42 protein-coding genes and 2 pseudogenes are annotated in these 54,268 nt (G+C 68.9%); 21 read left to right on the forward strand and 23 right to left on the reverse strand.

Going from position 1 to position 54,268, the window contains the following annotated elements; genetic code table 11:
• The first annotated feature begins 280 nt into the window (after nucleotides 1-280).
• Genes D2K64_RS16535 through D2K64_RS16545 form a run of 3 tightly spaced genes read left to right on the forward strand, consistent with a single transcriptional unit; the run spans nucleotide 281 to nucleotide 3,206 of the window.
• Complete coding sequence (locus D2K64_RS16535; RefSeq protein ID WP_120009492.1) at nucleotides 281-1,936, forward strand: DUF2491 family protein; 1,656 nt, start codon at nucleotides 281-283, stop codon at nucleotides 1,934-1,936.
• Between the two features lie 31 nt (nucleotides 1,937-1,967).
• Nucleotides 1,968-2,381, forward strand: a complete 414-nt coding sequence (locus D2K64_RS16540; RefSeq protein WP_120009493.1) for a DUF350 domain-containing protein — start codon at nucleotides 1,968-1,970, stop codon at nucleotides 2,379-2,381.
• Nucleotides 2,382-2,405: 24 nt separating this feature from the next.
• Nucleotides 2,406-3,206, forward strand: a complete 801-nt coding sequence (locus D2K64_RS16545; protein WP_120009494.1) for a hypothetical protein — start codon at nucleotides 2,406-2,408, stop codon at nucleotides 3,204-3,206.
• A 90-nt stretch (nucleotides 3,207-3,296) separates the two neighbouring features.
• Here the strand turns inward: D2K64_RS16545 and D2K64_RS16550 are convergent, their stop codons facing one another.
• Entirely contained in the window at nucleotides 3,297-4,916 is a 1,620-nt protein-coding gene (locus D2K64_RS16550) for a PAS domain-containing sensor histidine kinase (RefSeq protein WP_238384245.1), read from the reverse strand.
• Between D2K64_RS16550 and D2K64_RS25555 the strand changes: the two genes are divergently transcribed.
• Nucleotides 4,915-5,121: a hypothetical protein gene (locus D2K64_RS25555; protein WP_238384246.1), complete on the forward strand. Its 207-nt coding sequence runs from the start codon at nucleotides 4,915-4,917 to the stop codon at nucleotides 5,119-5,121. The two genes, D2K64_RS16550 and D2K64_RS25555, sit on opposite strands and share 2 nt — an antisense overlap.
• Here D2K64_RS25555 and D2K64_RS26200 read toward each other — a convergent pair.
• Nucleotides 5,037-5,435, reverse strand: a pseudogene (locus D2K64_RS26200) (GAF domain-containing protein); the annotation flags it as partial. The gene D2K64_RS25555 and the pseudogene D2K64_RS26200 sit on opposite strands and share 85 nt — an antisense overlap.
• A 14-nt stretch (nucleotides 5,436-5,449) precedes the next feature.
• Nucleotides 5,450-5,656, reverse strand: coding sequence for a type II toxin-antitoxin system ParD family antitoxin (locus D2K64_RS16555; protein WP_120009495.1), 207 nt, complete (start codon nucleotides 5,654-5,656; stop codon nucleotides 5,450-5,452).
• Between the two features lie 298 nt (nucleotides 5,657-5,954).
• Between D2K64_RS16555 and D2K64_RS16560 the strand changes: the two genes are divergently transcribed.
• Entirely contained in the window at nucleotides 5,955-6,668 is a 714-nt protein-coding gene (locus D2K64_RS16560) for an MOSC domain-containing protein (RefSeq protein WP_120009496.1), read from the forward strand.
• A 376-nt stretch (nucleotides 6,669-7,044) separates the two neighbouring features.
• On the opposite strand, the gene D2K64_RS16570 is transcribed toward D2K64_RS16560, so the two are convergent.
• Nucleotides 7,045-7,620, reverse strand: coding sequence for an Lrp/AsnC family transcriptional regulator (locus D2K64_RS16570; RefSeq protein ID WP_238384239.1), 576 nt, complete (start codon nucleotides 7,618-7,620; stop codon nucleotides 7,045-7,047).
• Nucleotides 7,621-7,645: 25 nt separating this feature from the next.
• Between D2K64_RS16570 and hppD the strand changes: the two genes are divergently transcribed.
• Entirely contained in the window at nucleotides 7,646-8,770 is a 1,125-nt protein-coding gene (hppD, locus tag D2K64_RS16575; RefSeq protein WP_120009499.1) for a 4-hydroxyphenylpyruvate dioxygenase, read from the forward strand.
• Between the two features lie 325 nt (nucleotides 8,771-9,095).
• Here hppD and D2K64_RS16580 read toward each other — a convergent pair whose 3' ends face one another.
• The 3 genes from D2K64_RS16580 to D2K64_RS16590 all read right to left on the reverse strand — a co-directional run bounded on the left by D2K64_RS16580 (nucleotide 9,096) and on the right by D2K64_RS16590 (nucleotide 13,619).
• Nucleotides 9,096-10,193, reverse strand: coding sequence for a siderophore-interacting protein (locus tag D2K64_RS16580; RefSeq protein WP_162306209.1), 1,098 nt, complete (start codon nucleotides 10,191-10,193; stop codon nucleotides 9,096-9,098).
• A 20-nt stretch (nucleotides 10,194-10,213) separates the two neighbouring features.
• Nucleotides 10,214-11,329 carry an ABC transporter substrate-binding protein gene (locus D2K64_RS16585; protein ID WP_120009501.1) on the reverse strand — a complete coding sequence of 372 codons (1,116 nt, stop codon included), beginning with the start codon at nucleotides 11,327-11,329 and terminating at the stop codon, nucleotides 10,214-10,216.
• 85 nt (nucleotides 11,330-11,414) lie between these two features.
• The gene (locus D2K64_RS16590) at nucleotides 11,415-13,619 is read right to left on the reverse strand and encodes a TonB-dependent siderophore receptor (protein ID WP_120009502.1); all 2,205 of its coding nucleotides are present in this window, start codon (nucleotides 13,617-13,619) and stop codon (nucleotides 11,415-11,417) included.
• Between D2K64_RS16590 and D2K64_RS25560 the strand changes: the two genes are divergently transcribed.
• From D2K64_RS25560 to D2K64_RS16605, 3 genes are read left to right on the forward strand one after another with little or no spacing between them, the layout of a single operon-like run.
• Nucleotides 13,618-14,214, forward strand: coding sequence for a HigA family addiction module antitoxin (locus D2K64_RS25560; protein ID WP_238384240.1), 597 nt, complete (start codon nucleotides 13,618-13,620; stop codon nucleotides 14,212-14,214). The two genes, D2K64_RS16590 and D2K64_RS25560, sit on opposite strands and share 2 nt — an antisense overlap.
• Nucleotides 14,204-15,706 carry an ATPase domain-containing protein gene (locus D2K64_RS16600; protein ID WP_120009504.1) on the forward strand — a complete coding sequence of 501 codons (1,503 nt, stop codon included), beginning with the start codon at nucleotides 14,204-14,206 and terminating at the stop codon, nucleotides 15,704-15,706. The genes D2K64_RS25560 and D2K64_RS16600 overlap by 11 nt, the downstream gene beginning before the upstream one ends.
• A 5-nt stretch (nucleotides 15,707-15,711) precedes the next feature.
• Nucleotides 15,712-17,787, forward strand: coding sequence for a hybrid sensor histidine kinase/response regulator (locus tag D2K64_RS16605; protein WP_120009531.1), 2,076 nt, complete (start codon nucleotides 15,712-15,714; stop codon nucleotides 17,785-17,787).
• Nucleotides 17,788-18,131: 344 nt separating this feature from the next.
• Here D2K64_RS16605 and D2K64_RS16610 read toward each other — a convergent pair whose 3' ends face one another.
• Nucleotides 18,132-19,913 (reverse strand): gamma-glutamyltransferase family protein, encoded by a 1,782-nt coding sequence (locus D2K64_RS16610; protein WP_120009505.1) that lies wholly within the window; start codon nucleotides 19,911-19,913, stop codon nucleotides 18,132-18,134.
• Nucleotides 19,914-20,060: 147 nt separating this feature from the next.
• Here D2K64_RS16610 and D2K64_RS16615 point away from each other — a divergent pair, with 147 nt between their 5' ends.
• The 3 genes from D2K64_RS16615 to D2K64_RS16625 are packed head-to-tail and all read left to right on the forward strand — an operon-like array spanning nucleotide 20,061 to nucleotide 22,289.
• Nucleotides 20,061-20,828, forward strand: a complete 768-nt coding sequence (locus tag D2K64_RS16615) for a FadR/GntR family transcriptional regulator (RefSeq protein ID WP_162306210.1) — start codon at nucleotides 20,061-20,063, stop codon at nucleotides 20,826-20,828.
• On the forward strand, nucleotides 20,825-21,820 hold the full coding sequence (locus D2K64_RS16620; RefSeq protein WP_120009507.1) for a Bug family tripartite tricarboxylate transporter substrate binding protein: 996 nt from the start codon (nucleotides 20,825-20,827) through the stop codon (nucleotides 21,818-21,820). Before D2K64_RS16615 ends, D2K64_RS16620 begins: the two co-directional genes overlap by 4 nt.
• Nucleotides 21,813-22,289, forward strand: a complete 477-nt coding sequence (locus tag D2K64_RS16625; protein WP_120009508.1) for a GAF domain-containing protein — start codon at nucleotides 21,813-21,815, stop codon at nucleotides 22,287-22,289. Before D2K64_RS16620 ends, D2K64_RS16625 begins: the two co-directional genes overlap by 8 nt.
• Before the next feature lie 46 nt (nucleotides 22,290-22,335).
• Here D2K64_RS16625 and D2K64_RS16630 read toward each other — a convergent pair whose 3' ends face one another.
• Nucleotides 22,336-22,797 carry an Lrp/AsnC ligand binding domain-containing protein gene (locus tag D2K64_RS16630; protein ID WP_120009509.1) on the reverse strand — a complete coding sequence of 154 codons (462 nt, stop codon included), beginning with the start codon at nucleotides 22,795-22,797 and terminating at the stop codon, nucleotides 22,336-22,338.
• 117 nt (nucleotides 22,798-22,914) lie between these two features.
• Here D2K64_RS16630 and putA point away from each other — a divergent pair, with 117 nt between their 5' ends.
• Nucleotides 22,915-26,562: a trifunctional transcriptional regulator/proline dehydrogenase/L-glutamate gamma-semialdehyde dehydrogenase gene (putA, locus tag D2K64_RS16635; protein WP_120009510.1), complete on the forward strand. Its 3,648-nt coding sequence runs from the start codon at nucleotides 22,915-22,917 to the stop codon at nucleotides 26,560-26,562.
• 22 nt (nucleotides 26,563-26,584) lie between these two features.
• On the opposite strand, the gene D2K64_RS16640 is transcribed toward putA, so the two are convergent.
• A complete protein-coding gene (locus tag D2K64_RS16640) occupies nucleotides 26,585-27,526 on the reverse strand; it encodes a LysR family transcriptional regulator (RefSeq protein WP_120009511.1) in 942 nt (313 codons plus the stop codon).
• A 132-nt stretch (nucleotides 27,527-27,658) separates the two neighbouring features.
• Between D2K64_RS16640 and D2K64_RS16645 the strand changes: the two genes are divergently transcribed.
• The 5 genes from D2K64_RS16645 to ggt are packed head-to-tail and all read left to right on the forward strand — an operon-like array spanning nucleotide 27,659 to nucleotide 34,263.
• Entirely contained in the window at nucleotides 27,659-29,479 is a 1,821-nt protein-coding gene (locus tag D2K64_RS16645; protein ID WP_120009512.1) for a CocE/NonD family hydrolase, read from the forward strand.
• Nucleotides 29,480-29,496: 17 nt separating this feature from the next.
• Nucleotides 29,497-31,092 (forward strand): ABC transporter substrate-binding protein, encoded by a 1,596-nt coding sequence (locus D2K64_RS16650; protein ID WP_120009513.1) that lies wholly within the window; start codon nucleotides 29,497-29,499, stop codon nucleotides 31,090-31,092.
• Nucleotides 31,093-31,094: 2 nt separating this feature from the next.
• The gene (locus D2K64_RS16655) at nucleotides 31,095-31,595 is read left to right on the forward strand and encodes a GAF domain-containing protein (protein WP_238384242.1); all 501 of its coding nucleotides are present in this window, start codon (nucleotides 31,095-31,097) and stop codon (nucleotides 31,593-31,595) included.
• A gap of 50 nt (nucleotides 31,596-31,645) precedes the next feature.
• Nucleotides 31,646-32,632, forward strand: coding sequence for a Bug family tripartite tricarboxylate transporter substrate binding protein (locus D2K64_RS16660; RefSeq protein WP_238384243.1), 987 nt, complete (start codon nucleotides 31,646-31,648; stop codon nucleotides 32,630-32,632).
• 23 nt (nucleotides 32,633-32,655) lie between these two features.
• Nucleotides 32,656-34,263 carry a gamma-glutamyltransferase gene (ggt, locus tag D2K64_RS16665; protein WP_120009516.1) on the forward strand — a complete coding sequence of 536 codons (1,608 nt, stop codon included), beginning with the start codon at nucleotides 32,656-32,658 and terminating at the stop codon, nucleotides 34,261-34,263.
• Nucleotides 34,264-34,357: 94 nt separating this feature from the next.
• On the opposite strand, the gene D2K64_RS16670 is transcribed toward ggt, so the two are convergent.
• The 5 genes from D2K64_RS16670 to D2K64_RS16690 are packed head-to-tail and all read right to left on the reverse strand — an operon-like array spanning nucleotide 34,358 to nucleotide 40,455.
• The gene (locus tag D2K64_RS16670; RefSeq protein WP_120009517.1) at nucleotides 34,358-35,284 is read right to left on the reverse strand and encodes an HpcH/HpaI aldolase/citrate lyase family protein; all 927 of its coding nucleotides are present in this window, start codon (nucleotides 35,282-35,284) and stop codon (nucleotides 34,358-34,360) included.
• Complete coding sequence (locus tag D2K64_RS16675; RefSeq protein WP_238384244.1) at nucleotides 35,281-36,531, reverse strand: CaiB/BaiF CoA transferase family protein; 1,251 nt, start codon at nucleotides 36,529-36,531, stop codon at nucleotides 35,281-35,283. The genes D2K64_RS16670 and D2K64_RS16675 overlap by 4 nt, the downstream gene beginning before the upstream one ends.
• On the reverse strand, nucleotides 36,518-37,618 hold the full coding sequence (locus D2K64_RS16680) for an ABC transporter ATP-binding protein (protein WP_120009518.1): 1,101 nt from the start codon (nucleotides 37,616-37,618) through the stop codon (nucleotides 36,518-36,520). The genes D2K64_RS16675 and D2K64_RS16680 overlap by 14 nt, the downstream gene beginning before the upstream one ends.
• Entirely contained in the window at nucleotides 37,611-39,335 is a 1,725-nt protein-coding gene (locus D2K64_RS16685; protein ID WP_120009519.1) for an ABC transporter permease, read from the reverse strand. Before D2K64_RS16685 ends, D2K64_RS16680 begins: the two co-directional genes overlap by 8 nt.
• A gap of 4 nt (nucleotides 39,336-39,339) precedes the next feature.
• Nucleotides 39,340-40,455 (reverse strand): ABC transporter substrate-binding protein, encoded by a 1,116-nt coding sequence (locus tag D2K64_RS16690; RefSeq protein ID WP_120009520.1) that lies wholly within the window; start codon nucleotides 40,453-40,455, stop codon nucleotides 39,340-39,342.
• A gap of 138 nt (nucleotides 40,456-40,593) precedes the next feature.
• Here D2K64_RS16690 and D2K64_RS16695 point away from each other — a divergent pair, with 138 nt between their 5' ends.
• Nucleotides 40,594-41,247: a GntR family transcriptional regulator gene (locus D2K64_RS16695; protein WP_120009521.1), complete on the forward strand. Its 654-nt coding sequence runs from the start codon at nucleotides 40,594-40,596 to the stop codon at nucleotides 41,245-41,247.
• 46 nt (nucleotides 41,248-41,293) lie between these two features.
• Here the strand turns inward: D2K64_RS16695 and D2K64_RS16700 are convergent, their stop codons facing one another.
• On the reverse strand, nucleotides 41,294-42,142 hold the full coding sequence (locus tag D2K64_RS16700) for an AraC family transcriptional regulator (protein ID WP_120009522.1): 849 nt from the start codon (nucleotides 42,140-42,142) through the stop codon (nucleotides 41,294-41,296).
• A 73-nt stretch (nucleotides 42,143-42,215) separates the two neighbouring features.
• Between D2K64_RS16700 and D2K64_RS16705 the strand changes: the two genes are divergently transcribed.
• Nucleotides 42,216-43,442 (forward strand): MFS transporter, encoded by a 1,227-nt coding sequence (locus D2K64_RS16705; RefSeq protein ID WP_120009533.1) that lies wholly within the window; start codon nucleotides 42,216-42,218, stop codon nucleotides 43,440-43,442.
• A gap of 294 nt (nucleotides 43,443-43,736) precedes the next feature.
• Here D2K64_RS16705 and D2K64_RS16710 read toward each other — a convergent pair whose 3' ends face one another.
• The 4 genes from D2K64_RS16710 to D2K64_RS16725 form a co-directional block, all read right to left on the reverse strand.
• A complete protein-coding gene (locus tag D2K64_RS16710) occupies nucleotides 43,737-44,831 on the reverse strand; it encodes a Kelch repeat-containing protein (protein ID WP_120009523.1) in 1,095 nt (364 codons plus the stop codon).
• 484 nt (nucleotides 44,832-45,315) lie between these two features.
• The gene (gene gabT, locus D2K64_RS16715) at nucleotides 45,316-46,614 is read right to left on the reverse strand and encodes a 4-aminobutyrate--2-oxoglutarate transaminase (protein WP_120009524.1); all 1,299 of its coding nucleotides are present in this window, start codon (nucleotides 46,612-46,614) and stop codon (nucleotides 45,316-45,318) included.
• Nucleotides 46,615-46,805: 191 nt separating this feature from the next.
• The gene (locus D2K64_RS16720; RefSeq protein ID WP_120009525.1) at nucleotides 46,806-48,395 is read right to left on the reverse strand and encodes an ABC transporter substrate-binding protein; all 1,590 of its coding nucleotides are present in this window, start codon (nucleotides 48,393-48,395) and stop codon (nucleotides 46,806-46,808) included.
• 362 nt (nucleotides 48,396-48,757) lie between these two features.
• Nucleotides 48,758-50,515 (reverse strand): ABC transporter transmembrane domain-containing protein, encoded by a 1,758-nt coding sequence (locus tag D2K64_RS16725; RefSeq protein ID WP_202910716.1) that lies wholly within the window; start codon nucleotides 50,513-50,515, stop codon nucleotides 48,758-48,760.
• A 332-nt stretch (nucleotides 50,516-50,847) separates the two neighbouring features.
• On the opposite strand from D2K64_RS16725, the gene D2K64_RS16730 reads away from it, so the two are divergent.
• Nucleotides 50,848-51,123 (forward strand): hypothetical protein, encoded by a 276-nt coding sequence (locus D2K64_RS16730; protein WP_120009526.1) that lies wholly within the window; start codon nucleotides 50,848-50,850, stop codon nucleotides 51,121-51,123.
• Between the two features lie 19 nt (nucleotides 51,124-51,142).
• On the opposite strand, the gene D2K64_RS16735 is transcribed toward D2K64_RS16730, so the two are convergent.
• From D2K64_RS16735 to D2K64_RS16745, 3 genes and pseudogenes are all read right to left on the reverse strand, one after another.
• Nucleotides 51,143-52,609, reverse strand: a complete 1,467-nt coding sequence (locus D2K64_RS16735) for an amidase (RefSeq protein ID WP_120009527.1) — start codon at nucleotides 52,607-52,609, stop codon at nucleotides 51,143-51,145.
• Between the two features lie 249 nt (nucleotides 52,610-52,858).
• Nucleotides 52,859-53,644, reverse strand: a complete 786-nt coding sequence (locus D2K64_RS16740) for a segregation and condensation protein A (protein ID WP_120009528.1) — start codon at nucleotides 53,642-53,644, stop codon at nucleotides 52,859-52,861.
• Nucleotides 53,631-54,268: pseudogene (locus D2K64_RS16745) on the reverse strand (transposase); the annotation flags it as partial. The pseudogene D2K64_RS16745 and the gene D2K64_RS16740, both read right to left, overlap by 14 nt.

The following is a 54,268-nucleotide window of genomic DNA, read 5'->3' on the forward strand; positions in this document are numbered from 1 at the left end:
CCGCCCGGCACCGTCGCCAGCCGCACCGCCGACCAAACACTGGGCACCAACATCAGCGGAACAAACCCCAATAAGGGCTAAGGCGCCCCGAGGCGATGGGATGGGGCCGGCCGCCTCATCCTGTCGCCGCTGTTCCATCTGCCAAGCTCCGAAACTGACCATCCGGTGCGGCGTTCGCTCTGCCATGTTAGACCTACGCTGGCAGACGTGATGCTCGACAGCGTTCAGCTGCCGCAGCGGCGCTTCTCATGCCGGTCGTCCGAAGATCAATAGGATACCGATGCCGAGACGATTGTCAGTCAGCGTGCTCGGCCTGCTCCTGTTGCAAGGCCCGATCTCGGTGCCGGTGTACCAGGGGCTGGCGTTGTCCGTCGGCTCATTCGTCTTCAGCGCCGGAGCGGAGGCGCGGCCGCGCACCAGCGGGGGCTATTCTCGTCCCTCCGGTTCTTACCGGACCCCATCCATGGGTGGATCAGGCAGTTATTCCAGGCCGCGGACCCCCTCATCCGGCGGCTACAGCCTGCCTCGCACCAGCGGTCCGGTGACGCCCTATGGCGGCGGTGTGTCCGCCGGGGACCGCAGCTACAACCGGTCGCAGGCCGCCGATGCCCTCCGGCGCATGCGGGACAGTCAGGCGGCATCGGAGCGCGCCGCCCGTCCCCTGCCAGCACCTGCCCCCCCGAGAGGGACGGGCGGCGGCTTCGGCGTCCCGCCATCTGGCTATGGCGGCGGCTATCGCACCGCACCTGGCGCGAATTACGGCGGGTGGTATCGCGACCGGGGATGGTCGCCGTCCGGATCAGTGCTCACTGGCCCCCGATCGTTCGGCATCTGGGATGCGGCCTTCCTGTGGTTCCTGTTCAGCACCCTGAACCGCCCCGGCCATACCGACTTCTTCCGCAACCACCAGAACGATCCCGGATACCAGGAATGGCGGCAGGAAGCCGAGCGGCGCGCCCAGGGGGATGCCGAGGTCCGTGCCCGGCTCGATGAACTGGACCGGCAAATCGCGCAGAACAATGGCCAGCCCCGCGATCCGAATTACCTGCCGCCCGACGTTCCGGCCGAAGTCGCAACAGGCGGCGACGCGAATGCCGGGCTTGCGGACCGCCGTACTCCAAGTCTTGCCCCCGATGAGCAAGGCGGCGGCATCCCGGCCTCGGTGATGGGGGTCGTTCTGGTGGGGGGTGGCCTTCTGGCGGTGCTGTCCTGGCGGCGCCGCCGTTCCGGGGGTGCGGCGGCCGGATCAGGGGGAGCGGGTGGCATGGGAACAGGCGGAACGCTGGCAAGCGCCGCGGGCATGGTGCGGCGCAAGGTTTCCGGGGAGGACTACAAGCCTTCCCGCTTCCGCGTCGGCATGACGCTGGCGCTGGACCCCACGCCCTTCGTGCTGGCAGCCGGCGCCACTCATGTTCCCGATCCTCAAGGTGCTGGCGAGACCATCAGCGTGGCGGAGGTCGGCCGCATCGGCGGCGACACGCCGGGCGGGCTGGTCCGCCTGTATCTGCCGGGCGACCGCGCCATGTTGCAGCTTCACCTCGGACGGAACAATGAACCCAATGAATGCCGATACTTCGCCCTGCTCGATGAGGTCACCCCCGCGGATGAGGCTGAATGGAGCGTCTGGCTGGACGCGAGGGAGGGCATGATCGGATGGCCGGAGTTCCAGACGCGGGACGGCAAGGTTTATGCCCGCGCCTGGTCGCCGGGGCAGTCGCGCATCGAGCCGCGCCGTCTCGTGGAAGACATCGAAACCGCCCAGGGCCGGCGCAGCATCACGAGCCAGACGATGCTCTACGCGGCGCCGACGGGCCTGGCGGCACCAGCGCCCGGAACGGAATACATCCTGGTTTCCGCCGTGGAGGATGGCGGACAGGCCTGGGTCGAGATCCGCGCCGGCTTCGATGTGAACCCAGCCTCCTTGTCACTGGCCTGACCATCGCAGATCCAAGGAGGAGCCGATCATCATGAACGTGATCTTCGAAACGCTGCAAGCCGGTCTGCCCATCCTGGCCATGCAGTTCGGCCTGACCCTGGCGCTCCTGGCACTGGGTGTGGCGATCTACATGGCCATCACGCCGTTTCACGAGATGCGCCTGATCCGGGCCGGCAACACCGCTGCGGGGATCGTGATGGCCGGCTCCATGCTGGCCCTTTCGATCCCGCTGGCCGCCACCCTGGCCACCAGCCGCTTCACGCTTGATATCCTGATCTGGGGGCTGGTCGCGCTGGTGCTGCAATTGCTGACCTTCGTGATCGTCACGCTGCTGATCCGCGGCCTGCGGGGCATGATCGAGGCCGGCAACCTTGCCGCGGCATGGATGCTGGCGGGCGTGCAGATCGCCGTGGCGCTGCTCAACGCCGGCGCCATGGCCGGCTGACCCAACATCAAAAGGAAGAACAGCATGCTCGCCTTCATTCGCAACCTTGCTGGCGTGAAGACCGATCAGGCGGTGAACAACACTGTCGAGGCCATTGTCCGCTGGGACCCGCAATCGGCGACGGAGGCGGAGCTTCGCACCATGGAGCAGCATCTCGACCAGCTCGGCCTGCAGGTCGCGCAGGCGCGGCAGTCTTATGAGCGCGAGAAGCGCGAGGCTGACACGATCCAGGCCCTGTCGCAGCAGCGGCTGGCCGCCGCCGAGCAGTTGCAGAGCCGAATGGAGGCCACGACGGATCCCGCCCAGAAGAGCGCGCTGGAGCGTTCCCTCGGCACGCTCCTCACGATGCTCGAGGATATGGCGCCGGAGGTGGAGCGGGAGAAGCAGGATGCCGCCGATGCCCAGGATTTCCTGAACACGCTGCAGCAGACCTATGACCAGGCGGGCAGCAAGTTGAAGGCGGCCCGGGCCGAGCTGACACGGGCGCAGCGGAACATGACCCGTGCGGATGCGCAGCGGGAGGCGGCGGAGCGCCGGGCGGAAGCCGCCCGGCAGGCCGCGGGCCTGTCTGGAGCCACCAGCGGCCTGAGCGTGGCGCTGCAGGCCATGCAGGACGCCGCCGCGCGCGATCTGGCGCAGGCCGAGGCCGCCAATGCCAAGGCAAAGCTGCTGGCGCCGACGCAGCCCGAGAAGGATGATCCCAACATCGCCACGGCCATGGATGCCGCCGCCGGACGGCTGCCGGCACCTGTCAACCTGAGCGACCGGCTGGCGGCCATCCGCCAGAAGCAGGGAACGCAACGCCTCATCCCTGGCGGCGGCTGATACCCGAGCGGCGAGGTGCCCGCCAAGGTTCGGCGCCTCGCGACCGCCTGTTGATCGATCCGACAGGCGGCGATGCAGGGTTGCCGGGGTTCAGCCCGTTTGTCCGGCTTGCTTGGCTTCGGCGAGAAGATCCCGGATCCGCTTCGTCAGGAGCCCCAGCGAGAACGGCTTGGCGACCACGTGCAGGCCGGGCTCCAGGCGGCCGTCGCCGATCACAGCGTTTTCCGCATAACCTGTGATGAACAGCACGGAGAGGCCGGGCCGGACGGCCCGCGCGGCGTCCGCGACCTGGCGTCCATTCAGGCCGCCGGGCAGGCCCACATCGGTGACCAGTAGATCGATCCGCGCCTCGGAGCGCAGCAGCTTCAGACCAGCCGGGCCGTCCGCTGCCTCAAGCGCGCGGCAGCCCAGATCTTCCAGCACCTCGGCCACCAGCATGCGCACGGCGGGTTCGTCGTCGATCACCAGCACGGTCGCTTCCCGGCCGATGCCGGGACCCGCGGCCGGCTGCGGCTGCAGCGGCATCGCCTCCTCATCGCCCAGGTGACGTGGCAGGTAGAGGCTGACCGTGGTGCCTCGGCCGATCTCGGACTGGATGCGCACCTGCCCGCCCGACTGCCGAGCGAAACCGTAGATCATCGACAGGCCGAGCCCCGTGCCCTGGCCGATCGGCTTGGTGGTGTAGAAGGGGTCGAATGCCTTGGCGATCACATCGGGCGCCATGCCGGTTCCGGTATCCCCCACGCTGAGGCAGACATACTGGCCGGTGGTCAGGTCCTGTTGCCGGGCCTCGTCCGGGCCGAGGAAGCGATTGGCCGTCTCGATGACGATCCTGCCGCCATCCGGCATGGCATCGCGCGCATTGATGCACAGGTTGAGCAGCGCGTTTTCCAACTGGCTGGCATCAACCAGTATGGTCCAGAGATCGTCGGCCATTATCGTCTCGAGGAGGATGCCCGGCCCCACGGTGCGATGAACCAGATCCTCCAGCCCGGCGACCAGGCGGTTGATCTGGGTCGGCTTCGGATCCAGCGTCTGGCGGCGCGAGAACGCCAGCAGACGGTGGGTGAGCGCCGCTGCCCGCTTGGCGGCGCTTTCGGCCGCCTCGACGTAGCGATCCAGATCCTCATATCGTTGCTGCGCCACCCGGGTGCCCAGCAGTTCCAGATTGCCCATGACCCCGGTCAGCAGGTTGTTGAAGTCATGCGCGAGGCCACCGGTGAGCTGGCCCACCGCTTCCATCTTCTGGCTCTGCCGCAGCGCCGCCTCGGTCTGCTGCAGTTCCGCCGTGCGCTCCTCCACCCGCTGCTCCAGGGTTGCATTGAGCCGGCTGAGCACCCGGGCATTGCGCCGCCGGTCTTCCTCCGCCCGGATCCTCTCGCTGATGTCACGGGACACGCCGACGATCTTCATGGCACCGGCCGAACCGCCGCTCGGGAAGAACCGTGCGAAGCTCGTTTCCCACCACCGGGCCTCGCCTTTCGCGGTCGGGCAGAAGCCCTCCACCCGCACGATGTCGCCCTTGCCGGCCTGCCGGATGGCCGCGCGGAGCTTCCCCTGTTCGAGCTCCGGCCAGAGGGCGGCGAACTCAAGCCCGATAACGTCCGCCTCCGATGTGAATTGATGGAGCGCGACACCCTGCGTGTTCATGAATTCCAGGACGCCGTCCGCCGACAGGATGGTCACGCAATCCGGCGTGGCTGCCAGCATGCTGCGGGTCAGCGCGTCGCTGCGCCGGATCGCCTCCGCTGCCGCCAGCTTCTCGTCGGCATCGAGATGGAAGGCGATCAGCTCCGCGAAGAGCCGGAACATGCCGATCGTTTCCGGCGTGCTGACCTTCGCCGGCCGCGGATCGATGGCACAAAGGGTGCCGAAGAACTCGCCGTCCTTGCGGATGATGGGCATCGAGACGTAGCTCCGGAATCCATACATCGCCGGGGTCGGGTGACCGCAGAAGGCGGGATCCTCGGCCACGTGGTCGATGATCACGGCCTGCCGGTCGCGCCGGACCTCGCGGCAGATGGTGGTCGCGATCTTCAGCTCGTCACCCGGCTTCAGGCCGAAGCCGATCAGGTCCTGCGTCTTGCAGGTGATCCAGCGGTCATCGGTGACTCTGGCGACGGCCGTGAAGCCCATTCCGGTAGTCCGGCACAGAACATCCAAGATGGATCGCACGGCCTCGATCTGGTTGACGGCATCGATATCGTCCTGGAACTCGTGCCGGGTCATCGTGGCCGCCCGCGTCAGCGTCCGCTCAAGGTTGATGGGCTCGGTACCGGCTTCGCCGGCTTTCGCCGCGGCACCAGGCGCAGCTCATGGTCCGCCATGAGCCGCAGCGCGGCCCGCACCACCTCGCTGGCGTTCTGGTATCGGCCGGACGCGACCTCGGCGGTGATGAAGGCATCAAGTTCCGTGGTCAGGGAAACATTCTTGGAAACCTGATTGGGCATATCGTTCCATCGCACAGGCCAGCTCACGATGTCAAAGATGGATATCGGCGCCGGGAAGCCGCCGCGGCCTTCGGACAGATGGAATCTCCAGCCGTGCGGTCATGGCCTTGCCGCTGGCCATCTGCCAGAGCGTGTCTTCGATAACATTTCTGTGCTTCCCGAGGAACTTCGCCCCAGGCGGTCCGGGTGTCCGGTCATGCTGTCACGGAGCATGGGTAGCCGTGACGATCGGCGTGTCGCGGCGGTAGCCTATTGGGCATAGAAGAGATGGCATGAGCGGTTCAGATCGGATGCAAAGGTGAGCGACGTGCCCTTCGGAACCATCGCAGCGCTCTGGCGCTATCCCGTGAGCTCCCTGGGAGGCGAGCGGCTGGAGGAGGTGCCGGTGGCCGCAGCAGGCTTTCCAGACGACAGAGCCTATGGCGTGTTCCACGCCGAGACCGGCGAGATCGCCTATCCCGGCCGCAACCGGCGCTGGGCGACTGTACCTCGGGCCTTCTCCCGCGTGGATTCCCAGGGCAAGCTGGAAATCAGCGGCGACGGGTCCGCGTGGAGCGATCCTGATCAGCCTAACGCCGGCGAGGCGTTTTCGGCTCAACTCGGCTTTCCCGCCGCGATCCGCCGCTATTCCGAGGATGGCGCGGCGCCCCGCTACCAGCGCGCCCCCATCCACCTCCTGACCACCACAGCCTTGCGCACGCTTCGCGCAGCGCTTCCGCATAGCCTCATCGATGAACGGCGCTTCCGCCCGAACATCCTGGTGGAAACATCGCCGGAACTGGAAGGCGTCCCGGAATATGCCCTGCGCGGGCGTTCCTTTCACATCGGCCGCGCCAGGCTGCGTGGCACCGTGGCTTGCGCGCGCTGCGCCTTCACCACGCTGATGCAGGACGACCTCCCCGAGGACCGGGACGTGTACCGCACCCTGCTGCATCATTTCGGCCGGGATTTCGGAATCTACTGCGAGGTGGAGGAACCTGGCCTTCTCAGGGTTGGCGATCACGTGTTCTGAGAAAGGCAGCCGCGGAACGGCGCTTCGGCCGGCGTAGGGCCGAATCGTCCGGCCGGCCATCGAGACGCCACCAGGATGCCGCCGAGCGCACGCGTCAGATCCGCCGGGATGGCGAGCAGGATCGTGCCGGCCACATTCGCGGCGGCCCGGGTGAAGCGGGTCAGGCGCCAGGTCAGGCAAAGCGCGCCGGCGAAGCTGCTCCGCGGCCCGCAAACGGCCGCGCCCGCCTGCGGCCGATGCACGCCCCCGGCGCCGTGCCGCCGGCCCAGAAGCCGGAGCAGGGAGCCCCGCTACCGCGCGGCTGATCTCCGTCGCCCTCTCTCGAAGCGGGGCCGTCCTGTGCGATCGCGTGCATTCGCGAGGATCCCGCGCGACGTCAGGTCTGGTGCCTGAGCGGCAGACGTCCGCTGTTCTTCAGCTTCTCCAGCACGATGGAGGAGCGGACGCGAGCCACGCTGTCATGCGCCAGCAGGATCTCGTTCACCAGCCGCGACAGGCCCTTCAGATCCGGCACGATGGCCTTCAGCAGATAATCGGTGTCTCCCGTCATGGCATAGCCTTCCTGGATGTCGTCGACGCTGGCCAACAGGTCGCGGAAGCGACGGGAATTGTCGCCGCTATGTGCCGTCAGCGTAACCTGGATAAAGGCCAGCACGTGCAGGCCCAGTGCTTCCGCTTCCAGCTCCGCCCGGTACCCGCGAATCAGGCCTGCGGCCTCCAACGCGCTGCGCCGGCGCGAGCATTGGGACGGGGAAAGGCCGATGCGCTCCCCAAGCTGTTGGTTCGTCAGTCGCGCATCATCCTGCAAGGCCGCCAGCAGGCGCAGGTCGAACGCATCGAGCTTTATCAATTCATGCATGGATAGCGCTTTTCTTACACGAATTGTGCGTATCCTAGATGAATGGCAGCCCTTTTGCATACATGTTGCGGGGCCTTGCAGATAGGCTTCCACCTGGTTGATCCGGGGGAGATAATCGATGGGTCCGTTTCCGCATGATGCGCCGCGCCCCTCCATCAGTGACCACAATCCGATGGGCACTGATGGCTTCGCCTTCGTCGAATATGCCCATCCGGAGCCGGACAAGCTGCACACGTTGTTTCGCCAGATGGGCTTCGCCGCCTTGGCGAAGCACCGCCACAAAGCCGTGACGCTGTATCGACAAGGCGACATCAACTATCTGCTGAACGAGGAGCCGGGCAGCCACGCCGTCCGCTTCAGCGAAGCTCACGGACCCTGCGTCCCCTCGATGGCGTTTCGCGTCGTTGACGCCCAACATGCCTATCGGCGCGCATTAGACCTCGGCGCCCAGCCGGCCGACCCGGCGAAAGGGACCAAGACCATGAATTTCCCCGCCATCAACGGCATCGGAGGCAGTCTGCTGTACTTCGTTGACCGGTATGGCGAGACGGGCTCGACCTACGAGGCAGAGTTCGACTGGCTGGGCGGGCGCGAGGCGAGCCCGAAGGGCGCCGGCCTGTTCTACATCGACCACCTGACGCACAACGTCCATCGTGGCCGCATGGACGTCTGGTACGAATTCTACCGGAAGATCTTCAATTTTCGGCAGATCCGCTACTTCGACATCAAGGGCGAGTACACCGGCCTGTTCTCCCGCGCCCTGACCAGCCCCGACGGCCGCATCCGCATTCCCCTGAACGAGAGCGCCGACGACAAGAGCCAGATCGAGGAATATCTACGGGAGTACAAGGGCGAGGGGATCCAGCACATCGCGTGCGGCTGCAACGACATCTACGGCACCATCGAGGGCCTGCGCGAGGCCGGCCTTTCCTTCATGCCCGCGCCGCCGGACACCTATTACGAGCGTGTCGACGCCCGTCTGCCCGGCCATAGCGAGGATCTGGCGCGGCTGAAGAAGAACGGCATCCTGGTGGATGGCGAGGGCGTGGTCGAGCACAAGAAGGCGCGGCTCCTGCTGCAGATCTTCTCGGGCAACGTCATCGGGCCCGTGTTCTTCGAGTTCATCGAGCGCAAGGGCGATGACGGCTTCGGCGAAGGCAATTTTCGCGCGCTGTTCGAGAGCATCGAGGAAGATCAGCTGCGTCGCGGCGTCATCGGCAACCAGCAGCCGGCGACGGCCTGAGCCATCATCCCGGCGCGGCTCGCCTGAGAAGGCTGGCCCTCCATGCGTCCGGCAGCCGGTCGCTCCGCAACATGAGGCCGGACAGGCGCTGTTTCGCCTCTTTCGAAGCACTGGCGCAGGACGCCTGCACTCCCCGCATCGGGAGCACCACGCCGCGGCCCCGTCGGCTGCGCCGCAGCAGCGGGCATCGTGAAACCGCATGTGCAGAGAGCCGTCGGCGAACGGAGATCATGGCTCTCGCACGGATCTGACTCGCGCAGCTCCGACGCACTGAGATGCCTGGCTGAAGGACCCGGTGGCCGGCGCGCCGATCCGTGTTGATCCCTCACGCCGTACCGGAACCGGAGGGAGCCGTTCCCTCGGCAGCACCCTGGCGCCAATACGCCGCGGCACGGAAGCGCCGGCCTGCCAGCCGTGGTTCCGCAGCCCAGCGGTCGCGAAGCTGGCGTGCCGTTTCGGCTTCGCAGGCGGCCCAGGCGGAGACTTCTTCCTCTGGCCAGGCCAGGTTCAGCACGGCTTCCAGCAGCCTCGCGCCACAGGCCGCCCCATCGCGCGGAAGCCAGTGAAGCTCGAACCCGGGCGGGTGATCCAGGAACTGCTGTTCTGCCGCGTTCGCGACTTCGATCACGGCCCGGCCGCGGGCCTCGCGAGGCATCGTCTCCAGGGCGCGGGCGATGGCGGGCAACGCCGTCTCATCGCCGGCGATCAAGGTCCATCCTTGCAGTGGAACATGGCCGCCGCCGGGACCGGTGAGGCCAAGCCAGTCGCCAGGGCGTGCTTTGGCCGCGAAGCGCGAGCCGGGGCTGCCTTCCCCGTGCAGCACGAAGTCGATGTCCAGTTCGCCGGCCGCCGCGTCGATGCGGCGGATCGTGTAGGTGCGGCGCACCAGGGCGCAGCCGTCAAGGCTGGCCTGGCCGTTGGGCGCGAGGCTGGGCCAGGCCGGCTCGCCATCGGCACCGCGGGCCGAGTTCTCGTCCGGGATCAGGATCTTCACATGCAGCATCTCGGCATCGAAGCGGGCCAGCTCTGGGCCTCGCAGCGTCACCCGCCGCATCCGCGGGGTCACATCCGCCACGCGCAGCACGCGGGTGGCGCGGAAATTGTGTGGCCGGTTGTTCGTCCCCGCCGTACGCGCCCCCGCCCAGGCAATGCCCAGCGCCTCGCCCGGGGCGAAGGCCTCCAGATGGCCAGACACCGTGGCCTTGGCTTCCGCCAGAATGTCCGGGGTGGCGGCTTCGATCCGCAGCGCGATCACGCCATCCTTCAGATGCAGCATCGCCCGACCCTCCGGGAAGGCGATGCAGGTCGCTGCCAGCGGGCCTTGGACCTCCAGGCCATGTTCCACCATGTGTTCGCGGAACTTCTCCAGCAAGGTCGCGGGAGAAGCGGCGGTGGCATGGGCCTCGGCGGTGAACGGGAACATGGGGTATCCTGTGGCGGCCGTCACTGCGACTGGGGCGGAAGGTCCGCCCAGTGAGCACCTTGCATCGGGATGGACAGGAAGCGGCTGTTGAGGCTGGCCATGGTGCCGGCGGGATCGAGGTCGCCGCAGCGGTCGGGGTGAAGCCATCGCGCCAGTGCCTGCAGCATGAGCAGGTGGGCCGGGGTGTCATTGAAGCCGTGCCAGATGGCATGGGCGCGGCCTTGCCGGACGGCGCTCAGGCTGCTCAGGCGTTCACGGCGGAGGATCTCTGCCAGCGCCTCCGCCGCCTCCGCCGCCGCCACGCCGGCACCCAGGGGAATCCCGCCACGGCCGGCGAAGGGACCCCCCGTCGCCACATAAACCTGAGGATCCTGGGACAGCACCTGCTCCAGCGACAACTCGCCGGTGGCGCCGGGCAGCAGGCCGGTGCCGATGTTGTGCCCGCCCGCGAAGCGGATCATGGAGTCGAACGCTCCCTGGCCGGGCGATGAGCAGCAGGGCGTGCCGCCGGCATGGGCGTGAACCAGCACGCTGGGCCGCGCCTCGCGCAGCCCGCTCAGCCGCGAGGCGATGGCGCCGAGCTGCCCGGCATAGAAGGCATCGAACGCCGCGGCACGGTCCGGCACGCCGAGGGCCTGGCCGAGCAGTGCCATGCTGGGACGGGTATGCTTCATCGGGTTGATGAAGAAGTCGATCGACACGGCCGGCACGCCGATGGAGGTGAGCTGTTCCGGCATGCCCTGGCCGAGGCTCGGCAGCAGGCCCAGGCTGAACACCACCAGATCCGGCCTGCTCGCCATGATGCTTTCCAGAAGCAGCCCGGAGGCCTGCCCGCGGGAAAGAACCGGAACGGCATCGGCCTGCGGGAAGCGTGCCCGCACGGCGGCATAATCGGGCGGATTCATGCGCCGCAGATCGTCGCCCCAGCCGACCACCAGCGATACCGGATCAGGATGCAGCAGCGCCATCGCCAGGACGTGCCGAGCCTGCACCAGCAGGATGCGCCGTGCCGGCCGCTGCAGCCGAACAACGCGGCCCAGGATGTCGGTGAGGGTGACCGGCGACGCCGCGCGGGCCAGAAACGGCGCCGGCAGGGCCGACAGGCCGATACCCTGCAGCAGGACCCGCCGCCTCACAACGCCCACCTCGCCAGTCGCGGGGCGGGGCGCGGTCCGCGCCGCCGCCTTCCAAGGCCGCAGCCGGTTCGCCGGGGCGCATCGCCTACCATCGCGCGCGGACCGAGCCGAGGATCAGCCGTCCCGTGCCGTAATAGCACGCCGCGGCGGAGGAGCAGCTGGCAACGTAGTCCTTGTCGGCGATGTTCTGCGCGTTGAGCGCGAACTCCAGCCCCTGCGCGCTCTCGAAACGGGCCCCGAGATCGTAGCGCAGGGCGGCATCGAACAGCGTCACCGCATCGACCTTGAAGCTGTTGGTGTCGTTGCCATAGGTGGAGCCGATATAACGACTGCCACCGCCAAGCGACAGGCCGCGCAGCGGACCGTCGCGGAAGCTGTAATTGGCCCAGCCGCTGGCGATGTGGTTCGGCACCTGCGGCACCCGGTTTCCGGCGATGCCGGCGGCGCTCGACTTGGAAACCTCGGCATCGATGAAGGAATAAGCCCCGATCAGGTCCAGGCTGTCACTCAGGCTGGCACGGCCCTCCAGTTCGATGCCGCGCGAGCGGATCTCGCCCTGCTGCACGCTGAACCCCGTGTAGATCGGATCTGAGGTGAGCACGTTCTGCTGCGTGATGTGATAGCCGGCCAGCTGGATGAAGCTGTTGCGGCCGGGCGGCTGGTATTTCAACCCGACCTCATATTGTTCGCCGGTGGTGGGCGAGAAGGTGTCGCTGCCGCGCTGTGGCGCTGCCGTACCGGTGTTGGGCAGAAAGGAGGTCGAGTAGCTCGCATAAGGCGCCAAGCCGTTGTCGAACAGGTAAAGCGCGCCGGCCCGCCAAGTCACCTTGTCGTCGAACTGCGAGGCCTGGCCGGCATTCGCGCCACTCGTCAGATGGGTGGTCGTGCCGATGCTGGCCCGGTCGTAGCGCAGGCCCAGGTTGAAGCGCCAGCGGCCGATGGCGGCTTGGTCCTGCACGTAGAAGCCCAGTTGGTCGAGTTCCTGGTTGGTCAACCCGGCCGGGGAGGTGACGATCGGTGGAATGGCCTGGTAGTAAACCGGCGCGAACAGATCGATGGACGGCGCCGGGCCCAGGCCTTGGCGGGCCCGGGCGGAGGTGCGCTGCCAGTCGGTGCCCAGCAGCAGGGTGTGGCGCAGGCTGCCAGTGGTGAAATCGGCCTGCGCCTGGTTGTCCAATGCGAAGGCGTTGGCATGATCGGACACAAAGGTCGCGCCCCGGTTGCCGGTGCGGTTGTTGGCCACCGAGCGGACCGACAGAACATGGACCTCGGCATCGATATGCGAGTAGCGGAAGTTCTGCCGCACGGTCCAAACATCATCCAGCCGGTGCTCGAACTGATATCCGATGGCGGCCTGGGTGCGGTTGAACCGGTCATAGGCCGGATCGCCGCCGAAGAAATTACGGCCGATCCTGCCATTGGGATTGGGCAGCACCGAGCCGCTGGCCGGCACGAAGTTATAGAACCCGCCTTCCGGATCGTGCTGGTAGGAAGCCAGCACGGTCAGGCTGGTGTTGTCGTCGGGCCGCCAGGTGAGGGCCGGCGCAATGGCGATGCGCTCCTCTTCCGTGTAGTCGTACTGGGTATCAGATTTCCGCGCGATGCCGGTCAGCCGGTAAAGCAGCGTTCCGTCCTCGGTCAGTTCGCCACCGAGGTCAAAGGCGGTCTGCAGCAGGGCATGGCTGCCCGCCTCCAGCCGCACCTCGTTGACGTGATTGGCGCTGGGCCGTCGGCTGACCAGGTTCACCAGCCCGCCGGCGCCGGTTTGGCCGTAGAGCACGGAGGCCGGGCCGCGCAGCACCTCGATGCGCTCCAGCAGCCACGGATCGGTGTTGGGGACGCCAAAGTAAAGGCCGCGGCCCTGACGCAGGCCGTCCAGGAAGTTCACGAACGCTGCGCCGGTGCCCTGGCCGCCGAAGCCGCGCACGAAGACGCTGTCGTAGCGTGCGGAGGGGCGTACCTCGCCCAGAACACCCGCCGTGTAGCGCAACGCCTGGGAAACGCCCTGCGGCGCCTGGTCATCGATCTGGTCGCGCGTCACCAAGCCCACCGATTGCGGCGCCTCGATCAGCGGTGTGTCGGTCTTGGAGCCCGTGGTCGTGACGGGCGCAACATAGCCCGGCACGCTTTCCCAGGAGCGCCAAGCCGTTGCCTGAACATCCACCTGCGGCAGAACGACGAGGTCGCCGGCCGCTGCATCGGTGGATTGCGCCTGTGCCGGCAGGCCCGCCAGGAACAGACACCACGATGCGGCCGAAGCCAGGAGCGACGAGCGAATGGAACGGGTCATGAGCGGCCTCGGGACAAACAGGCGGAACCCTCATGCCATTGATGCGAACGCTTCGCAATATCACCTGAACATGCAGGCGGTCCTCGTCTTCAAGACAGACGTGTCTGAGAAGGGCGTCCGCCACTCCGGGAGCAAGCCGCCCGGGGAGAGGCCAGGTTGGTCAGCATCAGCCTGCAAACGGCTCACTTCGCGCTTTGGCCGTTGCAGAATGTCAAGCACCGCTTTACACCATCACACGATGAGCCGTGCAGCCTCCTCATCGCCCGATCCGGCAGGTCCGTCTCATCCAGGGGTGTTGCTGCGTGACCGGATCCTGCCGGCGCTAAACCTTACGGTGAGCCAAGCTGCCCAGGATCTCGCGACCACCCGACAGAATCTTCATCGTATCCTGGCGGGACGAAGTGCCATCACGCCAGAGATGTCGCTGCGCCTGGAGCGGTTCTGCGGGATCCCGGCGGCTTTCTGGCTGGAGCGCCAGCAGGAGTACGACCTCTCAAGGGCGCAGCATGCCCTGTCCGGCAGCCCGGCCGTGAAATGCCAGCATCTTCTTCCTGACGCCGTCCTGATCCAGCTCGGAGCGAGCCATGAGCGATAACATCGATGCTCCGAACCCGGCACGGACCGGCGTGGTTGGGCTCGACGACATCCTGGCCGGAGGATTGGCGCCCGGCCACCTCTTTCTGCTGGAAGGCAATCCGGGCACCGGCAAGACCACGACCGCGCTCAGCTTCCTGCAGGAAGGCGCGCGGAACGGGGAGAAGGGCCTCTACATTACCCTGTCCGAGACGGAACGCGAGCTGCGCGACGGGGCCCGTTCACATGGCTGGATCCTGCCGGAGAACATCGAGGTCTTTGAGTTGGTGCCGCCGGAAAGCCTGCTGGATGCGGCGCAGCAGCAGAGCCTGCTATATTCCTCGGATCTCGAATTGGGCGAGGCTACACGCCAGATTTTCGAGACCTTCGAGCGCATCCGGCCGGCCCGCGTGGTGTTGGACAGCTTGTCGGAAATCCGCCTTCTGGCGCAAAGCTCGCTGCGCTACCGGCGGCAGATCCTGGCGCTGAAGCATTATTTCGCGCGCTTCGGAGCCACGGTGCTGCTGCTCGATGACCTGACATCGGACACACTCGACAAGACCGTCCACAGCGTGGTGCATGGCGTGATCCGGCTGGAGGAACTGGCTCCGGAATACGGCGCCGAACGGCGCCGGCTGCGGGTCTCGAAATATCGCGGCCGGGCATTCCGCGGCGGCTACCATGATTTCGCCATCAAGCGGGGCGGGGTTCAGGTTTTCCCGCGGCTAGTCGCATCCGAACACCGCGCAGGCTTCGAGCGGCGCAGCATGACCAGCGACATCGCCGAGCTAGATACCCTTCTGGGCGGCGGCATCGAGCAAGGGTCCAGCGCCCTGGTGCTGGGCCCGTCCGGAACCGGGAAAACCTTTTTTGCCCTGCAATTCGTCGCCGCCGCGGTGAAGCGGGGGGAGAAAGCGGCGATTTTCGTCTTTGACGAGGAACTGGGGCTGCTGTTCAACCGGACTCGCTCCATGGGCTTCAACCTCGAGCAGTTGCGCGACAGCGGCATGCTCCATATCGAGCAGGTCGATGCAGCCGAGCTGTCGCCCGGGGAATTCGCTCATCGCGTCCGGGACAGGGTTGATTTCGCGCAGGCCAAAGCTGTGGTGATCGACAGCCTCAACGGCTACCAAGCCTCCATGCCGGACGAGAACGCGTTGATCCTGCACATCCACGAATTGCTGCAATACCTGAACCGCCGGGGAGCCACGACGTTTCTGACCGTTGCCCAGCACGGTCTCGTCGGAGACATGAAGTCGCCGGTCGATATCACCTATCTTGCGGATACGGTGATCCTGCTCCGTTATTTCGAAGCCCTGGGCAAGGTCCGGCGCGCCGTTTCCATCATCAAGAAACGCACCGGGGCACATGAGGACACGATCCGCGAATACCGCATCGGGCGTACCGGCCTCAAGCTCGGCCCACCGCTCGAAGGCTTCCAGGGTGTACTGCGCGGTGTGCCGACCTTTGTTGGCACCGCGTCGCCACTGCTGGACATGCCCCTCGCCAAGTGACCTCCGTGGCCGCGTTTCCTTCGCTGCATGCCCTGATCTACACCCCCCATGGCCGCGACGCGACGATTGCTGAGGCCCTGCTGCGCGAAGCCGGTTGCGCTTCGCGCATCTGTCCCGACCTGGCGCGGCTGGAAGCGGCCCTGGGCGATGATGACTGCTTCGCCGTGGTGACGGAGGAAGCGCTGAGAGGTGCCGATCTCAGCGGCATCGCCGCCCGCATTGCCGCACAACCAGCCTGGTCCGACCTGCCGTTCATTGTTCTGACGCGGGGTGGCGGCGGCCCTGAAAGGAATCCCGCTGCCGCGCATCTGACCGAGGTGCTCGGCAACGTCACCTTCCTGGAGAGGCCTTTTCATCCAACAACCTTTGTCAGCATCGCCCGCTCAGCACTCAAGGGCCGATACCGGCAATTCGAGGCACGCGCACGGATCGAGGAGTTGCGCGAGGGTGAGAACCGCCTGCAGACAGCCCTGCTGGCGGGCCGGCTGGGGTCTTGGGAGTTCGACATCGAGACGGAAACCCTGCAGGCTTCGGCCACCTGCAAGGCGGTTTTCGGCCTTGGACCGGATGCGCCTTTCACCTACCAGGATCTTCTGGCCCGGATCCATCCTCAGGACCGGGGAAGGATGCAGGCCGCGGTTCACCGCAGCATCAGCCAGAATGTCGACTATGCGATCGAATACCGCACGGTTTGGCCGGACGGCAGCATCCATTGGGCGGAGATCCGCGCGCGCATCGTTCGTGACCGAAAAGGAACCGGCTCCCGGCTGGTCGGGGTCTCATCCGACATCACCCAACGCAGAACCGCGGAAGACCAGCTTCGCCAGATGAACGAGACGCTGGAACAGCGGGTATCATCGCGCACGGAGGAATTGAAGCAGGCCCACGATGCCATCATGGCGGAGATGGCGCAGCGCAAGCGCGCCGAGGACCAGCTCCGCCAGGCCCAGAAGATGGAAGCGGTGGGACAGCTCACCGGAGGTCTTGCCCATGACTTCAACAACCTGCTTGCCGGCATCGCGGGAAGCCTTGAATTGCTGCAGATGCGGATGCTTCAGGGACGGACCACCGAACTGGACCGGTTCATCAGAACGGCGCAGGACGCCACGGATCGTGCGGCCGCGTTGACGCATCGGCTGCTGGCTTTCTCGCGAAGGCAGACGCTCGACCCGAAGCCCACCGCGGTCAATGATCTCATCGCCGGCATGGGCGAGTTGATCACCCGTACGGTCGGACCTTCCGTCACCATGGAACTGGTCGCGGCACCCGATCTGTGGGCAACGCTGATCGACCCGAACCAACTTGAGAACGCCTTGTTGAATCTCTGCATCAATGCGCGTGATGCGATGCCGGAGGGCGGCCGCATCAGGATCCTAACGGAGAATGTCCTCGCGGAGGAGGTGTCGGGCGAACCCTCCGGCATCACACCCGGCCCGTACGTGCTGATCAGCGTGAGCGACACCGGAACGGGCATGGCGCCGGATGTCGTGGAGCGCGCATTCGATCCCTTCTTCACGACCAAGCCCATCGGCCAGGGAACTGGGCTCGGCCTCTCGATGGTCTACGGTTTCGTGCGGCAATCCGGTGGCCATGTCAGGATTCAATCGGCGGTGGGGCAGGAGACCACGATTCGCCTTTATCTTCCGCGGCATCTTGCAGGGGTAGAGCCTGCGGCAGCCTTGCGGAGCCCCGCCGCCGCACCCCGGGCGGAACGAGGCGAAACCGTTCTGGTAGTCGATGATGAGCCGAGTGTCCGCATGCTGGTGGTCGAAGTGCTGCAGGAACTCGGTTACGGCGCGATCGAGGCCGCCGATGGTCAGACAGGACTCGACATCCTTCGCTCATCCGCACGAATCGATCTGCTGGTCAGCGATGTCGGCTTGCCCGGCGGAATAAACGGCCGGCAATTGGCGGATGCCGCCCGCACCCTGAGACCGGATCTCAAGGTGCTGTTCATCACGGGCTATGCCGAGAGTGCGGTGATGGGCGGAATGCATCTCGCCCCGGGCTATTCGGTTCTGACGAAACCGTTCTCGCTCGACAATCTGGCGACGCGCATCGGAGGCTTGATCACGAGCTAGGGCAAAACTTCTATGTTGATTCGCTGCGCGGCCCGCCCATCAGGAGGTTGTTGCCGGCGGCATTGCCGGCGCCAGGGCATTCAGCGGAACCGGCTCTGACGCAGCGACGGATGCGCGGAGGAGAGCGTCGCCGCTCCTGCTGCCGAGGCTCGGCCCGATCCTGGCCTTGGAAGCTTAGTTCGCTGCCGCATCCGCTCGGCCAAAAGGGGGAGAAGAGAAGATACAGGTGGGCACTTGATTTATCTCATAAGTAAAATTATGTAAAATACTCGATAGAGCCGTGGCTGCTAATCTGCAACGCCGGGTTTTATCGCACCCGCCGCATGGGAGCAGCATACCGCCTGTCACCGGCCGATCGCGTAGGCCTGCATCAAGCGCGGCGTGGCGGCCGCGATCAGGAACCCGTCCTCCCGCCCCACGGCGCAGACCCGCCCGAGGGACCACGGTGCTTCCACCGACACCCGATGTCCGCGCCGCTCAAGCGCGGCAATGGCATCCGGGCCGATGCGGTCCTCCACCAGCAGGCGCCCCGGTTCGAAGGTGCGCGGGTAAAAGGATTGCGGGAAATGCTTGCTGGTGAAGAGCGGCAGGTCGATGGCCGCCTGCAGATCAAGGTCGTGGTGCAGGCGCCGCAGCAGGACGGCCAGAGTCCATTGGTCCTGCTGGTCGCCACCTGGCGTGCCCAGGGCGAGGTAGCCTTCACCGTTTCGCGTCACCAGGGTTGGGGTCAAGGTGGTGCGGGGCCGCATGCCTGGCCGCAGGTCGCTGGGCAGCCCGGCATCGATCCAGCCCATCTGCCCCCGGGTGGAGATGGCGAAGCCAAGGCCCGGCACGGCGGGCGAGGATTGCAGCCAGCCGCCCGAAGGCGTGGCGGAGATCATGTTGCTCCAGCGGTCCACCACGTCCAGGTGCACGGTGTCGCCCCACTCCACCGGCAAGGGGGCGAAGGTGGGCTCCCCGGCACCAATGCCCACCGGGGTTTCCGCCCCCGCCATGGCCAGGATGCGGCGCATGGCATCGGCGGCGCCGGGCAAGTCGCCGGGCACCAGTTCGAGCGACGCAGCATCCCCCAGCAGGGCACGGCGACGGTCGGCGTAGTCGCGCGACAACAAGGTGCTGAGCGGAATGTCGGACGCGTCGGGATCGCCGTAGAAGACCTCACGGTCGGCATAGGACAGCTTCATGCATTCCACCACCGTGTGCACGAAGCGCTCGCCGGCCGGATCCATGGCCGCGATGTCGAAGCCTTCCAGTAGGGCCAGGCTCTGCAGCAGCGCGGGGCCCTGGCCCCACGGACCCGTCTTGTGCACGGTCACCCCCGCGTAATCGCGTGACACAGTGCGTTCCACCCGCGCCGCGTAGCGTGCGAAATCCTCCCCGCGCAGCAGACCGGCATGACGGCGTCCGGTGGAGTCCATCAGTTCCGCCGTGCGGTAGAAGCGGTCCACCGCCTCGGCGACGAAGCCGCGGTAGAAGGCATCGCGCGCCGCCTCGATCTGGCGCTCGCGATCCGGGCCAGCAGCTTCCGCCTCGGCCAGGATGCGGCGATAGGTGGCGGCGATGGCGGGGGTGCGGAAGCGGGCGCGCGGGCGCGGCACCGCACCGTCAGGAATCCACACCTCGGCCGAACTGGGCCATTCCGCCAGAAAGAAGTCCCGCGCAGCCAGGATGGAGGAGGAAACGCGGGGCAACACGGGGAACCCGTCCTCGGCATAGCCGATCGCGGCTTCCAGCACGGCGCGCGGGCTCCAGGTGCCGTGGTCACGCAGCAGCAGCATCCAGGCGTCGAATGCCCCTGGCACGACGGATGGCAGAAGCCCCGTGCCCGGGACCTGCTTCAGGCCGAGCTCTGTGAAGCGCTCCGGCGTGGCGGCCATCGGGAACGGTCCCTGGCCGCAGATCACCGCGGGCTCCGGCGCGTCGTGGCGCTTCAGGATGATGGGCACCTCGCCACCCGGGCCGTTCAGGTGCGGCTCCACGATCTGCAGCACGAAGCCCGCGGCCACGGCGGCGTCAAAGGCGTTGCCGCCGCGCTCCAGCACCGACATGCCGACGGCGCTGGCGAGCCAATGGGTGGTGGCCACCGCACCGAAGGTGCCGCGGATCTCCGGCCGGGTGGTGAACATGCACGATTTCCCCGAGTTCTGGAACCAATTCAGATTGGTATCATAGTTCAGGCCCGCGCAGGACCCATCGCCAGCTTAACCCTCTTGTTTGGCGAAAGGAACCGCCTGGACTTGTGCGGACCGGTGGACTCATTTAGCAGAGGTTCCATGCCAGCCCGTTCCGCGGCCGATCGTCTCAACACCCACCTGCACGAGGCGGGGCTGCTGTCCGGCGACCGCCTTCCTCCCGAACGCCAGCTCACCGTGCTGCTCGGCGTCAGCCGCCGCGCATTGCGCGAGGCACTGGGCGAGATGGAATTGCAGGGCCTCGTCTGGCGCGGTGTCGGCCAGGGCACGTTCCTTGGACCGAAGCCGCCGCAGCCCGCCCGCGCCGAAACGCGCGCGCGCGCGAGCACGCCGCTCGCCATCATGGAAGCCCGTCTGACGCTGGAGCCTGCCCTGGCCTCGCTCGCCGCCATCAAGGCCACGGCCGCCGATCTGGAGGCCGTGGCGCGCGCCGCGGGACGCGGTGCCGAGACGCGGGATCAGAACAGTTGGGGCCGCTGGGATGGTGCGTTCCACGGTGCCATTGCCCGCGCCTGCCACAACCCGCTGCTGCTCGGCGCGTTCGAGGCGGTGGAAGCCAGCCGCGCCCGCACGGATTGGGGCCGGCTGCGCGCCGCCATCACCACCACGCCCATGCGCCAAGCCTCGGCGCTGGAGCACCAGGCCATCGCCGCCGCCATCACCACGCGCGATCCGTCAGCGGCCCAGCGCGCCATGCGTGCCCATCTTCACTCGGTCCATCTCGCCATCCTGAGCGCGGGCACAGGCTTCGATCACAATCCGGAACCGCGGGAACAACCCGCGGACAGACAGGCCAACACGGTTGAACCCGCTGAGCGAGCCACGTCTCGCAGGACATCACCACCATGAGCAGACCCCTTCTCCCGCGCCGTGTCGCCCTGTCCCTGCTGGCCGCGCCCGTTCTCCCTGCATGGCCACAGGCCACGTGGGCGCAGGAAGGCTACCCGAGCCGCCCCGTCAGCGTGATCGTGCCCTGGGCACCGGGCGGATCGACCGACATCCTGGCGCGGGTCTTGTCGGAGCCGCTGCGCGTGGCATTGGGCCAGCCCTTCGTGGTCGAGAACCGCTCCGGCGCATCCGGCAACATCGGCTCGGCCCATGTGGCGCGTGCCGCTCCGGACGGGCAGACGCTGCTGGTCGGCTCCATGAGCACGCATGCGATGAACGATGCGCTGTTCAGCAACATGCCGTTCAACGGCGCGGAGGATTTCACCCCGGTCGCACTGCTGGCCTATGTGCTGAACACCATGGTGGTGCATCCTTCGGTGCCCGGCGGCACGGTGCCGGAGTTCATCGCCTATGCCAGGGCGAACCCCGGCAAGCTCGCCTATGCCTCCGCCGGGGCAGGCTCCACCAATCACCTCTGCGCCGCGATGTTCGCGCAGATGGCAGGGCTGGACATGGTGCACGTGCCGTATCGCGGGGGCGCGCCCGCCGTGCTGGACACGGTGGCCGGGCAGACGCAATTGCTCTTCTCCGCCGGCACGCAAACGCTGGAGCATGTCCGCAACGGACGGCTGAAGCTGCTGGCGGTGACGGAACAGCGGCGTTCCGCCCTGCTGCCGCAAGTGCCGGCGGTGAATGAAAGCTTGCCGGGCTTCGAAATGGCGGTCTGGTATGGCGCGCTGGGCCCCCGGGGGATGCCGCCCGCGCTGGTGAACCGCCTCAATGCTGAGATCAACAAGGCGCTGATGCTGCCGGAAGTGAAGAACAAGATGGATGCCATCGGTGTCGAGGTGGTGAACGAATCCGCCGCCTCCTTCGCCGCCATCCTGCGCGCCGATGCGGCGAAGTGGCACAAGGTCATCGGCGATCTGGGGATCGACAAGACCGATGCCTGACGATGTTGCTGCGCTGGCCGAGGCCTTCGAGGCCGCGGCGACGGACACGGCGCCGCTGCCCCGGATCCGCGCCGCGGCGCGGATCGGGGCCGAGGGGAGCGGAGTTCGGCTTTGCACCGCCATGCTGTTCGACCGTGATGCCATGGCGGTGCAGCGCATCTACAGTTCCCGGCCCGATGAGTACCCCGTGGGCGGACGCAAGCCGAAGCGGGACACGGCATGGGGCCGCCACGTGCTGCTGCGTGGCCAGCGCTTCGAGGGCGAGGGCGAGGCGGCGATCCGGGCCCATTTCGACGATGCCGACGTGATCCTGGGCCTCGGGCTGCGCAGCATCGTCAACCTGCCGATCCTGCGCGCCGGCCGGTGCGTCGGCACGCTCAACATGCTGTGGCCGCAGGCGGCGCTGGATGCCGGGCACGTGATGACGGCGCGCCACCTGGCGCTTCTGGCCGCGCCGGACTGGTTCTGAGCAGGTCGCCCCCGCCTGCTGTCCACCCAGACGGGGGGCGACGCGCTCACAGCGGCAGCGGCGCGTCGCTCTTCACTTCCTCCATCACGGCATAGGTGCGCGTTTCCCGCACGCCTGGCAGGCCGAGCAGCACGTCGCCCAGGAAGCGGCGGTAGGCGGCCATGTCGCGCACCCGGGTCTTCACCAGGTAGTCGAAGCCGCCGGCGACCATGTGACATTCCAGCACCTCCGGCGCGCGGCTCACCGCCTCGGCGAAGCGGCCGAATACGTCCGGTGTTGTTTTGTCCAGCAGCACCTCCACGAATACCAGGAGGCCGAGGCCCAGCCGGTGGGGATCCACGCGCGCGCCGAAGCCGGTGATCAGGCCATCCTGGAGCAGCCGCCGCGTGCGCTCGCTGGTTGCGGTCGGCGACAGGCCGATGCGGTCTGACAGTTCGAGATTGGTGATCCGCCCCTCGCGCTGGAGGATGGAGAGGATCATGCGATCCGTCTGGTCAATATCCGGCACGATTCTCTACCTGCATGCCTTTTCCTGATGATTCCTGAGGCAGATCGGCCGATTACCTTGTTTGGATCCTCCCTGACCACGGTAAAATACGGGGGTTCCTGCCGAGATGGACGTGACATGCGCCCCGAACCTGCCGCCGCCGGACCCGTGCCCACCCCGTTCGGGGCCTTCCTGGAGGAGGTGCGGACGCAATCGCCTCTCCGCGCCGCCATCACCGAGGCCTGCCGGCGACCGGAAACATGCTGCCTGCCGCCGCTGCTGGAGCAGGCCACGCCGACGCCGGAGCAGGAAGCCAGCACCGGCGTTCTGGCGCGGCACCTGGTCACCGCCCTGAGGAACAAGCGCCGGGGCGGCGGCGTGGAGGCGCTGGTGCAGGAATTCTCCCTGTCCAGCCAGGAAGGCGTGGCACTGATGTGCCTGGCCGAGGCCCTGCTGCGCATCCCCGATACCGCCACGCGCGATGCGCTGATCCGCGACAAGATCGGCGGTGGCGACTGGCGCTCGCATCTGGGGCAGTCGCCTTCGCTGTTCGTCAACGCGGCAACCTGGGGTCTGGTAGTCACCGGCAGGCTGACGGCCACCGGCAACGAGGCAGGGCTCGGCGCCGCGCTGACGCGGTTGATCGCCCGCGCAGGCGAGCCGGTGATCCGTCGCAGCGTCGATCTCGCCATGCGCATGATGGGCGAACAATTCGTCACCGGCCAAACCATCCAGGAAGCACTGGCCCGCAGCCGCACCATGGAAGCCAAGGGCTTCCGTTATTCCTACGACATGCTGGGCGAGGCAGCGGCGACCGCCGACGACGCGGCGCGCTATCTCCGCGACTACGAGGCCGCCATCCACGCCATCGGCCACGCCTCCGCCGGGCGCGGCCTGCGGGATGGCCCCGGCATCTCGGTGAAGCTGTCGGCGCTGCATCCGCGCTATGCCCGCGCCCAGCGAAACCGCGTCATGGCCGAGTTGCTGCCGCGGCTGACCGGGTTGGCCGTGCTGGCCCGCAGCTACGATATCGGCCTCAACATCGATGCCGAGGAAGCCGAGCGGCTGGATCTCTCGCTCGACCTGCTGGAAGCGCTGTGCGAGGACGAGTGCCTGTCCGGCTGGAACGGCGTGGGCTTCGTGATCCAGGCCTACCAGCGCCGCGCGCCCTTCGTGATCGATTTCGTGATCGCGCTCGCCCGCCGGACCAGCCGTCGCATCATGGTGCGGCTGGTGAAGGGCGCCTACTGGGACAGCGAGATCAAGCGGGCCCAGGTGCAGGGGCTGGAGGATTTTCCGGTGTTCACCCGCAAGGTGCACACCGACGTGTCCTACCTGGCCTGTGCCCGGAAGCTGCTCGGCGCGCCGGACGCGGTGTTTCCGCAGTTCGCCACGCACAACGCGCACACCGTGGCTGCCATCCACACCATGGCCGACCCCGCGGCGTGGCAGCCGGGACAATACGAGTTCCAGTGCCTGCACGGCATGGGCGAGGCGCTGTACGAGGAGGTGGTCGGCCATAACCGCCTCAACCGGCCCTGCCGCATCTACGCGCCCGTCGGCACCCATGAGACGCTGCTGGCCTATCTGGTGCGGCGCCTGCTGGAGAACGGCGCCAATTCCTCCTTTGTGCGGCGCATCAACGACCCAGAGGTGCCGGTCGAGGATCTGGTCGCCGATCCGGTGGCCGAGGCCCGCGCGCTGGTGCCACCCGGCCGCCCGCACGCGGCCATCGCCCCGCCGCGCGCCCTGTTCGGCGCGGCGCGCGCCAATGCGGCCGGGCTGGACCTCGCCGACGAACGTCGCCTCGCCGCCCTCGCCAGCACCCTGGCGGAGGGTGCAGGGCCGCTGCTGGCCGCGCCGGATGCCGGGGCCGGACCCGCATCGCGGCGCGACATCCGCAACCCGGCCGACCACCGCGACGTGGTCGGGCATGTGGTGGAAGCCACCGGAACCATGGTGGATGCGGCGCTGGCCCGCGCCACGGCCGCGGCGCAGGACTGGGCCGCCACGCCGGCCGGTGCGCGCGCCGCCATGCTGGAGCGCGCGGCCACGCTGATGGAGCAGCGCATGGACGTCCTGCTCGGCCCGATCATCCGCGAAGCCGGCAAGTCGCTGCCCAACGCCGTCGACGAGGTGCGGGAGGCGGTGGATTTTCTGCGCTTCTACGCCGCGGAGGCGCGCGATTTCTCCGCCGCGCACCGGCCGCTCGGCCCCGTCGCCTGCATCTCGCCCTGGAATTTCCCCCTGGCGATCTTCACCGGGCAGGTCGCGGCGGCACTGGCCGCCGGCAACCCCGTTCTGGCCAAGCCGGCGGAAGAGGTGCCGCTGATCGCCGCCCAGGCGATCGCACTGCTGCACGAGGCCGGCGTGCCGAAGGCGGTGCTGCAGTTCCTGCCCGGGGATGGCGAGGTCGGTGCGAGGCTGGTCAGCGATGCGCGCACGCAGGGCGTGATGTTCACCGGCTCCACCGACGTGGCGCGGCTGATCCAGCGCCAGCTGGCCTCCCGCCTGGGGCCGGAGGGGCGTCCGATCCCGCTGATCGCCGAGACGGGCGGGCAGAACGCCATGGTGGTGGACAGTTCCGCGCTGGCGGAACAGGTGGTGGCCGACGTGATCGCCTCCGCCTTCGACAGCGCCGGCCAGCGCTGCTCGGCATTGCGCGTGCTGTGCCTACAGGAAGACGTCGCCGACCGCGTGCTGGCGATGCTCAAGGGAGCGCTGGCGGAGCTCCGCCTCGGCAATCCCGACCGGCTGAGCACCGATATCGGGCCCGTCATCACCGAGGCAGCCCGCGCCGGCATCCAGGACCACGTGGACGCCATGCGCGCCAGGGGCTTCGCCGTGCATGCGCTGCCGCTGCCCGCCGAATGCGGCCATGGCAGCTTCGTCGCCCCCGCCATCATCGAGATCAACGGCATCGCGGCGCTGACGCGGGAAGTGTTCGGCCCCGTGCTGCACGTGGTGCGGTTCCGCCGCGACGCGCTGCCGGCGCTGCTGCGCGACATTGATGCCACCGGCTATGGCCTGACCTTCGGCGTCCATTCCCGCATCGACGAAACCATCGCCGGCGTGACGGATCAGGCGGGTGCCGGCAACATCTACGTCAACCGCAACATCATCGGCGCCGTGGTGGGGGTGCAGCCCTTCGGCGGCCATGGCCTGTCCGGCACCGGCCCCAAGGCGGGTGGGCCGCTCTATCTGCGGCGCCTGCTGGCCGCCTGCCCGGTGGCATCCCCCCTGCCCTCCACGCCGATGCCGCCGGCAGTGGAGGACTTCCTGGAATGGCTCCGCGGGCGCGGTGATGCGGCGCTGGCGGCCCGCTGCGCGGAGCAGGCCGCGGCTTCCCGCCTCGGGCTGGACATCACGCTGGCCGGCCCGGTGGGCGAAGTGAATCGCTACCGCCTGCTGCCGCGCGGCAGGGTGCTGTGCCAGGCCGCCACGGCAGAGGGGCTGATGCTGCAGGTGGCGGCCTGCCTGGCCACCGGCAACGTCGCGCAGCCCGCCGCCTCGGCGCCCCTGCCTGGGCTGCCGGTCTCCCTGAGGTCGATGGTCCGCCCGGCGGATGCGGCCGGCCTTGGCTCCTGCGCCGCCGTGCTGTTCGAGGGCGATGTTGAGGCGTTGCGATGCCTGAACCGGGAGGTCGCGGCACTGGAAGGCCCGATCATTCCGGTTCTGCTGGCCGGAGAGGATGGCCTGTATCGCCCCGACATGCTGGTGCGGGAGCAGTGCATCAGCACCAACACCGCCGCCGCCGGCGGCAATGCCAGCCTGATGAGCCTGTGAGGAGCGCGGCGAGGCCGGCCCCTCAGGCCGCGCCGCCGCCCTGCCGCCGGCGCAGGCTGCGCGTCAGCGTTTCGGCCTCGTGCCGCGCCGCCTGGACCACCAGCGCAGCAAAATCCCGCACCATGTCGGAGCGCGGCTGCCAGGTCGGAAAGAACAGCCCGTAGGACACCGGAATGGAGGGCGCGAAGGCGCGCATCACCATCTGCGGCGCGGGAGAGGATCGCGCCACGAACGGGTCCGCCAACGCCACGCCGAGACCCAGCGCCACCATCTGGCAGACCACCACGCCGTTCGATGCCTCGAACCGGCAGCGCGGCGTCACGCCGGCATCCCGGCAATGCTGTTCCAACCCCTGCCGCAGCAGGGAACGCGGATGCGTCACCACCATGTCATGACCCGTGAGATCCTCCACCGTCACCTGCGGCAGCGCCGCCAGTGGATGGTCGCGCCGCATCACCGCCACGGCCTCCACCTCGCACAGGGGTTCCACCTTCAGCCCGGCATGTGCCAGCGGCAGCACCGTGACGCCGAGGTCGAAATGCTCCTGTTCCACCACCGCTTCGGCATCCAGGCGGATACGGGTGTCCACCGTGGCGGTGAAATCCGGCACGCGCGCCGCCATCGCACGCAACGCCTCGCCCAGGATCAGGCTGGCGACCTGCGGCGCGGTGAGCAGCCGCAGGTGACTGTCCTTCTGGCCCTGACGGATGCCGCTGGCCAAGCGGGTCAGCGCATCATGGCCGGCCAGCACGCGCTCGGCATGCTGGAAGAACCGCAGCCCTTCCGCGGTCAGCGACAGGCGCCGGTTGTTTCGGCTGAACAGGTCGAAGCCCAGTTCCTTTTCCAGCCCCGCCAGCAGCCGGCCGATCTGGGGCTGCGTGCGCCCGAGCCGCGCCGCGGCCTGCGATACGGAGCCGCTTTCCACGAAGGCCCGCAGCGCGTCCAACGACCGCAGATTGTACAATCCAGCCCCCATTCCTGTGCGTGAAGCGCATGATTTGGTCATGATAATGCATTTGACGCACGCACTCAGCTTCGGCATCGGTGACGGAGCGATGACACCGCCGGCCAGCCGGCCCGGCAGCGAGGCTCCGACATGTCCGACAGCGACCATGGCAGTGCCGCTTGGCACGTGACCCCTTCCGCCTATGCCGCGGCGCGCGAGGTACCCTTCGCGCTGCCCGTCGAGCCGGAATCCCGCTACCTCGCCATGCCGGACGGCTGCCGCATCGCGCTGGACCTCTGGCGGCCGGAAGGCGCCACCGGCCCGGTGCCGGCCATCCTGATCCTGACGCCCTATTACCGCCGCTTCGCCGTGGCGCCGGGCAGCGACGCCGATCCCATTCCCAATGCCGGCAAGTTCGTGCGTTACCTCGTGCCGCGCGGCTATGCCGTGGTGGTGGTGGATGTGCGCGGCACGGGTGCCTCATTCGGCACGCGGGACAGCTTCCGCTCGCCCAAGGAGCGCGAGGATTCGCGCGAGATCACCGACTGGATCGTGGCGCAGCCCTGGTCGGACGGGCAGGTCGGCGCGACGGGCATCTCCTATCCCGGCGCGGCGTCCGACTTCCTGGCCAGCACGGGGCACCCGGCGGTGAAGGCCATCGCGCCGCTCTTCGCAGTGTGGGACACCTATGCGGACAACTATTATCCCGGCGGCATCCTGCTGAAGCAGCTGGCCAAGAGCTATGACGACCTGATGGTCGCCATGGACCACGACCGGCGCGACCTGCTGCGCAACTACGTCTACTACGCCAACCCCGACCTGCGCGGCCCGCATCCGGTGGACGAGGACGCCGGCGGCACGCTGCTGGCTGAAGCCCTGCGCGAGCACCTGGGCAATTTCCGCCAGCCTGACTTCATGGGCGAGTTCCGCTTTCGCGAGGACCCGCTGCCCTACGATCCCTCCTTCAGCTCCGCTTCCTTCAGTCCTTATTCAGTCAGCGAGGGCATCCGCCCTGACGTGGCGGTGCTGGCTGTCTCTGGCTGGATGGACGGCGCGGGCTATGCCAACGGCGCCGTCGCCCGGTTCCTGACGCTGCGGAACAACAAGGTGCACCTGGTCCTCGGTCCCTGGGACCACGGCGCGCGCTGCAATGTTTCGCCCTGGCGGCGGGATCAGGCTCCGGACTTCGCGCTGCTCGGCGCGGTGCTGCGCTTCTTCGACCACTACCTGCTGCGCCGCGATACCGGGCTGGAGGCGGAACAGCCCGTCCACTACTTCAGCCTGCACGCGGAAAGCTGGCACGCCGCCGCCGCTTGGCCGCCGGTGGATACGGTGCGGCGCCTGCATCTCGGCGCCGGTGCGCTGTACGACGCGGCGGGCGAGGCCGGCGCCGAGACGCTGCGCGCCGACTTCGCCTGGGGCAGCGGCACCGGCACTCGCTATGAGCGCATTGCCGGCATCAACAGCACCACCTACTACGCCGATTGGCAGGACCGGGAGGCGAAGCTCACCGGCTGGTCCTCCGCCCCGCTGGAGGACGACACGGAACTGACCGGTCACGGCCTCGCCGATCTTTGGCTCGGTGCCGACACGCCGGATGCCGCCCTTTTTGTTTATGTTTCGGAGGTCGAGGCAGACGGCACGGTGCGCTACGTCACCGAAGGGCTGCTGCGCGCCCTGCATCGCCGTGAAAGCCCGGCGCCGGACCATTATCGCACCACCTGGCCTTTCCGCACCTTCCGGCGCGACGACGCGGCGCCGCTGGTGCCCGGGCAGGCGGAACGCATCCGCATCCCGCTGCTGCCGGTGTCCTGGGTGTTCCGTGCCGGCAGCCGCATCCGGCTGTCCATCGCCGGCATGGATGCCGACCACTGCGCGCAGGTGCCGCACGGCCGCCCGCCGGAACTGACCCTGCTGCGCGGCGGCGACCGGGCCTCGGCCCTGGAACTGCCCCTGCGGCCTGCCCGCTGAACCAAAAGGAAATGCCCATGCAACGCCGCCACTTCCTGGCTGCCTCCGGCCTTCTCGCCACCACCGGCTGGGGCGCGCTGGCGCCGCGCCCGGCCCGTGCCGCCGGTGCGACGTTGCAGATCGGCCTCGGCGGCGCCTTCACCACGGTGGACCCGCATTTCTACCATGCCGTGCCCAACCATACGGTCGCGATGCACATGTTCGAGCGGCTGATCAACCGCGCGCCGGACGGCCGGCTGATCCCCGGCCTGGCCACGGAATGGAAGCCGCTGTCGGACACGCTGTGGGAATTCAAGCTGCGCCCCGGCGTGAAGTTCCATGATGGCGGCGACTTCACCGCCGACGACGTGGTGTTCACCTTCGAGCGTGCGCGCGACGTGCCCAACAGCCCCGGCGGCTTCGGCGGCTTCCTGCGCGCGGTGGAGCGGGTGGAGGTGGTGGACCCGCTGACCATCCGCCTGCACACGCCCGTGCCGGCACCGGACCTCGGCCCCAATCTGACCTATGTCGGCATCGTCTCCCGCCGTGTGGGCGAGAACGCCACCACGGCGGATTATAATTCCGGCAAGGCCGCCATCGGCACCGGGCCCTACAAGTTCGTTTCCTACACCCCCGGCAACCGGGTGGAGATGACGCGCAACGACCTGTGGTGGGGCCCGAAGCAGGGGTGGGAGACGGTGTCGCTGCGCCTGATCACCAACCCCGCCGGCCGCACTGCCGCGCTGCTCTCGGGCGACGTGGATCTGATCGATACGCCCTCCGTCAGCGACCTGCCGCGGCTGCGGGAGGACAAGCAGGTCCAGGTCGCCGCCATTCCCGGCATCCGGCTGATCTACCTGGTGCCCGACCTGTCGCGCGAAGGCGAGAGCCCCTTCGTGACCGACGCCGGCGGCACGCCACTGCCCCGCAACCCGTTCCGTGATCTCCGGGTGCGGCAGGCCTTGTCGCTGGCCCTGCAACGCGATGCCCTGGCCGAGCGCGTGATGCTGGGCACCGCCACGGCCACCGGCCAGTGGATGCCGCCAGGCAGCTATTCCTATGCCCCCGGCGTGGCGTCGCCGCGTCCTGACCAGGAGCGTGCCCGCCGCCTGCTGGCCGAGGCCGGATTGCCGGACGGCTTCCGCCTGACCCTGCACACGCCGAACGACCGCTACCCGAACGATGCCCGCCTGGCCCAGGCCGTGGCGCAGATGTGGACGCGCATCGGCGTGCAGACCACGGTGGAGGCGATGCCCTGGAGCACCTATGCCGCCCGCGGCGGCCGGCAGGAATTCTCCATGGGATTGTGGGGCTGGGGCAGCGCCACCTTCGAGGGCGGCTACATGCTCAGCCAATGCTTCGCCACCTACAGCAAGGAGCGCAGCCTCGGACTGTATAATTACGGCCGCTACAGCAATCCGGAACTGGATGCGCTGACCGTCCGCGCCACCTCGACCGTGGATGACGCGGCGCGCGAGGCGCTGCTGGTCGAGGCGACGGAGAAGGCGATGGCGGACGTGCCGATCATCCCGATGCTGATGTTGCAGAACCTGTGGGCGCTGCGGACGGGCATCGCCTTTTCGCCGCGTTCGGACGAACGCACGCTGGCGATGGATGCCCGGGCGGAGGGATGAGCATGATGCCGCGCCCGGACCCGATGCCGCATCTCGCAAGGCTCGCCCTGGCCCAAGCGGAGGCCGCGCAGCCCGAAGCCACGCTGCGGGCATTGGATGCGGCGCTGGCGGGCGTGGTGGGCCACCGCCTCTGCACCATGCAGGTGCACTACGCTGGTGGCGAGGCCGAGCGCGTGTATTCCAACCTTCCCGGGTCCTATCCGGTGGGTGGCCGGAAGCGGGCCTCCGACGCGCCGCGCATGCGCGAACTCATGCAGCACGGCCGGCCCATCCTGATCCGTACGGAAGAGGAGCTGCGCGCCAGCTATCCCGACCATGCGGGTGCCAGCGCCCTGGGCTGCGGCAGCGCCATGAACACGCCGGTGCGCTGGCAGGGCGTTACGCTCGGCCAAATCAACCTGATGCACCAAGCCGGCTGGTACACCGAGGACGACCTGCTGCTGGTGCGCAGCTTCGCCCAGTTCGCCGTGCCGGTGTTCCAGTTGCTGGCCGGGAACGCCTGACCCCGTCAACCCGATCCGGCGCCGCGCGCCGCAGCCGAAGGAGAGTGACCATGGGCGATGGACCTCGCCGCCGCCACCTGTTGCAGGGCGCGGCCGCCCTCCTCACCGCGTCGGGGCAGGCCGCCGCACAGGGCATCCCATGGCCCCAGGCGCAGCCGATCCGCCTGATCGTGCCATTCGGGGCGGGCGGAGCCACCGACATCGCCGCGCGGGTCATCGCGCAGGAGATGCAGGCCGCGCTCGGTCAGAGCATCGTGCTGGAGAACCGCGGCGGCGCCGGCTCCACCCTCGGCACCGGCTATGTCGCGCGCCTGCCGGCAGACGGGTATGCGCTGCTGATCACCACCATCAGCGGCCTGGCGATCGGGCAGACCCTGTACCGGGACCGCATCCAGTATGATGCGGACCGTTCCTTCGACCACATCGCCATCATGATGGGCACGCCCTACCTCCTCTGTGTCGATCCGAAGCTGCCGGTCCGCAGCCTCGCCGACTACGTCCAGGCCTCACGCGCGAAGCCCATGGATTACGGCACCTCTGGCGTCGGCGGCGTGGCGCATCTGCTGGGGCTGCGGCTGGCGGCATCCACCGGGGCGCGGCTGGAACACATCCCCTATCGCGGCTCCACCCAGGCCATCACCGACGTCATGGCCGGCGTGGTGCCCAGTGTCATGGACAGCCTGACGGCCACCAGCGCGCATATCCGCTCCGGCGCGCTGCGTCCGCTGGCGACCTCCGCGCCGGACCGCTCGCCCGACTTCCCGGAGGTGCCGACCTTCCGCGAGCTGGGCTATCCCGACGTGGTGGCGGATGGGTGGGCCGGCCTCGCTGCGCCCGCCGGCACGCCGCGTCCGATCCTGGAGAAGCTCGCAGAGGCGGTGCGCCAGGCGCAGGCCAGCGCCACCGTGCAGCGCCGCTTCGCCGAAACCTCGACCACGCCCGGCCGCTTCTACCTGCAGGAGGCGCAGGCCTTCGTGCGGCGGGAGGTCGCCGCCTGGGCACCGGTGATCCAGGCCTCCGGCATCACGCCGGACTGAAGCACAGCAAAGGAAAGCAGCGCATGCGCGGCATCGTGGTGGCGGCCCAGCCGGAAGCGGCCGAAGCCGGCGTGGGGGTTCTGCGCCAAGGCGGCAACGCCGTGGATGCGGCGATCGCCTGCGCCTTCAGCCAGGGTGTCGTCGACCCGCAGATGTGCGGCATCGGCGGCTTCGGCGCCATGCAGATCTGTATGCCCAGGCGTGGCGTGCACACCGTGCTGGAATTCTTCGCCCGCGCCCCGCTTTCCGCGACCCCGGGGATGTGGAAGCGGAAATTCATCGGCCAGTCGCTCGACGGCTTCGTCTTCCTGCTGGAAGACCAGTGCAACGACGTCGGCTACGGCTCGGTCGGCACCCCCGGCAATGTTGCGGGCTATGCCGAGGCTTTGAGCCGCTTCGGCACCCTGCCCCTGCGCGACGTCATGCGCCCGGCCATCGCGCAATCCCGCCGCGGCGTGATGGTGCGGCCTTACATGCATTATTATTGGGCCATCGATCACGGCAAGGACGGTCAGGTGAACGTGGCGGACAAGCTGCGCTTCAGCGAAACCGGCCGGCAGGTTTATTTCCGTGCCGATGGCAGCCTGAAGCGCCCCGGCGATGTGCTGCACAACCCCGACATGACGCGCAGCCTGGAACGCATCGCCGAGGGCGGCGCCGAGGCCTTCTATCGCGGCGACATGGCGCGCGAGATCGCGGCCGACATGGCGGCGTGGGGCGGCGGCATCACGCTGGAGGACCTCGCCGCCTATCGCGTGCGCGAGAAGGCGCCGTGCTGGGGCCGTTACCGCGGCCTGAAGGTCGCTTCCAACCCGCCGCCCGCCGGCGGCGGCTCCCTGATCGAGTTGCTGCACATCCTGGGGCATTTCGATCTCGGTGCGCTGGAGCATGGCGGGATCGAGCACCTGCGCATCCTGGCGGAAGCCATGAAGTGGATGACCATCGACAAGGACGCGCATATGGGCGATCCGGATTTCGTCGATGTGCCGCTGGACCGTCTGCTGTCCGACGGCCATGCCGCCGCCCTCGCCGCGCGCATCCGTGCCGGCGAGAAGGCCGAGGTGGCGCGGGCCGAGGAGCCGGGCGATCCGCCCGACACCACCGTGGTCTGTGTGGTGGACGCCGAAGGCAACGCCGTGTCCCTGACGCACACGCTCGGCATCCCTTCCGGAGTCATCACCCCGGGCCTCGGCTTCATGTACAATGGCTGCATGAGCGGCTTCGATCCGCGTCCCGGCCGTGCGGCCTCCATCGCGCCCGGCAAGAGCCGCGGCAGCGCCATGGCGCCGACACTGCTGTTCCAGGACGACGAGCCATGCATGGTGCTGGCGGCGCCGGGCGGCACCTACATTGTGCCGGCGCTGGCACAGGCGATCAGCAACGTGGTTGATTTCGGCATGACCATGGCGGAAGCCGTGGCCGCGCCGCGCATCGTGGCGCTGAGCAACACGATCGACGTGTCCAACCGCATCACGCATGCGGTGAGCGACGCGCTGGCGGGGCTCGGCTACCCGGTCATGCGATCCTATCAGAGCTACGCCTTCGGCGCCCCGCACGGCCTAGCGCTCAAGGACGGCCAGTGGCAGGGCGGTGCCGACCCGCAGCGGGACGGCATGGCGCTCCGGGCCTGAGACCGGCCAATCCCGCGCCGCCATCATGCAGGAGGGCGGCCCAGGATGGATCATGCCGGGAAACAGGCTCCCGGATGGTCTGCCTGCCGGCCCCTCAGGATCCTGGCCGCTGCCGCGCCGCCGTGCGCGCGGCGATGGCACGCGCCCGGGCCAGCAGGGCCTCGGCCCGCTGCACGATGGGGATGTCGATCATTTTGCCGTCGAGGGCGAAGGAACCGCGCCCTGCGGCGGCTGCTTCCCGGTCCATGGCGACGATCCGCTCGGCCCTGTCCACGGCCTCGGCGGACGGGCTGAATCCGGCGTTCAGCGCCGGCACCTGCGCCGGATGGATCGCCGAGGCGCCGACGAAGCCGAAGCTCGCCGCGCGCCGTACCACCTGGGTATACGCCTCGATGTCGGAATAATCCGCCACGGTGCCAATGGTGCCGAGCGGCATCAGACCGGCGGCCGTTGCCGCCTGCAGGATCTGCTGCTTGGGCAGCATCAGCACCTCGGCGGTCGGCTCGCCGCCGATGGCCGTGGCGTAGTCTTCCGCGCCGAGCGACAGCCCCACCAGCCGCGGCGTGGCGCGGGCGATGGCGTGCGCCTGGGCCAGTGGCCCCGGCGCCTCGACCAGTGCGACGAAGCGGATGCCGCCTGCGGGCAGGCCGCGCTTCTGTTCCAGCCGGGACACCAGCTCGTCCAGCAGGCGCAGGTGGTCGGGGCCCTCGGCCTTGGTCACCATGATGGCGTCCACGCCGGGGATCACCGCGGCCTCCAGGTCGCGCACCGCATCCTCCAGCGGCTGGTTGATGCGCACCAGGATGTCCGAGCTTCCCTCCCGCCGCAGCCGCGCGACGGCTGCCTCCACCTTTCCGCGGGCGTCGGCCTTGTCGACGGGGGCGATGCTGTCCTCGAGGTCGAGCTGGATGGCGTCGGCGCCACGTTCATGGGCGCGGGACAGGAAGCGCTCCACATTCACCGGCACGAACAGGCCGGAACGCCAGATGGGATGCGGAACGGGATCCGGATGCGCGCTCATGCCGCCACCACCAGACCGGAGGCCGTTGCCGCCGTGATCTCCTGCTCGTCGAAGCCCTGCGCCGCCAGGATCTCGCGGCTGTGCTGGCCGAGGCGCGGCGCCGGGGCGCGGATCGCCCCGGGCGTGCCGGACAGCCGCGCGGGGATGGCGTGCATGGGGAACTGCTCCATGTCCTCGTCCGGATATTCGGTCAGCAGGCCGCGCGTCTGCACGTGCCGGTCCGCCATGAAGCGGACGATGTCGTTGACCGGGCCGATGGTGACCTCGGCGGCTTCAAAAAAGGCCACATTTTCCTCCAATGTCTTCTCGGCGACAAAGGCGCCGATGATGGCGTCCAGCTCCTCGCCATGCGCCACGCGCTGCTCGTTGGTGCGAAAGCGCGGATCCTCGACCAGATCGCCGCGCCCGATGGAGCGCATCACCCGCTCCGCCATGCCCTGGGTGGAGGCGGACAGGCAGACCCAGCCGCCATCCTTCGTCCGGTATACGTTGCGCGGCGCCGCGCCGGTGGATCGGCTGCCGGTGCGCGGCTTGGTCTTGCCCGTCAGGCGGTAATTCGCCGCCTGCGGGCCGAGCGCGGTGAACAGCGGGTCGAGCAGCGGCAGGTCGATCACCTGTCCCTGGCCACCGCGCATCTCCACCTCGCGCAGCGCCGCCATGGCGGCGAAGGCGCCGGTCAGGCCGGCGATGGTGTCGGCCAAGTACATGGGCGGCAGCACCGGCTCGCGGTCGGCGAAGCCGTTCATGTCGGCAAAGCCGGCAAAGCCCTCCACCAGCGTGCCGAAGCCGGGGCGGCGGGAATAAGGCCCGTCCTGCCCCCAGCCGGAGATGCGGACGATGATCAGCCGCGGCTCCAGCTTCAGCAACTCCTCCGGCGGCAGGCCCATCGCCTCCAGCGTGCCGGGGCGGAAGCTTTCCACCAGGATGGCGGCACCCGGCACCAGGCGGCGGATCAGCGGGATCGCCTCCCTGTGGCGGAAGTCGATGCACAGGCTGCGCTTGCCGCGGCTGTGCACCTTCCAGGCGGTTTCCACCCCGCGGACCCGCCAGCCGCGCAGCGTGTCGCCGTCGCGCGGCTCCACCTTGTCCACCGTGGCGCCGAAATCGGCCAGGTGCTGCGTCAGCGTGTTGCCGGCCACCAAGCGGGAAAGATCCAGCACCCGCATGCCGTCCAGCGGCCCGGGAGCGCCGGGCGTGTAATCGGCGCGGGGCAGGCTCTGCCGCGGCGCCTCGTCAAGCGGCGACATCGGCGCCTCCCCGGAACAGGATGCCGCCCACATGGGGCAGCCAGAGATCGAGCCGGTCCTCGGTGGGCGGCTGCCGCGCCTCCAGCCGCAGAGCGGCGCCGGCCAGATCCAGCCCGACCTGCCACTGGCCGCCGACGTAGGAGCGGCTGGTGACGCGGGTGGCCAGCACCGATCCGCCTTCCATCCGCGCACCGGGTGGCGCCACATGCATCTGCTCGGGGCGGAAGGCGAGGGTCACCCGGCTGCCGGCGGCGGCGGGGCGCTCGGCCACCGCTTCCAGCCGCTGCCCATCGGCCAGCTCCAGCAGGGCGCGACCGCCGGCGGACGCCTCGCCCAGCACGCGGGCGGGAAGGAAGTTGGTGGTGCCGATGAAATCCGCGACGAACGGATCGGCCGGATGCTCGTAGATCTCCTGCGGCGCGCCGATCTGCGCGATGTGCCCGCCATTCATCACCACGATGCGATCGGACAGCGAGAGCGCTTCGATCTGGTCGTGGGTGACGTAGATGGTGGTGAGACCCAGGCGCGTGCGCAGCTCGGCCAGCCAGGCGCGGGCGCGGTCGCGCAGCTTGGCGTCGAGATTGGAGAGCGGCTCGTCCAGCAGCAGGATGGCCGGGCGGTAGACCAGGGTCCGCGCCAGCGCCACCCGCTGCTGTTGCCCGCCCGACAGCTCATGCGGGTAGCGGCCGGCGTAGCGCTCCATCTCCACCAGCGCCAGCACCTCCTCGATCCGGCGTTTGCGCTCCGCCGAGGAAACCTTCCGCAGGGTCAGGGGAAAGGCGACGTTGTCGGCGACGGTCATGTGCGGCCACAGCGCGTAGCTCTGGAACACGAGGCCGCAGCTGCGCGCCTCGGGCGGCAGGTAGATGCCGCGCGCCGCGTCGAAATAGACCCTGTCGCCCACCTGGATGCGACCGCCATCGGCGCGGTCGAGGCCGGCCACGGCGGCGAGCGTGGTCGATTTGCCGCAGCCGGAGGGGCCGAGCAGGGTGACGAACTCGCCATCCGCCACGTGCAGGTTGACGTCCTCGACGGCGGTGACGCCGCCGAAGCGCTTGGTCAGCCCCTGGATGGTCAGGTCAGCCATGCAGCTTCACTCCGAAGATGCCGCGCACGGCGGCGACGCAGACGGCGATGACCGCCACCTGGATGGTCGCCAGCGCGGCGACGAGGCCGACCTCCCCCTGCACCCACAATTGCAGCAGCGCGGTGCCGATCACCTCGCTGCCGGGCGCGAACAGGAAGATGGCGGTGGAATATTCCTTGAAGAAGGAGATGAAGAGGATGGTGAAGCAGCCGACCAGCGCCGGGCGCATCAACGGCAGCAGGATGCGGCGGCTGGTGGTCCACCAGTCCGCGCCCTGCACGCGGGCGGCGCGGTCGAGGTCGTGGCTCACCTGCAGCAGCATGGGCGCCACGGCGCCGATGCCGGCCGGAATGAAGCGCATGGTGAAGGCGATCACCAGGATCCAGATGGAGTTGCGCAGGAAGCCCAGCCCCGGCAGCAGCGCGAAGGCGTAGAAGAAACCGATGCCTGCTACCACGCCCGGCACCGCGCGCGGAAACAAGGCCAGGTAATGCAGCGCGCCGCGGAAGCGGAATTCCGAGCGGTGCACGATGATGGCGACCAGCCCGATCAGTGCCGTGGCGATGGCGCCGCCCACCAGGCTGACCACGAAGGAGTTCCACACCGCACGCGAATACACCGGGTAGTCGAAGATCTGCACGAAATTGGCCGTGGTCAGCACCTCCGCCAGCGGGATCATTGGCGACAGGAAGGCGGTGAAGGCGCGCAGCACCAGCACGCCGATCGGCGCGATCACGGTGGCCAGGATGTAGAGGCCGGCGAGGATGAACAGCGGCCAGCGCAGCCCGCCGAGGCGAAAGGGGCGCGGCCGCGTCGCCTTGCCGCCCAGGGTGATGAAGCGCCGCGTGTTGCCCAGCATGCGTCCCTGCAGCCAGACCAGGAAGCACACCACCGCCAGCATCAGGGCCGCCGCCGTCGCCACCAGGCCGTGATCCGGCCGGGGCGAGGAGATGCCGTTGTTGAACAGAAAGGTGGTGAGCACGGTGATGCCCGCCGGGTCGCCGAAGATCAGCGGGATGGACAGCAGTTCCAGCCCGATGGTGAAGTTCAGCACGGCGCTGTAGGCGATGGCCGGCTTCATCAGCGGCAGGGTGATGCGCCACAGCGTGCGGAAGGTGCCGGAGCCGGACACGCGCGCCGCCTCCTCCAGCGAGGGATCGGTGATGCTGGCGGAGGACAGGCAGTAGATATAGGCCAGCGGCGCCTGGGACACGCCGGCGATCACGGCCATTCCGGTGAGGGAGTAGAGCGTCCAGGGCGCGTCGCCCAGTGCCGATTGCCAGAGCAGGGTGGCATAGCCCGCGGGACCGTACACCGCGTACCAGCCGAAGGAGAGCACCAGCGCCGAGAGGTAGAGCGGCCACAGGAAGAACTCGCTCAGCAGTCGCGCCATCGGCAGGTCGGTGCGGCCGAACAGGATGGCGGCCAGGGTGCCCACCACCTGCGCCACCACCGTGGTCATCGCCGCCAGCGCCGCCGTGTTCAGCAGCACCAGCCCGAAGCCTTCCGTGCGGGCGAGGCGGGCGAAGTTCGCGAGGGTCAGGTTGTACTCGGCGTCGTAGAGCGCACCATCGAGCACCGATTGCAGCAGCACCGGCAGCAGCGGTCCCGTCACCAGCACGAGCACCAGCAGCGCCGTGCCGTACTGGATCGGCACGGCGCGCGGGATGGCCGGGGGCGCGGGCGGCGCCTCCGGCCCGGACATGGCCAGGCTCATCGGCTCAGCTCACGCCATAGGCCTGCTTCCAGCGATCCAGGAAGCTCTGGTATTGCTCCAGGATCGCCGGATTGTAGTCGATGAAGGCGATGTTCTTCTCGCCGCCCACCGCCTCGCTGATCGAGCTGAAGGTGTGGCGGATGCCCTCGCCGGGGCGGATGTCGGGCCGCGCCGGGGTCAGGCCGCCGCGGCCGAAAGCCTGCTGGCCCTCAGCTGCAGCGATGTAGTCGAGCATCAGCTTGGCGGCGTTGACGTTGCGGGCGGCCTTCGGAATGGCCATGCCGCGCAGAATGACGAGCTGCCCGTCCTCGATGAAGTTCCAGCCCAGCACACGGGCCCGGGCCGGGTCGTTCAGCCGCGGCCAGAAGGTGATGGCGGACACGAACCATCCGGCCGCGTACTCGCCGGATGTGACCTTTTCCGTCATCGGCCCGCCGGAGCGTTCCCAGCGCGGCTGGGCGGGGGCGATCTGCCGGAACCATTCCCAGGCCTGGTCGCCGTGCTTCTGCACGAAGCCGAAATTGGCCGAATAGCCGAAGCCGCCATTATGCGCACCGTAGCTCGTCAGCTTGTTGCGCCAGCGGGTGCGGTTCTCCTGCGCCAGGGCCGCGAATTGCGCGAAGCTCCTGGGCTGCTGCGCTTCCGGCACCAGCATCTTGTTGAAGATGAAGACCAAGGGATCGGCCGAGACGGTGTAGACACCCGGCCAGGGCTTTGACCAGGCCGGCCAGGCGGCGGCCTCGGGTGATTCATATGGCATCACCTCATCGCGCTGCTGGAATTCGATCCAGCCTGAGGGATCGGCGGTGGCCAGCAGGTCGGCAGTGCGGCTGTTGGTGCCACGCTCGGCCAGGTAGCGCTCGAACACCTCGCGCGAGTTCGGCAGGTCAAGCGTCTCCACCTTCACCTTGGGATATCGGCGGCCAAAGCCTTCCAGCACCGGGCGCCAGTTCTCGGCCGACATGATGGAGTAGATCAGCAGGTTGCCTTCCCGCTCCGCGTCGGCCACCACTGTTGCGTAGCCCTGCGGATAGGATGAGGGCGCGCCCTGGGCCTCGGCACGTCGTGTCAGGATCAAGGCAGGCAGGGCCAAGGCGGTGCGGCGACCGATCCGGATCATCTCGTGTTTCCTTCCCTTCAGGGCCTCGCCTCACATGGTAGCTCGACCCCCGCGCTCATTGGCGCAATAATTGGCGCCATTACGCTACGCAGGTCTTTCCCGCTGCCGCAATCCTTTTCGCAGGACACCGATCGCAGAATGACCCGTGCCGCCCCGCCGAAACGCCATCTCGCCGCGGAAATCGCCGCCGCCATCCGCTCCGGCGACTACCGTGCCGGGGAATGGCTGCGGCAGGTGGATCTGGAGGAAAGCCTCGGCGCCACGCGCTTCGACATCCGCGCTGCCCTGGCCGAACTCGCCCTGCGCCAAACGGTGGAACACGTGCCGAACCGCGGCTTCCGGGTGGCACAGCCGGATCGGCAGCGCCTTCGCGACATGCTGGCCGTGCGCGTGCTGCTGGAATGCGAAGCCGCGCTCGGCGCCCTGCCCCGCCTCGACGAGGCGGCGTTGCGGCTGCTGGAACGCAAGGCCGACGCGTTCGACCATGCCGTGGCGGACGGCACCACCACCAGCCAGAGCGCCACCAATCTCGATTTCCACGACACGCTATATGGCTTCGCGCCGAACCGTGCCCTGGTGGAGGTGGCGGTCGAGATCCGCGACCGCGCCCGGCTCTGGCCGCTGGTGCTGTGGCCCTCGGTGCGTGCGCTGCGGCGCAGCGCGGAAGGCCACCGGGACATCCTCGCCGCGTTGCGCAGCGGCGACCCGGCACGGGTGGCGCAGAGTGTTCGGGCGCATATCCTCGGCTCCGCCGCCAATGATCCCGATCTGGAAAAGCTGGTGCAGGACTGAGGGCCGGAACGGTTGGCCGCGGCGCTGGCCCGCCCCGGCTCCCGGATCAGCCTGTGCCCTGCGGCCGGTCGGGCTTCTCGTTCCGTGGCGCCGGCCTAGCCTGCAGGCGCGCCTGACCCGGGGTGACGCCGAAGGCGGCTCGATAGGCCGCGCCGAAGGCCGGCGCGCTGGCATAGCCCACCATGGCCGCCGCGCGGGCCGGCGGCACGCCGCGCGCCAGCAGCGCCGCCGCCTCGGCCAGCCGCCAGTGCTGCCGCCAGGCGCCGAAGCTCATTCCCGTTTCGGCACGGAACAGGCGGGACAGGGTGCGGGCGCTGGCGCCGACCTCGGAGGCCCAGCCTTCCAGCGTCAGGTCGCTGTCCGGCCTCTCGCGCAGGGCTTCCGCCAGTCGCAGCAGGCGCGGGTCGCGCGGCTGTGGCACGCCGAGCGGCAGGGTGGGCGCGCGGCCGATCTCGTCCAGGATCAGCGCGGCGAGGTGGCCGGCGCGCCCCTCCGGATTCCATTCGGGCGGTTCCTCGCAAGCCGCCAGGATCAACTCCCGCAGCAGGGAGGAGACGGCCAGCACGGCCACGCCCGGCGGGCCGTGCCGCGCCGCGTCCTCACGCAGGAACAGGGCGCGCATCGCCACCAGCCCCTGCGTCGCCACCGCGTGCGGCAGCCCGGCCGGCACCCACAGCGCCCGCCCCGCCGGCACCACGAAGCCCGCCGTGTCGGTGGTGATGCGCATGACGCCCTGGCTGGCATAGATCAGCTGCACGCGGCGGTGGGCGTGGCGCGGGGTGCGGCCACCATCGGCGTAGTCGCGTCGGAAGCCGGCGAGCGGCCGGTCCACCGCGTCCTGCGGCAACTCGCGGGAGGGGATGATGTAGATCGGTATTTGGCGGGTGGGCGACATGATCTGGCCGGATGTCGGTGTCCGGTCAGGCTATGCTTCCCGGCAGGAACGGCAAGACCGGAACGCCCGCACCATGTCCCTGCACCCTGCCACGCGGCAGATCGCCTTTATCAACGCGGCGCACAGCGCCACCCATTTCAGCCTGCTGATCCTGGCCACCGCCGTGCTCGGGCTGGTGCAGCAGGAGCCGGGGCGGTTCGGCACCGAGTACGGGCCGATCCTGGCGCTCGGCACGGGCATGTTCGTGCTCTACGGCGTGGGCTCGCTGCCGATGGGCTGGCTGGCCGCGCGCTTCGGGCGCCGCGCCCTGATGCTGGCCTTCTTTCTCGGCACGGGCGGCTGCATGGCGCTGGCCGGCCTCGCGCCCTCGCCGCTGTGGATGGCGGTGGCGCTGGCCGGGATGGGCGCCTTCTCGGCCATCTATCATCCCGTCGGCACCGCCATGCTGGTGGAGGCGGCGGGCGACCGGGTCGGGCGCGCGGTGGGGCTGAACGGCGTGTTCGGCAATCTGGGCGTGGCGACGGCGCCGGTGCTGACGGCCTTCCTGGTAGCTAGCCTCGGGTGGCGCTGGGCCTTCCTGGTGCCGGGGCTGCTCTGCGTGGCGGCGGGCGCGCTGTACTGGCGCGAGCCGCCGATCGACATGGCCACGGCGCGCGGCGCGCAGAAGCCCTTTCCGTCCATCCCGCCCGCCGTGGTGCGGCGCGCGGTGGTGGTGGTGCTGTCCATCGCCGCCGTGTCGGGGCTGGTGTTCAACGCCTTCACGCTGCTGCTGCCCAAGCTGATGGAGGAGCGGCTGGCGGCCAGCCCGGACCTGCTGCCGGTGATCGGCGCGCTGGCCTTCATCGTGACCATCTGCGGCGGGCTGACGCAGTTCACCGTGGGGCGGATGATCGACCAGATGACGCTGCGGCGCGTCTTCCTGCCAATGGCGCTGGTGCAGGTGCCGGCGATGCTGGCGCTGTCCTTCGCCGAGGGCTGGCTGGTGCTGCCGTTGGCGGCGGCGCTGGCGGCCTCGATCTTCGGCCAGGTGACGGTGAACGAGACGATGACGGCCCGCTACATCGCGCCGCCGCTGCGGGTGAGGCTGTATTCCATCCGCTTCTTCGTGGGCTTTCTGGGCGCCGCCGCGGCCTCGCCGCTGATCGGCCTGCTGCACGAGGCGACGGGGCGGCTCGACTTGGCGCTGGTGGTGCTGGCCGGCTTCTCGGGCGTGACGCTGCTTTGCGCGCTGTTCTTTCCTGACCATCGGGAAGAACTGCAGCCCGAGCTGTGGCAGGCGCAGGCTTCGCCGGCCGAGTGATGCGGCGGGGCTACTCCGGTCCGGAGCACCAACCGCCCTGGTGAACAGCCGGGCCGAGCCGGCACGCTGATCACCCGCCCTATGGGCCGCCGCATCGCGGGTGATGAGGGATAGCGTCCTGCACCGGCAAGATCCCTCAGGCGCCAGTACCGTGCAGCGTGCCGAGATCACCGCTCTCCAGCCCATCCAGCGGCCCCGCGCCAGCGCCGGTGATCGCACCGAGCAGCCGGCTGCCGCGGCAAGGTGGCAACCGTCATCGGACCCGGCGATTGGTGGGTTTCGGGCCGGAACGGTTCACCCCAGGGAAAAAGCCTCATGCGTGGAGGTCTGGATGCCGCCTCCCACCACCGGGCCGCCGCCTGCCACATGGATCCAGTTCCCCAGCGTCACGGCGCCGAGGCCGTGCCGGGGCGTCGGCATCGGCGCATGGCTCTGCCAGCGATCGGCGGCCGGATCGTAGCTTTCCATCTGCCCATGCACCGTGCCCGTGAGCGAGCCATTCTCGAACCGGCCGGTTTCACCCCCCATGGCCCAGAAGCGCCCGGCCAGCAGCACCAGCCCATGGCCCGAGCGCGGTGTCGGCATGGCAGCCCGTTCGATCCAGATGTCACGCTGGGGCAGGTAGAGGTGGTGCAGCGCGGTGTTGTACTCGAAGGTATTGAAGCGGCCGCCGATCACGTGGATGCCACCCGCATGGGCGATGACACCGGCATGGTCGCGGGCACCGGGCAGTGGCTTGCGGCGCTCCCACCGATCCGCCTGCGGGTCGTAGACCTCGTGCCAGCCGATGCTGGCCCGTTCGCCTGCGGGATCCGTGGCGCCGCCGATCAGGTGAACCCGGCCTTCCAGCACGGCGACCGCGGCGGCACCCCGGGCCCGTGGCAAGGGCGCGATGGAACGCCACCGATCCTCGGTGACCTCGTAAACAAAGGCGCCGTCATGGGCAGCGCGGTTCTGCTCCGTGAAGCCGCCCAAGGCATAGATCCTGCCTTGGTCAGCCACCACGGCGACGTGGTTCGCACCCCGCGGAAGGGGTGCGGCCTCGTTCCAGCGATCGGAGGCGGCGTCGTAGACATGGTGATAAGGGCGGTCGACCCGTTGCTCGGCATAGCCGCCAACAACGTGCATGCGGCCGTTCCATGCCGTGGCCCACGCCATCTCGCTGCGGGGCAGCGGCAGCGGCGCCCGGGCTTCCCAGCGCCCGGGCGGGCCCGGCGGGGCAGGACTTTCCAGCGAACGCTGGCTCAGTTGCTGCTGCGTCAGGATCACCGGCCCTCCGCCGCGGAGCGGTGCCATCTGCTCCGAAGGAATGCCATGATGCGGCACCTGCGCCAGGGCGGGCGCTGCAAGCAGGGTGGCGGAACTGGCGAGCAGGGCGCGGCGGTGCATTGCGGTTCCTCGGCGATTGTTCCGGCGACCTTTGCCCGCTGCCCGGAGACTTCGGGCGGAAACGATCGCGACGATCAGCCGGTCCGGATGCACAGCAGGCAGGGCGCCAGCATGGTCCATGCGACGCGACGGATGCAAGCCGGCGCCATGGCCAGGATGCAACGGGCTTGCCACGAAGAATGTTCGCGCAACGGCGCCCGGGCCCCGGAGCGATCCCGCGATGAGGCTGCCCGCAGATGGGCGGGCGCGCCTTCGGGCCTCAACCGCCGCTGATGGCATTCCTCAGGATCATGACGGGGATCGATCTGCGCGCTGCAACGACCGAGACGTTGATCCCCGCCTGCCCGGAGCGCCCGATGATCCCGCACCGGCTTGGGAGCGGACGGGGGCGCCTGAGCGGCCGGCTGCCGGCGTGGTCAAGTTGTCGCCAGCAGGCAGCGGAAAGTGCTGCTGCCTGTTGATGGGCGCCCTTCCCCGCCTCCGCCTAGCGCCGCACCGCCGACAGCGCCTTGCCGAGAATGGCCAGTGCCTCGTCGAGCTGGGCCTCGGTGGTGACCAGTGGCGCCAGGAAGCGGATGACGTTGCGGTGCACGCCGCACTTGATCACCAGCAATCCCCCTTCTCGCGCAGCATCGATGACGCGCTGGGCCAGGCCGGCATCGGGCGCGCCGGCCGCATCCACCATCTCGATCGCCTGCATGAAGCCGAGGCCGCGCACATCGCCGATCCCCGGGTTCCCGCGCTGGAGGCCGAGCAGGCCAGCGCGCAACTGCACCCCCAGCCGTTCCGCGTGCTCCAGCAGCCCGTCCTGCTCGAAGATGTCCAGCACCGCGAGCGCCGCGGCACAGGCCAGCGCGTTGCCGCCATAGGTACCGCCCAGCCCGCCCGGCTCCGGCGCATCCATGATCGCCGCGCGGCCCACCACCCCCGAGAGCGGCATCCCGCCGGCCAGGCTCTTGGCGACGGTCACCAGATCCGGCCGGATGCCGGCCTTCTGGAAGGCGAACATGCTGCCGGTGCGGCCGAACCCCGTCTGGATCTCGTCGGTGATCAGCACGATTCCGTGCCGTGTCGCGATGTTCCTCAGCGCCTGCAGAAAGGCTGGCGGCGCCGGAAGGAAGCCGCCATCGCCCTGCACCGGCTCGATCAGAAAGGCCGCGACGCGATCCGGGGTGATCGTGGTCGCGAACATCTCCTCGAGCTCCGCCAGCGCCCGTTCCGCGGTGATGCCGCGATAAGGGTTCGGGAAATGCGCATGAAACACGTCGGACGGAAATGGCCCGAAATTCTGCCGGTAGGGTGCGGCAAAGCCGGTCAAGGTCACGCCCAGCAGGGTGCGTCCGTGGAAGCCACCGTGGAAGGCGATGATGCCGGTCCGCTTGGTGTGCGCGCGGGCGATCTTGACCGCATTCTCCACCGCCTCGGCGCCGGAGGTCAGGAACAGGCTTTTGTAAGCCTCGCCCGAGCCGATCATGGCATTCAGCCGCTGCGCCAGGGCGATATAGGGCTCATAGCCGGCCACCTGGAAGGAGGCGTGGCTGATCCGTCCGAGCTGCGCCTGCACCGCCGCCACCACGCGGGGGTGATTGTGCCCGACATTGAGCACGCCGATTCCGCCCACGAAATCGAGGTAGCGGCGCCCATCCACATCCCAGACCTGACTTCCCTCGGCCCGCTCCAGGACTACCGGATGCGCGGTGATGATGCCGCGTGGGACGTTATGCTCGCGCTCGGCCAGCCATGCCTCGTTCCTGGTGATGTCGGGCGAAGGGGAAACCAGCATGGCGTCACTCCGTGAAAAGGCCGATGAAGCTGCGCAAGGCTAGCCGAATGCCACAGCCGGAAGCGGCGTTCTTTGGCGCCATCGCAGCTTCGATGCCCTGCTTCGGTTCCGGAGACCGCAGAAAATGCCGCCCTCGGTGCCGGAGGGCCGGCGGATCTGGCGGTGGGCGCCTTCGCGGGCGGACCGACGTCTCAGGCCTTGCGTAGGTTCCAGAAGAGCGGAAAGGAGGCCGGCACGAGGTCCAGCAACTCGGTCCGGTAGGCCGTGGGGTAGTACAGCTGTCCCAACGGAATGAATGGCACCTCCTTGAAGGCGATGCGCTGCATCTCGGCCGCGATGCGCTTCTGATCGTTTGTATCCGGAGCGTCCAGCCACGCGTCGCGCAGAGCCTCGAGGCGCGGGCTGGTTGGCCAGCCGAACCAGCCCTGCGGGCCGTTGCCGCGAAGCGGCACGTGGCTGGACGGATCCGCCACGGTCAGCCCTTCATAGGTGGTGGTGAAGGCGCTCCAGCCACCCTGGGCCGGCAGTTCCTTGCTGGACCGCCGCTGCACCAGCGTTCCCCAATCCATGCTGGCGAAGTCGACATTCAGGCCGATCTGCTTGAACAGATCCGCCGCGACCTGGGCATGCGCGGCCTGCACCGGATAATCCGAAGGCGACATCAGCAGGACCGGCTCATCCTTGTAGCCGCTGTTCTTCACCATCTGCCGCGCCCTGGCGATGTCGCGCGGGCCTGTCAGCACCTCCAGCCCGGCATCGCTGGCCATCGGCATTCCCGGCGTGAAGACGCCGGCGGGCACATGGAACAGTTCCGGCTCGGCACCGACGGCGGCGGCCATGAAGTCGGATTGGTTTACGACGGAAAGAACCGCCCGCAGCAATTGCGGATTGTCGAAGGGCGGATGCAGGTGGTTCACCGCCAGCATGGCGAGCACGCCCACCTTGTCGTTCACCGCGACCTTCACGTTGCGCATGCCGCGCAGCATGCCGAGCAGGTCGAAATCAGGACGCTGCAGCCAGTCCACCTCACCGGTCTGCAGCGCGCCCACGGCGGTTGCGGCGTCCGGCATGACGATCCATTCGACACGGTCGAAATGCGCCACCTTGCCGCCGGCCAGGAAGCTCGGCTTTTCCTGCCGGGGCACATACCGGTCGAAGCGCGCGTAGATCGCCCTGGAGCCGGACACCCACTCGTCGCGCAGGAAGCGGAAAGGGCCGCTGCCGACATACTCGCTGATCTGCTGGAACGGATCGGTCCGGGAGATGCGCTCCGGCATGATGAAGCAGTTATCGGCAAAGGCGCGCAGCATCAGGCTGTAGGGCTTGTTCAGCCGGATCTCGAAGCGGTTGTCGTCGAGCGCCCTCATCTCCTCGGCACGGGCCAGCAGGGTCTGGCCCAGGGGGCGACGCCGGGCCCAGCGCCGGATGGAGGCGATGCAGTCATTCGCGCGGACCTTCTCGCCATCGTGGAACAGCAATCCGTCCCGCAGAGTGAAGCGCCAGGTCAGGCGGTCATCGGAGAGTTCGTGGCCGGCCACCATTTGCGGCTGGGGCTCGAAGCTCGCATCCAGACCGTACAACATGTCCCAGATCATTGCGCCATGGTTGCGGGCGATGGTGGTGGTGGTCCACACCGGGTCCGGGTTGGCCAGATTGCCCTCAGGCACGAAGCGGAGCACCCGGCTCCGGCCCTGAGCCAGGGCGGGGCGTGGCAGGGCGGGCTGCAGCAGCCCGGTGGCGGCGGCGCCGGCAGTGGCGCCCAGAAGGGTTCTGCGCTTCATGGTCGGGCTCCTGTCAGGTTCCGGCACCACCCTGCGGCGGAAGCCGGAAACGGAAATCTGGCCGCCATCCGGGCAGGGCCACGGTTGGCAGTTCCGGAAACGCGCCGGACTCGATCGGGCGGAGTCACGGGATTCTCGAGCATCACCCGATGTCAGCCTCTCTTTCGACCCAGATCAAGCGTGGCAGCAGCACGGGTCCCGGGTTCATCCGGGTAAGCTGGGGAATCGCGCCTGACGGGCGAAACGGCCTGCCTTTCGAGATGATCCCGTGAGTGCGGCACGCCACCGGCTGGGGCATCGGCGGCCACGAGACCTGAACGGAACAGGCTGGCCGCCTGTCCGCCGGACGGCTTGGCTGCCGATCAGGTCACCTCGCCGAATTGTAGCGCGGCCAGGCGCGCATACAGGCCGCCGGTCCGGATCAACTGGTCATGCGGCCCGACGGCCACGATCCGGCCCTGGTCCAGCACCACGATGCGGTCGGCACGGCGGATCGTCGCCAGCCGGTGCGCCACCACCAGGGTGGTGCGGCCGCGGGACAGCACAGCCAGCGCCTGCTGCACCGCGCGCTCGGATTCCGCATCCAGCGCGCTGGTGGCCTCGTCGAGCAACAGGATCGGCGGGTCGCGCAGAACGGCGCGCGCGATGGCGATGCGTTGCCGTTGACCGCCCGACAGGGTGACGCCCTTGGCGCCCAGGAAGCTCCGCATGCCCTGGGGCAGTGCCTCGATGAAGCCCAGCGCCTCGGCGGAGCGGGCGGCGGCACGGATGTCCTCCGGCGTGGCATCGGGCCGACCATAGGCGATGTTGGACGCCGCATCGGTGCTGAAGATCACCGGATCCTGCGGCACGAGGCCGATCCGCGCCCGCAGCGCCCCGGGCTCCACCGATGCGATATCCACCCCGTCGACCAGGATCCGGCCCTGCTGCGGATCGTAGAAGCGCAGCAGAAGTTGCAGCACCGTGGTCTTGCCGGCACCGGACGGTCCGACCAGCGCGACGGTCTCGCCGGGCTCGATGCACAGCGAGACATCGTGCAGCGCTGGCCGCTCGGGCCGGCTCGGATAGGTGAAGCCGATGTTCCGGAACTCGATGCGGCCGCGCGGCGGACGCGGCAGCGGCGCTGGGCTGGCCGGAACGGCGATGGCGGGCGGCACCCTGAGCAGTTCCAGCACCCGTTCCGCCGCCGCGGCGGCGCGCTGGACCTCGCCCCACAGCTCGCTGACCGTGGCGCCGGAAGATGCCAGCAGCACGGCATAGAACACGAAGGCGGAGAGTTCCCCACCCGTCATCCGGCCTGCCACGACATCGCGCCCGCCGATCCACAGGCTGAAGGTGATGGCGCCGAAGCCCAGCAGGATCACCACCAGGATCTGTGCGCCGCGGCTGGCGATGCGACGCAGCGCGGCGGACATTGCGGCCTCGGCATCCTGCCCGAAACGGTCGGCCTCGCGTGCCTCGCGGCCGAAGGCCTGCACGGTGCGGATCCCGTTGATGATTTCCTCGGCCCGGGCGCCGAGATCGGCAACACGCTCCTGGGCCAGCCGCGACAGGGCCTTCTCGCGGCGTCCGAACAAGATCAGGGGCACCACCACGAGCGGCACCACGAGCACGACGACGCCGGCCAGCTTGATGCTGGTGAGAACCAGCAGCGCAAAGGCTCCCGCCATCATCAGCAGGCTGCGCAGCCCCTGCGAGATCGCGCTGCCGACCAGGGATTGCAGCACGCCAATGTCAGCCGTCAGGCGGGACAGGAGGTCGCCGGTCCGCGCCGTCTCGAAAAAGGCGGGCGACAGGGTCAGAACATGGTTGAACACCGCGCGCCGCAGGTCCGCGGCGACGCGTTCTCCCAGGGACGAGACCAGGAAGAACCGCAGGGAGGTGGCCGCGGCCAGGGCCGCCACCACGGCAAACATGCCGAGGGCCGCCGCATCCAGCGCTCCCTCGCCCTGTCCGCCGAAGCCCGAATCGATCAGGTGCCGCAATCCCTGGCCCAGTCCCAGCGTCAGGCCGGCCGCCGCCAGCATCGCGCCGGCGGCGGCGAAGACGCGCAGGCGGTAAGGGCGGAGATGCGGCAGCATCTGCCGCAGCGCCGCCAGCCCGCCAGGAATGCGCGGCATGGCCTTCAGGACGCCGCCCGCCGGAACGGCACGGCTCGAGCCGGACCAGAGGCCTTGGCCCTTCTGATGACCCCACTGGGGCGATGCTCGTCGGCGAGGGTCATGCTGGCTTCTTCCAAGGGCGTGTCGGACGCCGCGGCGGGGAGCCGCGACGCCCGGGAAACCTCTATTGGCGTTGGGCCCGGCTTGTCCATCGATGCCGGCGGCCGGGCGAAGGCGCATCAACACTGGGGCCGCACTGGGGCCGCGGGCGTTTTTCCGGCTCGACAGGCGCCCCCGAATCGTACTTGTTTTGTTCTTGTTCCTCCTCCTTCTCGGGATGCCGCCGTGCCATGCCACACCAGCCTCAGTTTCTGCTCGATCCCGTGACGGCGCACCGCGTGCGTCATGCCCTGGCCCAGGCGCTGCGCGCCGGCTGCACGGTGCGGGAAGCGAAAGGCGAGGCCCGGGGTTATCTCCGGGCGGTTCGCCCCGCCATGCCGCGCAACCACCTGGCGAACGCGGTCGATGGCCTGCTCGGCGAACTTGATCCCGTGCTGGAGGAGCGGGTCCGATGCGATTCGGACGACGCCAGCGAGCCGCCCGGCCAGCTGCGGCTGGGGATCTGAGGGCGCATCGCGGCCCGCATCATGCGGGTGCCGGCGCTTCCGGCGGGGGCACCGTGCCGGGGCGGGGATCGATCGGCGCCCGCAGCCCAAAGCCACCGACCCGCTCGAACAGCGCCGCCGCCTGCAACGCGATCGCATCCCGCCGCGGCGGCGCCGCGATCTGCAGGCCGACGGGCCGCCCGTAGCGATCAAAGCCACAGGGCACGGCGACGGCGGGGCAGCCCGCCAGCGTGATGGCCGCGTTGATCATGGAGCCGGCCATGTAGTTCTCCAGCTTCACCCCGGCGATGCTGTCCGGATTGCGCAGCATGACGTCGAAGGCGGGGGTGGCCGCGCCCGGCGTGATGAACACGTCGTAGCGCTCGAACAGGGCGGCCATGCGGCGGTAGAAGGCGGCCCGTTCGCGGTCGGCCCAGGCCAGCTGGCTTGGCGTCGCCGCCAGGCCGCGCTCCGTGTTCCAGATGATGTCGGGCTTGATAAGCTCGCGATGCGCCGCCAGCTGCGCCTCCCGGTCCACCACGAAGGACTGGCTGCGCAGGATCAGAAAGGCTTCCCCGAGCTGTCCGAGATCCGGCGCGAACTCCTCGACCACGCAGCCTGCCGCCTCGAAGGCCAGCACCGCCCGCGCGCAGAGCTCGCGCGTTTCGCGGTCCACCGGAAGCTGGCCGTTGAAATCGGGCGAGAAGGCGATGCGCCTCGGGCGTTCGGCTTCGGCGGCGGCGACGGCCTCGGCATAGGTGCGGGCCGGGGCGTCATAGGTCATCGGGTCCAGCGGGCACCATCCCGCCATGGCATCGAGAAACAATGCCAGGTCCGGCACGTTTCGCGCCATCGGACCCTGCACCGAGAGGGGCGAGAACAGGTTGTTGACGCTGCCCCGCGTCACGCGGCCCGGAGAAGGCCGCATTCCCACCACGCCGCAATAGGTGGCCGGCCGCCGCAGGCTGCCGCCATGGTCGCTGCCCTGCGCCAGCCACGCCTCACCGGTGGCCACGGACACGGCGCCGCCGCCCGTGCTGCCGCCACAGGTCAGGGCCGTGTTCCACGGATTGCGCGTGCGGCCGAACACCTCGTTGAAGGTGGAGCCGCCGGCGCCGAATTCCGGCGTGTTCGATTTCGCGACAACGATGCCGCCACGGGCCTCGATGCGCCGGACGAGCGGGTGTGACGCGGCCGGAACATGATCCCTGAAGATTGGCGAACCATAGGTGGTGCGGACCCCCGCCACGTCGGTCAGGTCCTTGATCGTCACCGGCAGGCCGCCGAGCCAGCCCGCGCCGCCGGCAAGCTCCCGCCCTTCTCCCGCCATCAGCCGTTTGGCGTGGTCGCGTGCCCGATCGAGGCAGAGGGTGGGCAGCGCATTCACCTGCGGCTCGACGGCGGCGATGCGCTCAGCGGCCGCATCGATCAGGTCCAGCGGCGACACCTCGCCGCGGTGCAGCTGGGCGACGGCCTCGGTCGCGGTCAGGCGGATAACATCGTCCATCCCGGGAGTTTGGCACCGAGGGAGCGGCGGCAACAAGGCGCCGATGCCAAGTTTGTGCCGGGATCCCGAGCTCCGTGACCGCCGAGACAGCCATCCCGCTGGATCCGGGCGCCTCGGGCCCGGCCTGGACTGCGACGAATGCGCGGGCGCTCCAACGGCCTGCGGTCTGGTCGCCCCTGGCTGGCAGGTTCCCTTGGGGGAACCATGGTCGAGTCGAGGTGGCGGCCATTCCGCACCGCCTGGCGCGGGTTATGCGTGCCGGCTTCGGAGCATCAGGATGCCGGCAGGATATTGTTCCTGCACCAGCGTTACCTTGCCTTCCCGTTCGAGCTCCAGGGCGGCCACGAAGCTGCTGGCGAGGGCGGCGCGACGCTGCACCGGATGATCGCGGACTGCCGGCAGATCGGGCAGGCAGCGGAGCAGGTCAAGCGGCCGGTCATTGTCCAGCAATAGGCGGCGGATATGCGCCAGCGCGTCCGGCACTCGCCAGACCTCCCGCGGCCACACCGCGCCAACCGGAAGGGCCGCCGGCGCTCCTTCCCCCTCACGCGGCTCCAGCACGGCGAGGAGCGCTTCCCAGAAGGCCAGCTGCCGCTCGGCCATGGTATCGGCCATGTTCCAACGCTCGGGCAGGCCACGATCCCAGCGATCCTGGTGCAGTTGCGGGCGCGCAGCGAGCCAGGCGGCCGCTGCCTGGACGCGCAGCAGTTCATTCAGCTGCGCGACGCGGCGGCCCGCCTCGGCCACCGCATCCTCGGCTTCCGCCGCATCGGCGGGTCGCAGCAGCTGCGCGCGCAGCAGCACCAACTGGCTGGCCTGCACAACCCAGTCCCCCTGCCGATCCAGCGGAACATGCCCGGCCGCATCGGCCAGTGCTGCGATGAACTGCTCGATCAGCGGCAGCAAAGGCAGCTTCGCCAGATCCAGCTTGTGCCGTTTCACCAGCTCCAGCAGCAGATCCAGCGGCCCCTCATACCCTGCCACATCGAGCCACGGGGTCTGACCGGCCTCGGCCGCGACGTCACTCCTCGGCATAATGAGGCGTCAGCTCCAGGGAAAGATCCGGCCAGTTCCGCCGCAATTGTTGCAAGGCGGGCCAGGGCGACCAATCGGCCGACCAGAAGGCCACCGCCCAGCGGTCTGTTTGTCGCAGGCGCCGGTCATGTTTCACCGGCAAGGCATGCACCTGCCGCAGTGCCCGGCTGGTGCCCCAGTGCCGCCACAGCCAGTCACGGCTTTCCGGCTCCTCCGGACCGAGCGCCAGCAGCGGCCTCGGAACCGGCAGCAATCGATGAAGGTCAAGCGGGCAGCTGCGATCGCCGGCGGCGATCCGCGCCTGTTCCCGCGCCTCATGCAGGGCCACCGCGTCGCGCAACCGCCGCGCCAGGAGGCGTGCGCCGGGCAGGCTGATCGCCCGCGCTCCCTGAGGGGGTGCGGCAAGGCCGAGAAACCATTCCTCCTCCAGCCGGCCGGCATCGCGCCTCCAGGGGATCGCGCCGGGCCCGGCGGCGGCGGCGCGGAATGCCGCGAGGTCCTGGTGTGTTCCGGTGACGAGGAGGGTATGGCGCAGCCAGTCGGTGGCGCTGGGGACCATGTTGGTCAGAGGTCGAGCAGTCGGGCGGGGCTGTCGCGGGTGATGCGGGCGCGGCGGCGGTAGGC

Origin of the sequence: Teichococcus vastitatis (genome assembly GCF_003604215.1) — a bacterium.
Lineage (GTDB): Bacteria > Pseudomonadota > Alphaproteobacteria > Acetobacterales > Acetobacteraceae > Pseudoroseomonas > Pseudoroseomonas vastitatis.

Bases quoted from the DNA above. Each gene is read 5' to 3' on its own strand.
- D2K64_RS16535 (WP_120009492.1), top strand. From the start codon at position 281: ATGCCGAGACGATTGTCAGTCAGCGTGCTCGGCCTGCTCCTGTTGCAA.
- D2K64_RS16540 (WP_120009493.1), top strand. From the start codon at position 1,968: ATGAACGTGATCTTCGAAACGCTGCAAGCCGGTCTGCCCATCCTGGCC.
- D2K64_RS16545 (WP_120009494.1), top strand. From the start codon at position 2,406: ATGCTCGCCTTCATTCGCAACCTTGCTGGCGTGAAGACCGATCAGGCG.
- D2K64_RS25555 (WP_238384246.1), top strand. From the start codon at position 4,915: ATGCTGCGGGTCAGCGCGTCGCTGCGCCGGATCGCCTCCGCTGCCGCC.
- D2K64_RS16550 (WP_238384245.1), bottom strand. From the start codon at position 4,916: ATGCTGGCAGCCACGCCGGATTGCGTGACCATCCTGTCGGCGGACGGC.
- D2K64_RS16555 (WP_120009495.1), bottom strand. From the start codon at position 5,656: ATGCCCAATCAGGTTTCCAAGAATGTTTCCCTGACCACGGAACTTGAT.
- hppD (WP_120009499.1), top strand. From the start codon at position 7,646: ATGGGTCCGTTTCCGCATGATGCGCCGCGCCCCTCCATCAGTGACCAC.
- D2K64_RS16580 (WP_162306209.1), bottom strand. From the start codon at position 10,193: ATGTTCCCGTTCACCGCCGAGGCCCATGCCACCGCCGCTTCTCCCGCG.
- D2K64_RS25560 (WP_238384240.1), top strand. From the start codon at position 13,618: ATGAGCGGCCTCGGGACAAACAGGCGGAACCCTCATGCCATTGATGCG.
- D2K64_RS16590 (WP_120009502.1), bottom strand. From the start codon at position 13,619: ATGACCCGTTCCATTCGCTCGTCGCTCCTGGCTTCGGCCGCATCGTGG.
- D2K64_RS16600 (WP_120009504.1), top strand. From the start codon at position 14,204: ATGAGCGATAACATCGATGCTCCGAACCCGGCACGGACCGGCGTGGTT.
- D2K64_RS16610 (WP_120009505.1), bottom strand. From the start codon at position 19,913: ATGTTCACCACCCGGCCGGAGATCCGCGGCACCTTCGGTGCGGTGGCC.
- D2K64_RS16615 (WP_162306210.1), top strand. From the start codon at position 20,061: ATGCCAGCCCGTTCCGCGGCCGATCGTCTCAACACCCACCTGCACGAG.
- D2K64_RS16620 (WP_120009507.1), top strand. From the start codon at position 20,825: ATGAGCAGACCCCTTCTCCCGCGCCGTGTCGCCCTGTCCCTGCTGGCC.
- D2K64_RS16625 (WP_120009508.1), top strand. From the start codon at position 21,813: ATGCCTGACGATGTTGCTGCGCTGGCCGAGGCCTTCGAGGCCGCGGCG.
- putA (WP_120009510.1), top strand. From the start codon at position 22,915: ATGCGCCCCGAACCTGCCGCCGCCGGACCCGTGCCCACCCCGTTCGGG.
- D2K64_RS16645 (WP_120009512.1), top strand. From the start codon at position 27,659: ATGTCCGACAGCGACCATGGCAGTGCCGCTTGGCACGTGACCCCTTCC.
- D2K64_RS16650 (WP_120009513.1), top strand. From the start codon at position 29,497: ATGCAACGCCGCCACTTCCTGGCTGCCTCCGGCCTTCTCGCCACCACC.
- D2K64_RS16655 (WP_238384242.1), top strand. From the start codon at position 31,095: ATGATGCCGCGCCCGGACCCGATGCCGCATCTCGCAAGGCTCGCCCTG.
- D2K64_RS16660 (WP_238384243.1), top strand. From the start codon at position 31,646: ATGGGCGATGGACCTCGCCGCCGCCACCTGTTGCAGGGCGCGGCCGCC.
- ggt (WP_120009516.1), top strand. From the start codon at position 32,656: ATGCGCGGCATCGTGGTGGCGGCCCAGCCGGAAGCGGCCGAAGCCGGC.
- D2K64_RS16670 (WP_120009517.1), bottom strand. From the start codon at position 35,284: ATGAGCGCGCATCCGGATCCCGTTCCGCATCCCATCTGGCGTTCCGGC.
- D2K64_RS16675 (WP_238384244.1), bottom strand. From the start codon at position 36,531: ATGTCGCCGCTTGACGAGGCGCCGCGGCAGAGCCTGCCCCGCGCCGAT.
- D2K64_RS16680 (WP_120009518.1), bottom strand. From the start codon at position 37,618: ATGGCTGACCTGACCATCCAGGGGCTGACCAAGCGCTTCGGCGGCGTC.
- D2K64_RS16685 (WP_120009519.1), bottom strand. From the start codon at position 39,335: ATGAGCCTGGCCATGTCCGGGCCGGAGGCGCCGCCCGCGCCCCCGGCC.
- D2K64_RS16690 (WP_120009520.1), bottom strand. From the start codon at position 40,455: ATGATCCGGATCGGTCGCCGCACCGCCTTGGCCCTGCCTGCCTTGATC.
- D2K64_RS16695 (WP_120009521.1), top strand. From the start codon at position 40,594: ATGACCCGTGCCGCCCCGCCGAAACGCCATCTCGCCGCGGAAATCGCC.
- D2K64_RS16700 (WP_120009522.1), bottom strand. From the start codon at position 42,142: ATGTCGCCCACCCGCCAAATACCGATCTACATCATCCCCTCCCGCGAG.
- D2K64_RS16705 (WP_120009533.1), top strand. From the start codon at position 42,216: ATGTCCCTGCACCCTGCCACGCGGCAGATCGCCTTTATCAACGCGGCG.
- D2K64_RS16710 (WP_120009523.1), bottom strand. From the start codon at position 44,831: ATGCACCGCCGCGCCCTGCTCGCCAGTTCCGCCACCCTGCTTGCAGCG.
- gabT (WP_120009524.1), bottom strand. From the start codon at position 46,614: ATGCTGGTTTCCCCTTCGCCCGACATCACCAGGAACGAGGCATGGCTG.
- D2K64_RS16720 (WP_120009525.1), bottom strand. From the start codon at position 48,395: ATGAAGCGCAGAACCCTTCTGGGCGCCACTGCCGGCGCCGCCGCCACC.
- D2K64_RS16725 (WP_202910716.1), bottom strand. From the start codon at position 50,515: ATGCCGCGCATTCCTGGCGGGCTGGCGGCGCTGCGGCAGATGCTGCCG.
- D2K64_RS16730 (WP_120009526.1), top strand. From the start codon at position 50,848: ATGCCACACCAGCCTCAGTTTCTGCTCGATCCCGTGACGGCGCACCGC.
- D2K64_RS16735 (WP_120009527.1), bottom strand. From the start codon at position 52,609: ATGGACGATGTTATCCGCCTGACCGCGACCGAGGCCGTCGCCCAGCTG.
- D2K64_RS16740 (WP_120009528.1), bottom strand. From the start codon at position 53,644: ATGCCGAGGAGTGACGTCGCGGCCGAGGCCGGTCAGACCCCGTGGCTC.